The 54033-nt window shown below is 60.0% G+C and carries 43 protein-coding genes and 2 pseudogenes; 22 read left to right on the forward strand and 23 right to left on the reverse strand.

Annotated features, from left to right (window positions below):
* A pseudogene (locus ASD00_RS24200) lies at positions 1–192 on the forward strand (S-(hydroxymethyl)glutathione dehydrogenase); the annotation flags it as partial.
* A gap of 383 nt (positions 193–575) precedes the next feature.
* Here ASD00_RS24200 and ASD00_RS24205 read toward each other — a convergent pair.
* The 3 genes from ASD00_RS24205 to ASD00_RS24215 are packed head-to-tail and all read right to left on the reverse strand — an operon-like array spanning position 576 to position 3460.
* On the reverse strand, positions 576–887 hold the full coding sequence (locus ASD00_RS24205) for an antibiotic biosynthesis monooxygenase (RefSeq protein ID WP_057209569.1): 312 nt from the start codon (positions 885–887) through the stop codon (positions 576–578).
* 54 nt (positions 888–941) lie between these two features.
* Positions 942–2504: an autoinducer-2 kinase gene (gene lsrK, locus ASD00_RS24210; RefSeq protein ID WP_057209572.1), complete on the reverse strand. Its 1563-nt coding sequence runs from the start codon at positions 2502–2504 to the stop codon at positions 942–944.
* Positions 2505–2512: 8 nt separating this feature from the next.
* On the reverse strand, positions 2513–3460 hold the full coding sequence (locus ASD00_RS24215) for a sugar-binding transcriptional regulator (RefSeq protein WP_057209575.1): 948 nt from the start codon (positions 3458–3460) through the stop codon (positions 2513–2515).
* Between the two features lie 239 nt (positions 3461–3699).
* On the opposite strand from ASD00_RS24215, the gene lsrA reads away from it, so the two are divergent.
* The 5 genes from lsrA to ASD00_RS24240 all read left to right on the forward strand — a co-directional run bounded on the left by lsrA (position 3700) and on the right by ASD00_RS24240 (position 9596).
* Positions 3700–5202, forward strand: coding sequence for an autoinducer 2 ABC transporter ATP-binding protein LsrA (gene lsrA, locus ASD00_RS24220; RefSeq protein WP_057209579.1), 1503 nt, complete (start codon positions 3700–3702; stop codon positions 5200–5202).
* Complete coding sequence (lsrC, locus tag ASD00_RS24225) at positions 5195–6226, forward strand: autoinducer 2 ABC transporter permease LsrC (RefSeq protein ID WP_057209584.1); 1032 nt, start codon at positions 5195–5197, stop codon at positions 6224–6226. The genes lsrA and lsrC overlap by 8 nt, the downstream gene beginning before the upstream one ends.
* The gene (locus tag ASD00_RS24230) at positions 6223–7239 is read left to right on the forward strand and encodes an autoinducer 2 import system permease LsrD (protein ID WP_057209588.1); all 1017 of its coding nucleotides are present in this window, start codon (positions 6223–6225) and stop codon (positions 7237–7239) included. Before lsrC ends, ASD00_RS24230 begins: the two co-directional genes overlap by 4 nt.
* Positions 7236–8267 carry an autoinducer 2 ABC transporter substrate-binding protein LsrB gene (gene lsrB, locus ASD00_RS24235; protein ID WP_057209592.1) on the forward strand — a complete coding sequence of 344 codons (1032 nt, stop codon included), beginning with the start codon at positions 7236–7238 and terminating at the stop codon, positions 8265–8267. Before ASD00_RS24230 ends, lsrB begins: the two co-directional genes overlap by 4 nt.
* A 72-nt stretch (positions 8268–8339) precedes the next feature.
* A complete protein-coding gene (locus tag ASD00_RS24240; protein ID WP_057209596.1) occupies positions 8340–9596 on the forward strand; it encodes a class II aldolase in 1257 nt (418 codons plus the stop codon).
* A 403-nt stretch (positions 9597–9999) separates the two neighbouring features.
* Here ASD00_RS24240 and ASD00_RS24245 read toward each other — a convergent pair whose 3' ends face one another.
* From ASD00_RS24245 to ASD00_RS24255, 3 genes are all read right to left on the reverse strand, one after another.
* Positions 10000–11091 (reverse strand): GSU2403 family nucleotidyltransferase fold protein, encoded by a 1092-nt coding sequence (locus ASD00_RS24245; RefSeq protein WP_057209599.1) that lies wholly within the window; start codon positions 11089–11091, stop codon positions 10000–10002.
* Between the two features lie 889 nt (positions 11092–11980).
* On the reverse strand, positions 11981–12676 hold the full coding sequence (locus ASD00_RS24250; RefSeq protein ID WP_057209602.1) for a response regulator transcription factor: 696 nt from the start codon (positions 12674–12676) through the stop codon (positions 11981–11983).
* Positions 12673–14121, reverse strand: a complete 1449-nt coding sequence (locus ASD00_RS24255) for a HAMP domain-containing sensor histidine kinase (RefSeq protein WP_057209603.1) — start codon at positions 14119–14121, stop codon at positions 12673–12675. Before ASD00_RS24255 ends, ASD00_RS24250 begins: the two co-directional genes overlap by 4 nt.
* Before the next feature lie 390 nt (positions 14122–14511).
* On the opposite strand from ASD00_RS24255, the gene ASD00_RS24260 reads away from it, so the two are divergent.
* From ASD00_RS24260 to ASD00_RS24275, 4 genes are all read left to right on the forward strand, one after another.
* A complete protein-coding gene (locus ASD00_RS24260) occupies positions 14512–21381 on the forward strand; it encodes an autotransporter outer membrane beta-barrel domain-containing protein (protein ID WP_057209605.1) in 6870 nt (2289 codons plus the stop codon).
* A 169-nt stretch (positions 21382–21550) separates the two neighbouring features.
* Complete coding sequence (locus ASD00_RS24265; RefSeq protein WP_082523715.1) at positions 21551–21955, forward strand: invasion associated locus B family protein; 405 nt, start codon at positions 21551–21553, stop codon at positions 21953–21955.
* 87 nt (positions 21956–22042) lie between these two features.
* Positions 22043–22486: a hypothetical protein gene (locus tag ASD00_RS24270; protein WP_146160953.1), complete on the forward strand. Its 444-nt coding sequence runs from the start codon at positions 22043–22045 to the stop codon at positions 22484–22486.
* A 321-nt stretch (positions 22487–22807) separates the two neighbouring features.
* Positions 22808–23260, forward strand: a complete 453-nt coding sequence (locus ASD00_RS24275; protein WP_057209609.1) for a DUF2721 domain-containing protein — start codon at positions 22808–22810, stop codon at positions 23258–23260.
* A gap of 36 nt (positions 23261–23296) precedes the next feature.
* Here ASD00_RS24275 and ASD00_RS24280 read toward each other — a convergent pair whose 3' ends face one another.
* From ASD00_RS24280 to ASD00_RS24300, 4 genes are all read right to left on the reverse strand, one after another.
* Positions 23297–24073 carry an ATP-dependent Clp protease proteolytic subunit gene (locus ASD00_RS24280; protein ID WP_057209611.1) on the reverse strand — a complete coding sequence of 259 codons (777 nt, stop codon included), beginning with the start codon at positions 24071–24073 and terminating at the stop codon, positions 23297–23299.
* Positions 24060–25367 (reverse strand): hypothetical protein, encoded by a 1308-nt coding sequence (locus ASD00_RS24285; protein WP_057209613.1) that lies wholly within the window; start codon positions 25365–25367, stop codon positions 24060–24062. The genes ASD00_RS24280 and ASD00_RS24285 overlap by 14 nt, the downstream gene beginning before the upstream one ends.
* Before the next feature lie 360 nt (positions 25368–25727).
* Positions 25728–26774 carry a PAS domain-containing sensor histidine kinase gene (locus tag ASD00_RS24295; RefSeq protein ID WP_063963344.1) on the reverse strand — a complete coding sequence of 349 codons (1047 nt, stop codon included), beginning with the start codon at positions 26772–26774 and terminating at the stop codon, positions 25728–25730.
* 475 nt (positions 26775–27249) lie between these two features.
* Positions 27250–28143, reverse strand: coding sequence for an NmrA/HSCARG family protein (locus ASD00_RS24300; RefSeq protein WP_057209617.1), 894 nt, complete (start codon positions 28141–28143; stop codon positions 27250–27252).
* Positions 28144–28235: 92 nt separating this feature from the next.
* Between ASD00_RS24300 and ASD00_RS24305 the strand changes: the two genes are divergently transcribed.
* A complete protein-coding gene (locus ASD00_RS24305; protein WP_057209619.1) occupies positions 28236–28646 on the forward strand; it encodes a helix-turn-helix domain-containing protein in 411 nt (136 codons plus the stop codon).
* Positions 28647–28952: 306 nt separating this feature from the next.
* Here the strand turns inward: ASD00_RS24305 and ASD00_RS24310 are convergent, their stop codons facing one another.
* From ASD00_RS24310 to ASD00_RS24340, 7 genes are read right to left on the reverse strand one after another with little or no spacing between them, the layout of a single operon-like run.
* Positions 28953–30260 (reverse strand): NtaA/DmoA family FMN-dependent monooxygenase, encoded by a 1308-nt coding sequence (locus ASD00_RS24310; RefSeq protein ID WP_057209622.1) that lies wholly within the window; start codon positions 30258–30260, stop codon positions 28953–28955.
* A 15-nt stretch (positions 30261–30275) separates the two neighbouring features.
* Positions 30276–30926 (reverse strand): NAD(P)-dependent oxidoreductase, encoded by a 651-nt coding sequence (locus ASD00_RS24315; protein WP_057209624.1) that lies wholly within the window; start codon positions 30924–30926, stop codon positions 30276–30278.
* Between the two features lie 19 nt (positions 30927–30945).
* The gene (locus ASD00_RS24320) at positions 30946–32196 is read right to left on the reverse strand and encodes an NAD(P)/FAD-dependent oxidoreductase (protein WP_057209628.1); all 1251 of its coding nucleotides are present in this window, start codon (positions 32194–32196) and stop codon (positions 30946–30948) included.
* A 5-nt stretch (positions 32197–32201) separates the two neighbouring features.
* Positions 32202–33092: an NmrA family NAD(P)-binding protein gene (locus ASD00_RS24325; protein ID WP_057209632.1), complete on the reverse strand. Its 891-nt coding sequence runs from the start codon at positions 33090–33092 to the stop codon at positions 32202–32204.
* A complete protein-coding gene (locus ASD00_RS24330; RefSeq protein WP_057209634.1) occupies positions 33089–34123 on the reverse strand; it encodes an ABC transporter substrate-binding protein in 1035 nt (344 codons plus the stop codon). Before ASD00_RS24330 ends, ASD00_RS24325 begins: the two co-directional genes overlap by 4 nt.
* A gap of 10 nt (positions 34124–34133) precedes the next feature.
* Positions 34134–35366: an acyl-CoA dehydrogenase family protein gene (locus tag ASD00_RS24335; protein ID WP_057209636.1), complete on the reverse strand. Its 1233-nt coding sequence runs from the start codon at positions 35364–35366 to the stop codon at positions 34134–34136.
* A 12-nt stretch (positions 35367–35378) separates the two neighbouring features.
* Complete coding sequence (locus ASD00_RS24340; protein ID WP_057209637.1) at positions 35379–36419, reverse strand: ABC transporter substrate-binding protein; 1041 nt, start codon at positions 36417–36419, stop codon at positions 35379–35381.
* Positions 36420–36712: 293 nt separating this feature from the next.
* Here ASD00_RS24340 and ASD00_RS24345 point away from each other — a divergent pair, with 293 nt between their 5' ends.
* From ASD00_RS24345 to ASD00_RS24365, 5 genes are read left to right on the forward strand one after another with little or no spacing between them, the layout of a single operon-like run.
* Positions 36713–37699, forward strand: coding sequence for an ABC transporter permease (locus tag ASD00_RS24345; RefSeq protein ID WP_057209638.1), 987 nt, complete (start codon positions 36713–36715; stop codon positions 37697–37699).
* Positions 37699–38706, forward strand: a complete 1008-nt coding sequence (locus tag ASD00_RS24350) for an ABC transporter permease (protein ID WP_057209639.1) — start codon at positions 37699–37701, stop codon at positions 38704–38706. Before ASD00_RS24345 ends, ASD00_RS24350 begins: the two co-directional genes overlap by 1 nt.
* Before the next feature lie 2 nt (positions 38707–38708).
* A complete protein-coding gene (locus ASD00_RS24355) occupies positions 38709–39707 on the forward strand; it encodes an ABC transporter ATP-binding protein (protein ID WP_057209640.1) in 999 nt (332 codons plus the stop codon).
* Positions 39685–40629: an oligopeptide/dipeptide ABC transporter ATP-binding protein gene (locus ASD00_RS24360; RefSeq protein ID WP_057209642.1), complete on the forward strand. Its 945-nt coding sequence runs from the start codon at positions 39685–39687 to the stop codon at positions 40627–40629. Before ASD00_RS24355 ends, ASD00_RS24360 begins: the two co-directional genes overlap by 23 nt.
* Positions 40630–40643: 14 nt before the next feature.
* Positions 40644–41705 (forward strand): aldo/keto reductase, encoded by a 1062-nt coding sequence (locus ASD00_RS24365; RefSeq protein WP_057209644.1) that lies wholly within the window; start codon positions 40644–40646, stop codon positions 41703–41705.
* Here ASD00_RS24365 and ASD00_RS24370 read toward each other — a convergent pair.
* Both ASD00_RS24370 and ASD00_RS24375 read right to left on the reverse strand, forming a co-directional pair.
* Complete coding sequence (locus ASD00_RS24370) at positions 41680–42018, reverse strand: amidohydrolase family protein (protein WP_063963345.1); 339 nt, start codon at positions 42016–42018, stop codon at positions 41680–41682. The genes ASD00_RS24365 and ASD00_RS24370 overlap by 26 nt on opposite strands.
* Positions 42019–42324: 306 nt before the next feature.
* The gene (locus tag ASD00_RS24375) at positions 42325–43185 is read right to left on the reverse strand and encodes a hypothetical protein (RefSeq protein ID WP_156407937.1); all 861 of its coding nucleotides are present in this window, start codon (positions 43183–43185) and stop codon (positions 42325–42327) included.
* Positions 43186–43767: 582 nt separating this feature from the next.
* Here ASD00_RS24375 and ASD00_RS24380 point away from each other — a divergent pair.
* Positions 43768–44919 (forward strand): hypothetical protein, encoded by a 1152-nt coding sequence (locus tag ASD00_RS24380; RefSeq protein ID WP_244496122.1) that lies wholly within the window; start codon positions 43768–43770, stop codon positions 44917–44919.
* Positions 44920–45429: 510 nt separating this feature from the next.
* Here the strand turns inward: ASD00_RS24380 and ASD00_RS24385 are convergent.
* Positions 45430–46368: a LysR family transcriptional regulator gene (locus ASD00_RS24385; RefSeq protein ID WP_057209648.1), complete on the reverse strand. Its 939-nt coding sequence runs from the start codon at positions 46366–46368 to the stop codon at positions 45430–45432.
* Between the two features lie 214 nt (positions 46369–46582).
* Between ASD00_RS24385 and ASD00_RS24390 the strand changes: the two genes are divergently transcribed.
* Genes ASD00_RS24390 through ASD00_RS24410 form a run of 5 tightly spaced genes read left to right on the forward strand, consistent with a single transcriptional unit; the run spans position 46583 to position 51146 of the window.
* Positions 46583–47164, forward strand: coding sequence for a flavin reductase family protein (locus tag ASD00_RS24390; protein WP_057209650.1), 582 nt, complete (start codon positions 46583–46585; stop codon positions 47162–47164).
* A complete protein-coding gene (locus tag ASD00_RS24395) occupies positions 47164–47595 on the forward strand; it encodes a nuclear transport factor 2 family protein (protein ID WP_057209652.1) in 432 nt (143 codons plus the stop codon). Before ASD00_RS24390 ends, ASD00_RS24395 begins: the two co-directional genes overlap by 1 nt.
* Complete coding sequence (locus ASD00_RS24400; RefSeq protein ID WP_057209654.1) at positions 47592–49193, forward strand: 4-hydroxyphenylacetate 3-hydroxylase N-terminal domain-containing protein; 1602 nt, start codon at positions 47592–47594, stop codon at positions 49191–49193. The genes ASD00_RS24395 and ASD00_RS24400 overlap by 4 nt, the downstream gene beginning before the upstream one ends.
* Positions 49093–50217, forward strand: coding sequence for a maleylacetate reductase (locus tag ASD00_RS24405; protein WP_082523712.1), 1125 nt, complete (start codon positions 49093–49095; stop codon positions 50215–50217). The genes ASD00_RS24400 and ASD00_RS24405 overlap by 101 nt, the downstream gene beginning before the upstream one ends.
* A gap of 17 nt (positions 50218–50234) precedes the next feature.
* Complete coding sequence (locus tag ASD00_RS24410) at positions 50235–51146, forward strand: dioxygenase (protein WP_082523713.1); 912 nt, start codon at positions 50235–50237, stop codon at positions 51144–51146.
* Between the two features lie 735 nt (positions 51147–51881).
* On the opposite strand, the gene ASD00_RS24420 is transcribed toward ASD00_RS24410, so the two are convergent.
* The 3 genes and pseudogenes from ASD00_RS24420 to ASD00_RS41915 form a co-directional block, all read right to left on the reverse strand.
* Entirely contained in the window at positions 51882–52325 is a 444-nt protein-coding gene (locus ASD00_RS24420; RefSeq protein ID WP_057209658.1) for a carboxymuconolactone decarboxylase family protein, read from the reverse strand.
* 35 nt (positions 52326–52360) lie between these two features.
* Complete coding sequence (locus tag ASD00_RS24425; protein WP_057209659.1) at positions 52361–52768, reverse strand: cupin domain-containing protein; 408 nt, start codon at positions 52766–52768, stop codon at positions 52361–52363.
* A gap of 206 nt (positions 52769–52974) precedes the next feature.
* Positions 52975–53169: pseudogene (locus tag ASD00_RS41915) on the reverse strand (IS110 family transposase); the annotation flags it as partial.
* Positions 53170–54033: the final 864 nt, after the last annotated feature.

The raw sequence follows: 54033 nt of genomic DNA on the forward strand, positions 1-54033 counted from the left end.
CGCAGCTGGATGGGCACCGCCTTTGGCGGCGCCCGCGGCCGCACCGACGTGCCGAAGATTGTCGACTGGTACATGGAAGGCAAGATCGAGATCGATCCGATGATCACCCACACCTTGGCCCTCGAAGACATCAACAAGGGCTTCGAGCTGATGCACTCCGGCGAGAGCATCCGCAGCGTGGTTCTATTTTAGTCCAATGAAGGATCACGGTCGACCGGTCGGAATTCCATAAACCCCTCAGGGAATAGGGCAGCCCTCCACCTGTCCTATGCCGAGTTCCCGCTCGGCAAGCAGCGACCGCATTTGTGGTCGCCGCAACAAAATCGCGTAACAAAATCGCAGAATGCATCGACGGAACGCGGCGGTTGCAGCGATGGTGGCTTCCCCTGAGGGAGCATCAAAGCGGTGCCCTGCTCGGGTTGCACTCAGGATGAGAGCAGGCCGGTGTGGCTCCACCTAAGTTTGAGACACCGGCCTCTTCGCCTGGGACGGAAAAATTCACACGGCTGCAGCGTGGGCGCAATTTCGACCAAGCGCGAAGTTTGCATCGCCGCAGTTTTTCCAGAAGCTAAATTCTAAGCCGTCTTCTCAAGAAAGTCTGCCATCTCGGCGTTGTAGTAGACCTTGGTCCGTGGACCAGCAAGAATTGGGTCAATCATGCGGACGCACTCTTTGTAGTGCTCAGTCTTGCGATGGTCCTCCAGAGCCTCGGCCGATTGAAAGACTTCATAGATCAGGAACGTGTTTTCGTCCTGCGGATCGCGCAAAACATCGAAGCGCAGATTGCCGGGCTCGCGGCGTGTGCCCTCGTAGTTGATGCGAAAGGCTTGGAGAAATTCGGCCGCATGGCCTTCCTGGACCTTGATGCTGACCATCTGAATGAGCATGTCGTTTTCCTTGGTAAAGTTAGAGCGGCACGCTGGTGCGTGCGAAGAAAGGGTTTAGAGACCGGGAGCCTTCCACATGGCGGTGGTGACGCCTTCATCGACCAGTTGACGTTGAAGAGCGTAGGCTCGGGCCCAACGCTCGCCGGCATTGTCGTAGATCGCCTTGTGTTCGAGATTGGGTTCGAAGTGTCGGTCCCAACGAACCCAGCTTTCGGCGGCCTCGACGAAATTGCGGTGGAATCCAACGCCGATTGCCGCCGACGCGGCACAGCCGAGAGCAGTCGCCTCCTTGACGACGGGTGTTACCACCGGCAAGCCGGTTGCATCGGAGAGGATTTGTGACCAATGGGCGGACTTGGAGGCGCCGGCCGCAAAGACGATCTTGTCAGGTATTTTGCCGGAAAGTTTGAAAATGGCGGCAAGGTTGCGGGCCGCAACAATGGCGGCGTTTTCCTGCAGAGCGCGAAAGATTGCCGCCTTGCCGGATTTTTCCGGATCGATGGAGAGGTTCAGCAGTGACGGGGCCGCGTGATACCATTTTCCATAGTGCATCACGTCCGAGAACACCGGGATGATGCCGTACGCACCTGGAGGAACAAGGGCCGCCTTCTGCTCCAGCAAGCGATAGGCGTCGCCGCCGGGGCCGACGGTTATGATTTCCTCAGCGCCGAAGCTGTCGCGGAACCACCGCATCACGATGCCGACGAAGAAGCTGATTGCCTCGGCCTGGTTGAGACCCGTGACGACGTGGGGGTTGATACGCAAATCCATCGACGGATCCGTAACAGACGGCGCCACATTGACCACCTGCTGCCAGAAGGTGCCACCAAGCACCGCGCAGTCACCTTCGTTGACGATCCCGAGACCGGCGGCGCCGATCTGGCAGTCACCGCCACCCATGACGACCGGCGTGCCGGCGGCAAGACCGGTTTCTTGCGATGCCTGCGAAGTAACGCGGCCGATCACAGTGCCCGGCTCGGCACTCGGCGGGAAGATATCGTCACGCATACCGACCTTGGACATGGCATCCGGAAGCCAGTTGCGCGCCGCCAAGCTATAAAGACCGGTCGTGCCAGCGTTCGAGGGATCGCTCGCGATCACGCCTGAAAGCCGGGCGAGCACCCAGTCCGAAAGCATGCTGACGCGATGAACACGATCGTAGACGTCGGGAAGGTTGCGCTTCAGCCAGAGTAGACGGGGCAGGGCGCCCAGCGCAAAGGTTTGGCCGGATTGGGCATAGAGTTCCGCCTCAAGCTGCGGAAAGTCCTGCTTCAGGTCGCGAACCTCGTTGTTGGCGCGGCTGTCGACATTCGCGCAAGCCCAGATTTCGCGACCGTCGCGATCATAGGCGACAATGGCTTCGCGCATGCTGGTGGCACTGACGGCCGCAATATCGGCTGCCCGGATCCCCGCATCAGCAATGACGCGGCGGATCGCCCGCGCCAAAAGTGTCCAGTTGCCCGTAACATCGAAATCCATCGAGCCGGCAAAGCGCGGATCAGCCTTGTGCCACCACTCATGCTGGGCGCTGGCGAGCTGGTTGCCGTCGTGGTCGAAGATGACGGCGCGGCCGCTCCCCGTGCCAGCGTCGACGGCCAGGAGATATCTTGCGTTCATCGTGATGCTCAGTCCTTGATCTCGAGCAGGCCGGCTGCGGTGGTTTCATCGGTGATGAGGATACCGACGAATTTTCCCCGCAATGCAGAATGGATGGCTTGTACCTTTTGCAGGCCGCCTGCCGCGGCCACGACCTTTTCGGCGCGCGACAGGGTCGCGAGCTTCACCCCGATCACGCGATCGTGCAGCGGCAGATCGAGCACCTCGCCCTGTTCATTGTAGAACTGACAAAGGATGTCTCCGACTGCGCCCTTGCGGCGCAGCGGCTCCACTTCATCAGGGGTGACATAACCGGAGCGCACGACCGTCGAGGCAGGCGAAAGCTCGCCGATACCAACGAGCTGAAAGGATGCGTTGAGCGCCATGTCGAGCAGGTTGGCGACTGCCGGTTCAGAGGAGAGGTTGCTTGCAACCTGCGGGTCTCTGACGACAAGAGGGGCGGGGACGAGATGGACGCTGCTTCCCCAATTGGCGGTGCGCATACCGTCTACATAGGTTCCGACGCCGCCGGTGAGGCTGACAAGGCCGATATCGCGTTCATTGGCGAGATGGCCGAGCCGCTGAATCGTGTTGCTGACGGTGGCGCCCCAGCCAACCGCCAGGAGGTCGCCATGCTGCAGGCGCTGCATGAGGAACTGGGCGGCCGCCTGGCCCAGACGGTCGCTCGGATCCTGATCGGGCAGTTGCGGCACGACATAGGCCTCCAGCAATCCGTAGCGCTCCTTGATCTGACGTTCGAGTGCCAGACATCCCTGATAGCGCGAATTGATGCGCACCTGGATAATGCCCGAACGCCGACCGCTTTCCAGAAGACGCGACACCTTGATGCGCGACATGTTCAGCCGTTCGCCGATCTCGTTCTGAGTCAAGCCGTCATTGTAGTAATACCAGGCAATGCGGGTGAGGGTCTCCTCGTCCGCATCCGCGTAACTCCACTCGCCATTGTCCGAAGCCATGCGGCCCATTCCTTTGGGTTGTTGTGATCATTTGAATATTGCAAAAACATTTGATACGTCAACGGTGTTGAGTGCCGAAATAATTTATTGATCGGCAACCGACTGATATTGCGCGACTATTTGCGCGTCTGGTCCTCATGTAGTCATTTCCTTCTCCGTTCGACACAGATGACCATATTGACGGTGGTAGGGCATTATGATCACATGATGATAACAGAATACATTTGAACAGGTGGGGAATGGTGAAGGAACAAGCGGCCGGGAAGGTCGCCCTTCTAGAGGACATCTGGAAATCCTTTGGTGCGGTGCCGGTCTTAAAGGGCGTCTCGCTGGCGCTCGAAGCCGGAGAAGTGCACGCGCTTCTCGGAGGCAATGGCGCAGGCAAATCCAGTCTGATGAAGATTATGTCCGGAGTTATCCCGGCCAACTCCGGCCGCATCGAAATCAACGGCCGGACGTTGATGCATGCCTCGCCGGCTCTCGCCCAAGACCTCGGTCTCTATCTGGTGCCGCAGGAAGCGCATATCCTGCCAAACCAGACGGTTTTGGAAAATATCTGTCTGGGCTTGACGCTGTCACCACGCTCGCTGCGGCCTCGCGTCGAGGCGCTTGTTGCCGAGCTTGCCGTTGCGGTGGATCTCGATGCGCAGGCAGCATCGCTCGAGATCGCCGAACGGCAGATCGTCGAAATTCTGCGTGGCCTGGTGCGGGACGCGCGCGTCCTCATCCTCGACGAGCCAACCTCGGCTCTGACACCCTTCGAGTCGAGCGCACTTTTCGAACGTGTGCGAAAACTGCAGGGGCAGGGCGTCGGCATTTTCTTCATTTCCCACAAGCTGCGTGAAATCCGAGAAATCTGCAGCGCGATCAGCGTGCTTAGGGACGGTGTCATCGTGCTCTCGGGGCCGCTCGACGACCATACGGACGCCGAGATCGTGGAGGCAATGAGCCGTGTACCGCTTGCAGCCGGCAACGGACCCGCCAAGCTCGGGCGCAAGGTGGCGCAGATCGGTCAGCCGAGGCTCACGGTGCGCGGGCTGTCGGGAGAGGGCTTTCGCGACATCGACCTAGATGCCAGGGCAGGGGAGATCCTCGGTCTTGCCGGTGTCGTCGGTGCCGGGCGCACGGAGTTTGCCGAGACACTTTTCGGCTTGCGCAGACAAACCGCCGGGAGCGTGCATCTTGAAGGCAAGGAGCTGAAGAACCGGCAGCCACGGTCGTGCATCAATCACGGCCTCGTCTATCTGCCGGAAGACCGCCAGCAGAACGGCCTTTTCCTCGAAGCGCCGCTCTACTGGAATGTCTCGTCCTATCTTATCCATCGCCTGCCGTTTTTCCTGCGGCCGGGAATTGAACGCCGGATCTTCGACGGCTTTCGCGACAGCATGGGCATAAAATGCACCGGCGCCGGCCAGGCAGCGCGTGGCCTTTCCGGGGGCAACCAACAGAAGGTTCTCATGGCAAAATGCCTATCGGCGAAGCCGAAGGTGTTGATCCTCGACGAACCGACGCGCGGGGTGGACGTTGCCGCCCGCAACGACATCTACGGACTGATCCGCACGCTTGCCGGCGACGGCGTCGCCATCGTCCTCATATCCTCCGATTTTGACGAGATCGAGCAATTGGCCGATCGCGTTCAGGTCATGGCCTTTGGCCGACACGGCGGCGAACTCTCGGACGCGATCAGCGTGGATGCAATCGCCAGACTGGCCTTCGGCGCCTCGGAGGCTCACCATGCTTGATCTCTTCGCCCGGAACCGCGTTGTCACGCTCATCTTCATCCTGACCCTTGCCTACGCCGCAATCGGCGCAGCGGCGCCGGGCTATCTCTCCGGAGCAACGGTCTCGACCGTGCTGTCGAGCAGCCTGGTTTTGATGCTGATCTCGCTTGGCACCATGGTCGTTATCCTGACGCGCAACATCGATGTGTCGAGCGGCTCGGTGCTCGGTCTGAGTGCCGCAGTGCTTGGCCTCACGTTGAATGCGGGTCTCTGCCTGCCGCTCTCGATCGCCCTTTGTCTGCTCACCGGCGCGCTGGCAGGTGCGTTCAACGGGCTGATGGTCGCCTATCTCGGCATACCGTCGATCGTCGCCACCCTTGGTACGCTTGGTCTTTATCGCGGCGTCATGCTGGTCATGACCGGTGGACGCTGGATCGAGGACCTGCCGCAGGATCTGAAGGCGCTTTCCACCAATCTCGGCTTCGGTTTCTCAGCGCTGACAGTCGTCGTCGTTCTGCTAATCGTCACGCTCTGGATTTTCGTGCGCAAGACGCGTTTCGGCCGCTTCTTCTATGCGGTCGGCGACAACAAGGCGGCAGCGCACCACCTCGGCGTGCCGGTGCGGCGCGTCCAATTTGCCGCCTTCGTCGCGGCCGGATCTTGCGCCGCTCTGGCAGGCGTCGTCTTTGCCGCCCAGATCGGCTTCATTCCCAACCAGGCGGGCAACGGCATCGAACTCAAGGCGATCGCGGTCAACGTTCTCGGCGGTGTCAGCCTTCTCGGTGGCACCGGATCGGTCGCAGGCGTTGTCGCCGCCGTGATCTTCATCACCTCGATCGACAGCGCACTCGTCTTCCTGAAAATTCCCGCCTACTGGAACGACTTCATCGCCGGTGCGCTACTGCTCTCGGTACTCCTTCTCGATGGCCGCATTCGTCAACTTATCGATCGGCGCATTCGTGCCCGCCGCTACGCCATCCACGATCGTGCGCCCGCCCACGATACCAAGTCTACAACATCCAGGATCGCGGAGACGAGCCGATGAAAAAGTTGATCTTCCGCTGGGAGACCGCGTTGCTCGCCATGCTGGTGGCGGAGCTTGCAATCTTCGGCATCATCAATCCGCGCTTTCTCAATCCCGCGAACCTGATCTACGGCACCTCGGATTTCGTCCAGATCGGCATCGTCGCCTTGCCGTTGACTTTGGTGATCATCGCCGGCGGCATCGACGTCTCCTTCGCATCGGCCATCGGCCTTGCAGCAATTGTGTTCGGAGTCGCGACTTTCTACGCCGTACCGCTGCCGCTATCGATCCTGATATCGCTTGCGACCGGCGCGATTTGCGGCCTGTTCAACGCCAGCGTTATTCACCTGTCGAAGATCCAGCCTCTCGTTGTCACCCTCGGCAGCCTCTATCTGTTTCAGGGAACGGCGACCGTCGCTTCGGGCTTTGTCGGGGCTGGCGGTTACGAGGGGATCGGCAACTTCCCGGAAGCCTTCAATGGGTTCGGCTACGCACAACTGTTCGGGCTGCCCGCGACCCTTGCCGTATTTCTCGGGCTTGCATTCGTGCTCGTGGTGCTCCTGCATTTCACGCGCTTCGGCCGTGCCGTCTTTCTTGTTGGCCAATCGGAGAGTGCGGCTCGTTTCGCCGGTATTCCCGTGGCCACCATCCAGACCGTCACCTACGTCGTCACCGGACTTTGCGCCGCGGTGGCGGGGCTGGTGATGTCCGCCTATTTCGGCTCTGCGCGCGTCGATCTCGGAGCCGCGACGCTGCTTCCAGCCGTCACGGCGGCCGTGCTGGGTGGTGCGTCGATCTACGGCGGGCAGGGGTCCATTCTCGGCACGCTGATTGCCACATTCGTCATCGGCTACCTGCAGCAGGGCCTGCAGGCGAGCGGTGTTTCAAGCCAGATTTCCAGCGCACTTTCGGGAGGGTTGCTGGTTATAGCGGTCGCACTGCGCCACGGAAGCGCTTTGCTTTCCGATTTCGTCGCCGTTGCCCGGCAACAGAAGAGCCGGGCGGCTGTCACCTCAGGAGGAGAAAGAAAATGAACAACACAATCGTCAAAACCGCCGCCCTTGCGGCCAGCCTTCTTGCCGGCACCGTGCTTGCATCAGGTACGGCGCAGGCCGAATCCCAGATCGCCTTCATCCCCAAGCTAGTCGGTGTCGGCTTCTTTACCAGCGGTGGGGCCGGAGCGGTAAAGGCCGGCGAAGAGGTTGGCGCAAAGGTCACCTACGACGGTCCGACCGAGCCAAGCGTCTCCGGCCAAGTGCAGTTCATCAACAACTATGTGAACCAGGGCTACAACGCCATCATCGTTTCGTCCGTTTCGCCGGATGGACTTTGCCCGGCCCTGAAGCGTGCGATGGAGCGCGGTGTGCTGGTGATGACCTGGGATAGCGACGTCAATCCGGATTGCCGGAGCTACTACATCAATCAGGGCACGCCAGAACAACTCGGAGGTCTGCTTGTCGACATGGCCGGCGAGGGCGTGAAGAAGGAGAAGGCGAAGGTTGCCTTCTTCTATTCGAGCCCGACCGTCACCGACCAGAACGCCTGGGCGGAAGCTGCCAAGGCGAAGATCGCCAAGGAGCATCCCGGCTGGGAGATCGTCACCACGCAATATGGCTACAACGATGCGCAGAAGTCGCTGCAGACGGCAGAAAGCATCCTGCAGACTTACCCCGATCTCGACGCGATCATCGCGCCCGACGCCAACGCCTTGCCGGCCGCAGCCCAGGCCGCTGAAAACCTGAAGCGGGCAGATGGCGTCACGATCGTCGGGTTTTCGACACCGAACGTCATGCGGCCCTACATCGAGCGGGGCACGATCAAGCGGTTCGGTCTCTGGGATGTGACCCAGCAAGGCAAGATCTCGGTCTTCGTCGCGGACCACGTCTTGAAGAACGGTCCCATGAAGGTCGGTGACAAGCTGGAAGTCCCAGGCGTCGGCACGGTCGAAGTCTCGGCCAACAAGGTTCAAGGCTACGACTACGAGGCCGAAGGCAACGGTATCGTGCTGCTACCCGAGCGTACCGTCTTCACCAAGGATAATATCGGCAATTTCGACTTCTGATCTTGAAAACACCAGGCCGGGTGGCCTGCGAATGGCCGCCCGTTCTCACTTGATGAAAAATGGAAACCCATCATGAAAAGCCGCTGGGACGACATCGACGCCAACCGTTACGTGGAGGCCGCCCGGTCCGCTGGCCATAGCGAAGCGTTGGGGCTACGCATCTATACCTCGCGCATCATCGGTGGCGATCCGGACCTTGTGCTGCACGGCGGCGGCAATACATCGGTCAAAGTGACGGGCGAGGACGGCTGCGCGCTCATGCATATCAAGGGCAGCGGTTGGGATCTCGACACCATCGAGGCGCCTGGCCTGCCAGCGGTGCGATTGCCGGAGCTTCTGGCGGCGCGCGACGGGCTGAGGCTCTCCGATCCCGATATGGTCGCCTTGCTGCGCGCCAATCTGCTGGATGCCAGCGCGCCCAATCCTTCGGTCGAGGCGCTTTTGCATGCCTTCATCCCCCACGAATTCGTCGACCACACGCATGCAACCGCGATCCTGGCGCTAGCGGATCAACCTGGCATGCGCGATACCGTCGAACGTCTCTACAGCGGCCGCGTAGCCTTCGTGCCGTATGTGATGCCAGGTTTTGACCTATCAATTGACGGAGCTCGCATCTTTGATGCCCACCGCGATTGCGAGGGCCTCTGGCTGGAAAATCATGGCCTGTTCACTTTCGCCGGCACGGCGCGGGCGTCGTACGAATTGATGATCGAGTTTGTAACATTGGCCGAGGAGGAACTGGCGAGCAAAGGGATTAAACTGACCGGTCCGCAACAGAGCGACCGGAGTCCCGACGCCGCTCTGCAAACACGTCTCACCTCAGTGCTGACTGGCGAACGGTCCCCCTTTGCCCCCGGCGTTTCGCTGGATTATCGCTCAACGGAGGCAATACGTCAGCACGTGCGCAAGAGCAATGTCGAAGAGATTGCCCTTCGCGGCACCGTAACGCCCGATCACGTCATTCGCATCAAGCCTTGGCCGATGTTCATTGACGCAGGTGCGCGTGATCTCGAAATCGAACAGGCGCTGGAGAGTTACAAGGAGCGCTACCGCGCTTACTTCAATCGCCACGCCGCGCACTCAGCAGAGCCGAAAACCATGCTCGATCCCTATCCGCGTGTCGTGGTCGTGCGTGGAGAGGGCATGTTTAACATCGGCACCAACGTAAAGGCCGCCAAAATCGGCGGAGATCTTTGCGAGCAGGCGACACGTGCGATCAATGCTGCTGAGTCGTATGGCCGATTCACGCCAATTGGAGAGGCCGAGTTGTTCGCCATGGAGTACTGGGTTCTCGAACAGGCGAAACTGAAGGTCACTCAGGCAAACTGAGCCGGAAGACGGCAGCGGCGATTATGGCTGTATCGGCGCATGGCAACACAAGAATTGGCGCCGTTTTCCGCGTGGCTGCTTGACCGGGGATCGTCTCTAACCTGCGGGTATGCCGCATGCCATCGCCGCGCATCAACTGTTTTTTTACTTGAAGAATTCTTCGATATTGGCCGGAGTTTTTTGCCGGTTATGTTGGGTACGTTGCACCCAACTCCTTGGTCATGCTGGCGACGTGTTTTCGCGAGGCGGATTGCCAAACTCTAGTCCAGAAGCGACAAGCCACCCGACATTCGCGTGGTAGTTTTAGAAAAAAAACATGCTCCATAATGGGTCCGGTCTTTAACTTCGTCTTGTTGTCTCACGGACAGTCCCTATTACCTGCGACGACACGCCCTCTACTTCCTCACTGCCGATCTTCGGGGCGTACCTTGCCGATCTCCTGATTACCCCGCCGCAGAACTTGGAAGAGCATCTTTCGGCCTTGCTCCGTCAACAAGTCCGTACCCTCCTGCAGAGCCTCGCGCCATGCAGGTCCGCGCTCTTCGGCTTCTTCATATGCAAGTGCAAAGTCGGATGCCCGCCGCGTCTCGTAGAGAGCTTCAAAGAGGAGTTCGGCCTGTTTAAGGTCTTTGTCGCGCTTCAGAACGAAGTGGCCGTCCGTTCGGCGCTTGGTCGCAATGATAAGCTTGTGAACAGCGTACCGAGACGGCTCCGGAACATTAACCGGGATACCGCTCTTGTGCAGCAGCACCGTTCTCATCGGATCTCGGATGAGGAAGTCCAAGTAGCGCAGCGGGTCTGCGCTGGCACCGCCGAGAGCGGGCATCGTTGACGGCTGATCGCTATAGTCGTCGGAGCCGCGGTTGGAGGTCAGGAACTCCACCCTGTAGCCGCGCTTGGTTTGGAACGCACTCGACGCTGCCGATCCCGATCGATGCGGGACAGGCCGGAAGGTGGGATCGACCGAGCGCAGGAGATCGAGGATCGGGGGGAGGGAGTCTTCGACCTCCCGGCTGACGGCGTAGTCTTGAGCGATGTCTGCATCGCCAGTTACGATCGTCGCCATGGGCAGGCGCACGCCGAGGATGCCGCTGTAGGTCTGGAAGGCCACCGTGCCGATGAGGACGCCGCGGAGCCGAAACAGGCCTCCGGCTGCGAGCGCCTCGACGATATCGCCGGACATGGGGTCGGGCGCGATCATGCCTCCTTGCCGGGTCAGCGAGGCCACGATGCGCCTGCGATCCCGCAGACTGTCCTTGTCACGTTTGAAGTCCTCGACGCGCTGCGCGATCTCTTCATCGTCAGCAGGACCGACGTAGCGGCGCTTCTTGCCGCCCGAGCCATCCGGCATGTCGAAATACCAGTAGCGCTTGCCCTTGACCTCTGATGTGATGAAACGGCCCTCGGGCGGGAAGTCTGCTGTCCATGCCGCGTCCATAGTCCTCTGCGCCAGCTCAGCAAGCATCGTCTGGTACATGAGGTCGATGTTCTTCAACGTCATCTCCTACGAGTTGTGACCATTTATGCAAATATGGTCATAACAGAAAGGAGGCGGGAGGGGAACATGGGTTAGAAACGGTGTCGCGTGGATCGTCCTGCGGGGTTCGAAGACTGTGCATAATGCATGGGGCCGGCCACGTCGGCAATCATTCTTGACCATACGCTCGGGTGATCGCTTCTCCCCAGCGCGGCCGCCGGTATCATGGGCAGACGAGCATTATGCCCGTCTTGTTCTATTTTGGACGGCCTGGGATCGCACATGTGGCGGCTGGATTGCTAACCCTGTACGACGGTATCGAGGGCCAGCGTAAACCGGCTCCGGCGTATCCTCGGCTTGGTTTTTTCTTTCTCTCATGCTATATGTAGGTAATTGCTTACATTGAGGTCTACCGCACAACCCAGGCGTTGCTCAACAAGCGACTGAGATAACCCGTGGCCAAAACGAGATCGAGTGATCGCCGCATAATGTATACTCGCGGTCGCGCTGCGCACCCTGTTGACCGCCCGGAAAAGCCGAAAAGATGCAATAATACCTCGAAGCGTCGTCCGCTCACGCCGCCTGGTGGACGTTCCTTGTGAAGGCGTAGTCTATGCTTCGAGCACCAAAACTTTCGCTAAATCACTGAATTAATAGGGATGTTCTATGGATGTCCGCAGCTCGACCGTGACCCACGGCAACTTCGCCTCATGAAGGAGGCTCGCCGTTGCGAACTAAAGGTTGGAACGTCTCACTTCGAGGGCGTGACCGCCAAATTGCATTGTCGACATCATTTCCTACCAATTGGCCTCCTCACCGATCGACAGCGACCTCAAGGCGCGGAGAGGCCAGACGCGGCCTCGGCGAACATGCGGGCCGCAGATGGGGCCAAAATCTTGTAGAATCTTCATTGCACAACGGTCGGGGCTGTGAACGTATAGCCCACCCCATAGACCACTTTTATCGGCACATGCAGGTTGGTCTGCTCCCCTATCTTACGGCGAAGGCGGCTGACGACTGCATCCAGATGCCGGTTATCAAAATGGGTTCTGGGGCGGGCAAGGGTCTCCGCCAGTTCCTCGCGTCTGCAGATGCCACCGTCATGTTTGCAAAGCGTATTGACGAGCGCGAACTCGGTTGCCGTTAGCTTGAGCGAGCGTTGGTTGGGCGCAGTGAGAGTCCAATTTCTGCTGTCCAACGCCCATTTGCCTGCCCCGCCGTCCGCTAAATCACCTTGATCACCTGTTCGCCGCAGTAGGCTACGGATCGCTGCTTCGATCTCCCGCAAGGTGCTGTGCTTGACGAGATAAATGTCGGCTCCACTTTCAAAGCCGCGAATGCGGTCGTCACCGTCGCCAAGAGCTGTAAGCATGATGATGCCGCAGCGACCGGCCTCACGGATTTCGCTGGCCAGGTCGAAACCATTGCCATCAGGCAACCCGACATCGAGGATGATGACATCGGGCGGCTCATCATTTGCCAGTGTCTGCCGCAAACCTTCTGCTGTCGCAGTTCCTTCGGCCGTGAAACCGCACAATCCCAGAAAATCAACCAGATCCCTGCGCAGTCGCTGTTCGTCCTCGACGATCAAAATGCGGGTCAACCCATTATCTCCTCTTGCAGGGCGGGCTCTGTCGTTCCGCTCAAGATAGGCACACGCGCCACAGCCGCCGTTCCCCCTCCTTCACGGGGTAGCAGCTCCAATGTGCCGCTATGATAGGCCAGAAGCTTACGGGAAGAGTAAAGGCCAAGCCCGGTCCCGCTTCCGGCCTTGGCGTTGGAGGCTCGGAAGAAGCGGCGACCAATTTTGTGTGCCTCAGCTTTCGGTATACCGATACCGCGATCACACACTTGGATAACGACGAAGCCACTTGCCGACAGGGTATCAATATGAATGGACTGGTTCTCGGGCGAATATTTGAAGGCGTTGTCGATGAGATTGATGACGACGGTTGCCAGCATATCGGGATCGACGAAAACCGAAGTTGATTCCCCGTACGTTTTGAAATGCAATCGTTCCCCGCGCCCGGTCATTTCGAAATGGAACTGCACGTCGGTCATCAGAGATCCGATCTGCATCGATTGCGGTCGAAAGCCATTGTCTCGGTCGTTCGTCATGAAGCGATCAATAAGGGAGAACAGCCGGTCTAGCGCCTCGCCGATCCCGGTAAGCCGTTCCTTTGTTGCTTCACGCGATCTGTCACCGACCAGACCGATCATGTCGGCCGCATTACGGATGACCGCCAAGGGAGTGCGAAACTCGTGACTAACAATGCGCATGAAGTCCGCCTGCTCCTCACGAAGCGCGCGTTCGGTTTCAAGGCTGGTATTCAATTGGTTTTCAAGGCTCCTGCGTTCCACCACTTCCCGTAACAAAGCGTCGTTTTTCTCGCGTAGGGCCTCTGATAGTCGCGAACTGACCATGAAGAGGAGGCAGGCAAACAGAGCGATCAGAAACAGAACGCCCTGCAACAGGTACCAGGCGTTGCGATTGTCGAGGACCGTGATGTCTTGGGCGACGGCCGGGTTCCAGTACTCGATCGCGCTGTGAATTATACTGGCTGCGATATATTCGGCCAATACCGCAATGGTAATCCATCGCAAAAGCCAAGGCTGTGTCCGGTCATGCAGGAGCGCCACGGACATCAATGACATCATGATGATCGTGAAGAGGGTCGATGAGTGGATGCGGATGGCAATGTTGCCCGGATCGACGGCGAGGGCGATGCTCCAGGCCACAATCTGAAAAATGAGCAGCGAAATACCGATCCAGGTGTAGCGGGGTTGGCCAAGGAAGCGCGCCAGTCCTTCGGCGAGCAGGACCAGACCGAGTTTTATTACAGTGTTGTGCAACACGATCGACCATGCGGCAGGCTGCTCGCCTCTCAAGATCATCAAGAGAAGCCCTATGGCAATGGCGGTAAACCCCGCAGCAAGGAACTTGAGCTCGTAGAGATGACGCCATGCCAACCAGACGAAGATCCAGACGATCGCCTGCAGGCTGGCAGTCGCCAGATTGACGACCAGGACTGTCTTGAGGTCAAGCATTCTTGAGCATTTGTACGGTGTCCCCTGCTGCTTCAAGTCACGCGATCATGCAACCTATAGCTGGCAGGAGTCCAGCGCAGGCGCAAGAACAATCAAGTGATGCAAGAATTTACAAGAGTTCAGCTGAATTGATCGATTGATGTTTTTGTCTGTCATCGATCGCAAATCCCAAGAGCTCTGCATGAAGCGTCGGCTGTAGGATTTGGTCAGAATTGAATCGTTTTGTTCGGTTGAATCTCCGGCATTTGTCGCTTTATCGTTCGCATGGTTGTGGCCTTGCCGTTTTGGTTGAAGGAAGTCGCGTCGAGGATTTCGCGCAGATTGCGCATGCGACGAAGCTTGTCTCAAGGTCGGCAGGTCTTGTTCGCTTCACTTTTGGGGGCTCATCGCATGAAGCATGTCGCACGCACCGGTAAGACCCGGCAAGGATCGTCGCACCCTTCATCCAGGCGCAGCGACCAGGCTGCAGTCCTGTCCGACCGAAACGCATCGCGTTTAGTAATAATGTTGGCCTTGGGTCTCGGCGGCGCGGCCGTGGCCGACAATGCGTACGCGGGCTGCACCGGCTCCGCGACCCAGTCAATCGGCCAGGTCGACTATGGATATACGTGGTCCGCCTGCTGGGGCGACAGTGGTGTCGATCACAACGATGAGAAGGACGGTGACCCAGGAGCGAATATAACGATCAACACCCAAGCCTCGTACACGGCCGGCGCAAGCCTCCCTTACACAGTGCCGTGGGAATCCGTCGGCGGCGTCATCATGACCTATACAATGGGTGGCGCCGGCGTCGACGAGGGAAGCGCCGGTGCCGGGGGGGCCGTGACGATCACCAGTTACGGCCCCATAACCCTCACGAGCTCGACAGATCCAGGCTCGATCGGCAGCTTGATTTCGGCAACGAGCTTCGGCGGCGACGGGGATGGGGATAACGACAACTACAAATCCAGCGGCGGGGCCGGGGGGGCGGGAGGCGCGATAACGATCACCAACTACGGGGCGCTGACCGTAGAATCGCTCAACTCGAATACGGCCAGAGGTATGACCGGCATCTTTGCCGTGAGCAAGGGCGGCAGCGGCGGCGAACAGAATAGCGGTGCGGCGGGCGACCAAGTGGGTGGCAACGGCGGCAGCGGCGGTACCATCAAAATCTCTAACACCGGACAGGTGAATCTCGGCAGTGGGACAAACCCGCTGAGCGGACTGGACTATGTCTGGGGCCTTGCCGCCGAGTCCACCGGCCAGGCAGGCGGCCACGATAACGGTGCGGGCGGCGCGGGCGGCTTCATCGATATCGAAATCGGTTCCTCCGGCAATACATCCGCCGGCGCGATCGGCATCTACGCGAACGACGCCGACAGCGTGCGCGGCATCTATGCGCTGAGCCAGGGCAGCAACGGCACAGCTTCGCAAGACAGCTCCGATGAAGGCGGCACCGGGGGCGGCGGCTCGGTCATAAATGTCGACACGTATGCCGACATGAAAATCGTCGCGACCGGCAAGGTGAATGACCTGTCAGGTGGCGTCGTTGCCGTTACCCAGGGTGGCGAAGGCGGCGACGGCTGGAGCTCAAACGTCGCGGGCGCCGGTGGCGAGGGCGGCAGGCCAGAAAGTGGAATAGCGGCGACGACCGTGACGGTCCATTCAGGCACCATTTCGACCCAAGGCGACTATCTTGGTGGCGTGATCGCATTGAGCCAGGGTGGCCGCGGTGGCGACGGCCAGGCCGGCGAGAAGGACAGCTCCGGCGGCCGCGGCGGAAGCGGTGGGCAAATCCAGTTGAACCTGTCCGGCGGTAGCGTTGAGACGCAGGGCAGCTACGCCTATGGCTTGCTGGGCCAGAGCATTGGCGGCCAAGGTGGCAATGGCGGCGACGACACCGCCGTTGTCGGCACGAGCGGCGGGGGCGGCTATGGCGGCAATGCCGGCAGCGTAGGCGTCTTTTCGAGCGGGGCTTCGAAGATCACGACGACTGGAGATTACTCGGCCGCCATTACTCTGCATTCCATCGGCGGCGGTGGCGGCACCGGCGGCAACTTCACCGACGTGCTCGGGGGTGGCGCGGGCAATGGCGGCAATGGTGGCAGTGGAAACACGGCTATCGTCAACAACAACGCGGCGATCGCCACCTCGGGCGGGCATTCCTATGGCATCCTGGTGCAGTCGATCGGCGGCAGCGGCGGCACTGGCGGCATCGCCGACGGGCTGACGCTCGAGCTGGGTGGCAATGGGGGCGACGGCGGGCAGGCCGAAACGGCCAGTGTCCAGAATTCCGGCGCGATCACCACCTCCGGCTATTCGGCGCACGGCATCATTGCGCAGTCGATCAGCGGCGGCGGCGGCGCCGCCGGTATGGCGGGCGGCATCCTGTCGATCGGCGGTTCCGGCGGTAGCGGCAACTATGCCAGCACTGCCGAGGTCCAGAGCTCGGGCGCCATCAGTACGGCCGGCGACGCAGCGATCGGCATCATGGCACAGTCGATCGGCGGCGGCGGTGGTTCGGGCGGCGGTGCGAAGGGCATCGCGACCGTCGGAGGTTCGGGCGGGGCTGGCGGCTCCGGCAGCCATGCAAACGTATTGCTGACTGGCGGTTCGGTCACCACGCAGGGTGAGATGTCGCATGCGATCATGGCGCAATCGGTCGGCGGCGGCGGCGGCAATGGCGGCAATGTGATCGACCTGTCAGTCGGTGTTCCGGCACTAGGTGTCGGCGGCACCGCCTCGGGGGGTGGTAGCGGCGGATGGGTCTGCGTCACCAATGAAAATTCCGGCGGCGATTGTTCTACAGGCTCTGGAACGCAGGCAGTTGCCATCGCGACAGAAGGCTCCGGTGCGCTCGGCATACTCGCGCAGTCGATCGGCGGCGGCGGCGGTAATGGAGGCAACGCCACGGGCGGCGATGCCGGGCTCGGCAGCTTCCAGATCGGCGGCGGCGGCGGTGGCGGCGGCTACGCAAACACCGTGACCGTCGGCTTCCAGGGACTGAACCTGACGACCCAGGGCTCGCACGCGGCGGGCATCGTGGCGCAGTCGATCGGCGGCGGCGGCGGTACGGGCGGTTCCGCCAGTTCCTATTCCGCAGGTATCGGCTTCACGGCGTCGGTGGCTGTCGGCGGCACCGGTGGTTCCGGCGGCGCCGGCGGCGAGGTCTCTATTGACCTGACCGACAGCATTATCAAGACCGGGCAGGGCGGCGGCGGTGTGACCGACGCGATCGGCGTGCTCGCTCAGTCGATTGGCGGCGGTGGCGGCAGCGGCGGCTCCTCGGTTGCCGACGCGCTCACCGTGGCGGTGCCGACCGGCGAAGACGTCTCCCTGGCGATGAGCGTCTCCACGGCCGTCGGCGGCAGCGGCGGATCGGGCGGGACTGCTGAGGAAGTGTCGCTGACGCTGGACGGCAGCTCCGCGGTCTCCACGAAAGGTGCTTCGTCGCATGGCCTTGTGGCGCAATCGATCGGCGGCGGCGGCGGCAATGGCGGCAGTGCGTCGTCGATGGCCGCGACCGTCGGCACGGTGGACACCGTCAGCGCCGACATCGGTGTCTCGGTCGGCGGCTCCGGCGGCAGCGGCGGCAATGGCGGTATCGTCAAGGTCGATCTCAACGACAGCGCCTCCGTGACGACAGCCGGCGATTATGCCAATGCGATCGTGGTGCAGTCGATCGGCGGCGGCGGCGGCAATGGGGGCGTCGGCAGCGTCAACAGCAAGCAGATCGGTAGCGGCTTCAACCTGGCGGCAAATGTAGGGGTCGGCGGCTCCGGCAGCGGCGGCGCCAGCGGCGGAAACACGACCGTGGACCTCGAGAGCGGCACCAGCTTGCAGACCAGCGGGTCCGGTGCTCGCGGTGTGCTCATCCAGTCGATCGGTGGCGGCGGCGGTACTTCGCAAGGTGTTAGCGTCGGGCTGTCGGCCAGCGCCGACCTGCCCGGCGGCGAGGAAGCCGAAGATTCCGAAGGGGGTAGCGGTGCTTTCTCCGCATCTGTCGGCGTTTCCGTTGGCCGGACTGGCGGCAGTGGCGGGACGGCGGGCACGGCCACCGTCACCACCAGGGGTAAAATCAATACCTCTGGCGCAGATGCGGACGGGGTGCTCGCGCAGTCGATCGGCGGTGGCGGCGGGCTAGGAGGCTCGGTGGGGCAGGCTACTTCTGACGATTCCGAGCCGCTCGACGACGCGGGTGACAGCGAATGCGCCAGCGAAGACGGCAATGGATATGGCTACTGCTTCAACGTCAGTGTGGGCGCTACCATTGACGACGGTGGAAGTGGCGGCACGGCCGCCAATGGCAACACAGTCACGCTGACGCATGGCGGCCACATTGCCACCATGGGCGACTGGGCAGACGGCATCGTCGCCCAATCGATCGGCGGCGGTGGCGGTGCCGGTGGCACATCCACCGCATCCGGCAGCCAGGCGACGGCCAACATCACCGTGGGTGTTGGCGGGAGCGGCGGTGCGGGCGGTAATGGCGGCTCGGTCGACATCACCTTCGACAGCGACCACGGCACCGCCGGCATCAGTACCGCTGGATATAGCGCCTACGGTGTGCTGCTGCAGTCGATCGGCGGCGGCGGCGGCCAGGGCGGCGATGGGTCCGACAAGGCGGCAGGCAAGATCACCGTTGGCGGCGGTTTCGGCGGCAGCGGCGGCGCCGGCGGCAGCGGGGGCAAAATTACGGTCGGTGCGGGAAGCTGGCTCGCCCTCCAGACCAACGGCGACGATTCGATAGGCCTCCTGGCCCAATCGATTGGCGGCGGCGGTGGTGTCGGCGGCGCCGGAAGCACCAAGGCGGCCGAAGAGGATAACAGCCATGCGATCGATCTTGTTGTGGGCGGCAGCGGTGGCGTCGGTGGCAGCGGCGGCGAAATCGACCTGAACTATGGCGGCGGCGTAGACACCTATGGCGATCGGGCCCATGGCATTGTCGCGCAGTCGATCGGCGGCGGTGGCGGCATCGGCGGCGCCGGCGAGGCCGACAGCATCGGCTCGCTCGTGGTCGGTGGCTCGGGCGGTGGAACAATAAACGGCGGCGCCGTCACGGTCGATCTGACCAACGGCAGCACGATTCATACGCGAGGTCTGGCCGCCCATGGCCTCGTGGCCCAGTCGATCGGCGGCGGTGGTGGTATTGGAGGCACCGCCTCGGGTGCTCCGCTCTCCTCCAAGGGCAACAGTCCCGGCAGCACCGGTGACGGCGACGATGTCTCCGTGTCTGTTGACGGCAACATTACCACGTCGGGCGACTACGCCTACGGCATCCTGGCCCAGTCGATCGGCGGCGGCGGCGGTTTCGGTGGCAACGCGACTAGTGCTTTCATCGGCTCCAACGGCAATCTCTCGTCGGCCGGCAAAAGCGGCGATGTGACGGTCACCCTCGATGCTGGCAGGGCTATCCAGGCGACCGGCAAAGACTCGATCGGCATATTCGCGCAGAGCGATGCAGGGACGGACAACAACGGCAAGATCAATGTGACCGTCAATGGTTCCGTCACCGGCGGCTCCGACAACGGCGCCGGCGTCTGGGTTTCGGCCGGGAAATACAACATGGTGACCGTCAATTCCGGAGGCAGCGTCTCTGCTGCTTCAGGCCTTGCCGTTAACTATACCGTCGGCAGAAGCTCGCCCGCCGGCAGCACCCTGACCGTGCTTAACTCCGGCACGATCAGCGGCAGCGTGAGAGGGGATCTCGTCGACAGCAAAGTCGTCTCCAACGACGACGACAACGTGCCGATGGCCCGTTTCGGCAGCGGCATGGCCGTCTCCGTGATCAATGAGGCCGGTGGCCTGCTGACGGATGCGGAGATTTATGAGGCTGACGTGATGAATCATGGCAGGCTGATGATCGGTCATTCCGGCGGCATCGACGCCACCAGAATCACTGGCGACCTCACGCAGGACGCGGGTGGCATACTGGAGCTCACCGCCGACTTCGCTGGCTCGCGCATGGATCGGTTGACCATCGACGGTGACGCTACGCTGGACGGCAAGTTCGCGGTGAACGCCATCAGCGTCCTGCCCGACATCAGTCTGCCGTTCCTCACCGTCGGAGGCACCCTCGACCATTCGCTGAGTGCCCAGTCGGCAATCTTCGACTATGCCATCACCCAGGCAGGAAACGAGCTGTCGGTTTCGGCGGAGTCGGCCCACTTCGCCGAGCCCGGCGTCGCGCTAAACGACGGCCAGGACAGCGTCGCAGGTCACCTGCAGGAAATCTGGGATGCCGGCGGTGGCTCCTATGGCACGCTGTTCGGCACGCTCGGCTCTCTCGCCGACGGCGATGCGGGCAGCTATGGAGCAGCTCTGTCGGACATGTCGCCCGGTGTCTCCGGTGCGGCTGCGTCCGGGAGCATCGCCATGACGCAGCAGCACCTCGACCTGTTGCTGAGCTGCCCCATGTTTGCCGCGGGCACCTCGTTCCTGACGGAGACGGAGTGTGGTTGGGCTCAGGCCGGCGCACAGACGCTCGACCAGAAGACCAGTGCCAGCGTGTCGGGCTTCGACACCACGACCTATGCCCTGCAAGCCGGCGCCCAGGTCGAGGTGTCGCCGAACTGGTTCGTCGGCTTGGCTGGCGGCTATGACCGCAGTTCCATCAGCGGCGACGACGGCCGGGTCAACGCCAACGGCGACATCCTCTACGGCGGCGTTTCCCTGAAGCACCAGAGCGGCCCCTGGTTACTGTCGGGTGCCGTTGCCGGCAGCTACGGTTGGTACGACAATACGCGCACGATCCGGATTCCTGATTTCGCCAGCCAGGCCGAAGGCGACCCAGAGGTTTACAATGTCAGCACCCGCGTGCGCGCAGCCTATACCTTCGCGCAGGATCCTTACTATGTGCGGCCTCTGGTGGACTTTGACCTGATTTATTCGCATGCCAATGGCTATCGCGAGTCGGGAGCCGGCGCCCTCGACCTCCTGGTCGATGATGTCGGCCAATGGAGCCTCCACGCCACTCCGGCCATTGAACTCGGTACGCGTGTTGACGTTAACGAGACAACGGTCATGCGGGCATTCGCGGCCGCCGGAGTGAGCTTCAGCAGCGCCGATAGCTGGGATACGTCTGCACGGCTGGCCAACGCGCCCGCCGGGATAGGCACGTTCGGCAGTGAGGTGCCGCTGGCCGCCGTGGTGGGGCGGCTGACCGCTGGCGTTGATCTGGCGAGCGACAACGGCTTCAGTTTGCGCTTGAACTACCAAGGCTCGTTTTCCGACACCTACACGAGCCACGGCGGCGCGTTGCGCCTCAGTTATAAGTTCTGAGAGGAGACAGGGGGCCTTGAGACAGTGCTTATCACCGAGGTTCCGGTCGAACCGGACAATCTTCGCTACCGTCTGCCTGCTGGTCCTGGCCATTGGTCAAACGTTCGCACAAGAGCACGCCACGCTCCCGGGCGGTGCGTCCTCTCTGCAGGAAACCTACGCGGACTGGATGGTTAGCTGCGTCCAGAGGAAGAACAGGCATTGTCTTCTCATGCAGCAACAGACACAGCAGAACGGACAGCGGCTTTTGGCCATCGAGATGGCAGCCGGTGGCGATGGGAAGACTGCGACGGGTACACTTGTTCTGCCCTTCGGGCTCGCACTTGATGCCGGCGTATCGCTTCAGGTCGATGAGAAGTCTTCGGAGGCACCTGTGCGTTTTAGCACCTGCGTCCCCGCCGGATGCGTTGTGCCGCTTAGCTTCGACGGCGCAGCCGTTGCCGAGCTGCGGACTGGAGCGGTGCTCAAGATGATGGCCAAGGCTGCCAAGACCAACGAACCTATCTCGTTGTCGGCTTCCCTGAAAGGCTTTTCCGCTGCCTTCGATCGGGTGACAGCCCTGATGATGAAATGACACCTGGGGTGCGTCGTCGGCGCGAACCGTCTTGCTCCATCTTGTTACAGCTTGCTTCCAATCGTCCGGCGGATAATGATGTGCACGTTGAACAAATTCATTACCAAAACCATCAAATGGTTTCTCATTGTTTTCGGTTTGGCGACCTGTGGGACACTGCCGTTCGCGCTCGACATCAAACTCATCACACCGATGCTCGGTGGACTTGTCGATTTCACCCCTTCCAGCGTACCGGCTCTGCGACACTGGGGCATCATGATCTTCGGAATTGGCGCACTGATGGTGGTCGCGGGGTTCCGTCCGTGGTTACGATTTGAGACCATGGTGTTCAGCACCTTCGAGAAGGCATTTATGGTCTATCTGTATTTAACCAATCTCGGGGAGCCTTGGATAGCAGGTTATTTTGCTGCCTTCCTTGTCGATTTCACCATCGTCGCATATGGCGTGCTGTACTTCATCAGCGCCGAGGGCCGGCCCAGCCGCTGGACCGTGAGGAGATTGGTCTGCCCCCTGAAAAGTGGTCCTTCTTGAAGTATGGCTTATAAGCCGCAGAAGGACATTCAAACCGCGGCGAAAAGACGCGAGGCGGAAATCACGAAGCATTGTCAGACATGCACTGTTCTTGTGAGGCGGCATTGACCGCCAGCATCAAACCGCTCGCCCTCAAATATAGCCGATATGGCTTTCGCCGCATCAAGGCGAATGCTGCGCCAGGCAGCTGGATTGTGAACTTCAAGCTCAAGGTCCCGGCGGGTCTACTATCAGCTTTATGATGGGCGTTCCGCCGTGACTACATCTACCGCTGTCCAAAGCTTGATGCATCGCAGTTCAATTTGTTTCTGAGAGGTACGCATGCACCCACCACCTATCGTTACAGACCATGCCTCTGTCATACAAACATCCCTTGCGCCGGTGTTTTTGTTGGCTGGTACCGCAGGCTTTGTCAGTATCTACACCACCCGCCTCGGGAGAGTTTCGGACCGGCTGAACGAAGTCGCGGATAGGGGTAAGCAAAGCAAGTTGTTTCGCATGCAGCTCGCGTATTTGCGGCGAAGGGCACTTGCTCTGGAGGTCGCGGTCGTGCTTGGGGTGATGGCCGGCATTTGCACGGGCTGCGCAATCCTTAATCTACTTGCTGGCGCTCTTGCCCTCGGACTGCGCCAAGAAAATCTCTTTTGGTTGTTTGGTGGTGCCATCGTCTCGCTCACCGGATCGCTTGTCGCATTCTTGTTTGAATTGCTCACCGCCGGACGGAACTTGTTGCGGCAAATACGAATGGACCAAGTTCCAATGGAGCAAGACTGACCACGGATCTCCTTCGGCCGGGCTGACCCAGTTCGGTTACTTTTTCTTCATCGCGCCCGAGAGGCCCGTTGTCAGCTTGAAATCGATCATCTCCTGTGCCGAAACATACTGAAGTTTGTCGGGCGGAGTTTCGAGAGCTTTGATCCATAGTCCGGCGTCGATCCCCATTTCTTCGAGATGCCGTGTGATCCGCGCTGTGGTTAATTGGGTGGACGACATCGCCTGATCTGCCGTTGTCCGATCAGTGCTGGCATTGGACAACTGATGCACGCCGACGACCGCTTCCGGTTCGGCCAATCGTCGCACGCCGCCGGCAAAGACAATCGGGCAGGAGGACGCGCAAAGAGCCCCTGACGCCACACGGGTATCAAGTCCCTTCTCACGGATCAGCTTGGAAATTGCCAATGCATCGTCAACCGATCCCCCTGGGGAATTGAGAGACACCGTTTTCACGTATTCGCCGCGCTGTTCAATTTCGCGGACGAACCGCTCGCCCGCGCCAATGTCGAATGTGCCTTCAGCGAGTAGAACTCCATCACGCTGGAGTTCCAGCTTCATGGGCTGGCGCAACACTTCATGTGAGCTTAGCAGTTCAACCGGCGGACCATCGCGTCCGGTCCCGCCTGGAGCCGGGAGAAGGATTGGCCAACGAGCCGGATCAATGATTGGTTCCTCGGCATTCCGTTCCCATAGAGAACGCATATCGATCACGAGGAATATCGCTGTGGCCGCTAACAGACTGAAGAACGTCCCGCGCATCCAGACGCCGTCATCGACCCGCGCCAGTATTTTGAGCCCTTCATCGATCCTCATGAGACCGGTCCTTTGCGCGCCCCCGCGGGTCGAGGTTGGTGATGTTGGCGGTGTCCTCAACCTTGCAATCAGCGTCCGCGAACTCCACCACTTTTTCAAGATCAACGCCGTTTGGGCTTATCGCGCGCTGGACTTCCAGCGCCATCAGAAGTTCGGCGGCCGTTATGCGTTCAGCGAACGGCATCGCCTCCTCCTGTTTGCGGATCGCGCCATGTACGACTGCCAGGATGAAGACCAGTACCCCGGGAAGAAGGTCGATAGAAATGGCACCGGCCCAAGCCGGTATGAAATCGGACGCGTAACGCAAGACTGCCTCCGCAGAAGATAACGGGACAAACCGGCGTTCCTGGACGTTTGCCCGGGAAAGGATTTCATCGGCCGATTCCGACAGTACTTTCGACTGCGCAGCTACAGAGGCGCGCACTGTTTCCATCACCCGGTCTTGGCGGTTGACAAGATCGGCGTCTCCGCCATCGGCGATCGGTGCGATGAAGCCCAGGGACAGATCATCGGCGGCGCGGCGGATGGAAGGAGCAATCGACGTTTGCCCGAGAGACGCTATGACGCCCGTGAGCGCGACCACTTCAGAGGAGAACTGGTCAGCGCGCGGTTCGATTGCGCCGGGCGCGGAAACAAGCGTGCGCATGGTTTCGAGCCGCTTCTGCCCGTCATCGAACAACGCTGTCACCTGCTCACGGGAGGCATTGATGCCGTTCTCGAGTTCCTTCATCTGTGCGGACATTTGCGACAAAAGCTGCACGACGCTTCCGGATCCGGTCGTGCCTGTGAGCGCTCCCGACTGACGCTCCGATGCGGCAAGCTGCGAAAACCGCTCGGACGCACGCTGGATATCGGGCAGCAGGCTTTGAGCGGCTAGAGCGTTCTGATGCGCCTGATCGAGGTCCGCAGTGTAGCCCTCCACCGTTTCGGCAAGGTGCTGTTCCAATGCCGCCGAGCCGGCGAGCGCCGCTGCGTTGAGCCAGCTCGACATGGCCATAATCATGGCAGCACCCATGGCCATGACGCCAAGCATCGCGGCTCTACCCGTATGCGTGGTCACGTGCGGATAGAAGCGGGCCATGTAAGACCAGAACGCGTAGATTCCGACCGAAACCGACGCTGAATAAATGATAGCCGCAAAGAAGACCGCCGTTGCCGATCCATCGAGGATGCTGCGCACACCGAGATATGTGTAAACGCCGGACGCAAGCGCAAGCACCGCAACCGCGAAACGCGTCATCGTTTCAACGGCAGCGACCCCCTCATGCAGTCGCTGGGATGCGCCGGTAGCCATGAGCAGGATCTCCGAGAAAGGAAACTATTCCTTAACAAGGGATGATGAACGAGGCGGAATCAAGGCCCACCGTCCGCAGCGCCCGTTCCGTTCCCTCTCAAAAGAATGAGAAGAATGTCGAAGCGCCATTTTGGATCCGGAACCTTGTGGACGCTGATGGCGTCTACACGGAGGCGCGCCAGCTTCAATTGTTGAAGACTTTTGCCCGCGCATGCAGTTTAACGGTGTTTCGGTCCTCGAACAGGATCGATGATGTGGCGCTGTAGTGCTGACCCGAGATAACGAGCTTTGCGCTTGGAAGGGTTTCGACTGGCAACGACGGGTCGGCGACCCAGCGCTGGCGATCCACGAGGATATTGTTTACGCGTTCTCAGCGCCCAACAATGATCCAGTCAACTGAAAATGGAGACCTTCGGGATTATACGAGGACTTCGCTTCCCCAAAAAAATACGTGGCAACGATCTTGTTCGCGAGTATCGAGCCAAACCCGGTTCTCTGCGGCGCGCATACTCTAGGTCCGCCAGCCTCGCGCCAGGTAAAAAAGAACCCTTTATCCCCGTCGGTCGACCAGACGACTTCGACGTGACCTTCATCGGTAGAAAGCGAACCGTACTTCACCGCATTCGTCGCTAGCTCGTAGATTGCCAGTGAAATGCCTGTGGCTTGCTGTGCTGACAGCTGAAGGTCTGGACCAGACATGGTTATTCGATCCGGACGGTCGATGTGCGGAGCGATGGCTTGTGAAATCACCTCGGCGATCTGCGCGCCGTCCTCTTCTGATAAGAGGTCCTGCGCCTTGACCAGAGTGCTGATCCGGCTGGTGATGGTTTCTCGCGCGTGATCAAGGCTGTTGGCATTTCTCAAAGATGCACTGACCACCGCGTTCACGATGGCCATCGTATTCTTAACGCGGTGCAGCAACTCCCGGCGCAGGACGAGTTCAGTCTCTCTTGCGCGCACAGTAGCCGTTGTCTCTGTAACCGTGTCGATCAGACCAGCGATTTTCCCATCATCATCGCGAAGCGGCGCGTAGCAGAACGTGAAAAAAGCTAATTCGTCGAAGCCATCACGATTGATCGTCAGCGGGTAATTCTCGATGTACGTCGCTTCCCCGGCATAAGCCTTTTCTGCAATCGGCCCTATACGGTCCCAAGCTTCCGACCACACGTCCGCGAACGACCTGCCGAGAGCGGGCGGTTTCGCACCGAGGATCGGTAGGAATGCGTCGTTGTGAATCGTGGTGAAGTCAGGACCCCAGACGATCGCCTGGGGGAACTCAGAGCCGAGGATCATTTCGACGATTGTTCTGAGGGAAACTGGCCATTCGCGGATGGGGCCGAGTGGGGTTAGCGACCAATCGTGTTGTCTGATCGCTCTGCCCATTCTGGTATCGCCCCATGCATCCATTCGGATTCCCCTCAGTCCCGGCAAGGAATTTTCGCTTGGCTAGTTGCGCCACCTTTTCATGACGACGATAGCGGTCGTCAACGCCAGCATCGAAATTGCTCCCAAACAACCATTCCTTGGGTCGCAAGCCATAGATAAGCGCGCCCTAGGTTTGATGCCAGGGATTTCTTGCCCGTTTATCATGGCAGCTTCCGCCGAAGCGTCGGGAGCGTGTCGTCGATCGCCACCGGCATCTCGACCGGGCGACGTGCATCGAACTCGGCTTGCGCCGTAGCCGCAGACGATTGGGACGCGCGGCCTCGTCAAGGCCGCAACTGCTAGCATCCGCCGCGACTGCGACACGCCGACGCGTTCGGCGGCTTATATGCCGGCTTTCGGCCACGCGGCAGCTCGGCGTGTCAGAGCGATCAGGAACAGCGAGTGTTGGTGGTTTCCTGCTCGCGCGCTATTAGACCCCGTGTGAATAAAGCCGGAGTCACGCCAGCGTGTTGGTTGTCCTCAAGGCTTCATCGAGTGCCCTGCGTCCGTTCCCGGCAAGCCAAGACCGGAAAGAGAGTAGCTCCGGGTTGATCTCACGCATGGCGTTCAGATCGACACGTTCTGCAAGCGGGCCATCCTCCAAGCTCTTCGCCATGTGCGCGAGGTCCGCATTCGCCGCGAGAACGTCATCGGAAAAGCGTGCGTAGGCGATTGGACGACCGGCGCCTTCGGTAAGGGCGGCTTCAAGCTCGTGCCCGGTCACGCGGTCGCTTGCGATCTTCAAAGTCATGCCGCCGAAGCGGGTCTTGTCGGCAAACACCGCAGCAACGAATTTGCCGATGTCCTCCACCGCGGTAAGCTGGATTGAATGATCCGGTCTGATCAGGGATACCAACCGTCCTTCATCCAAACCGAAACCAGGTCGTACGAGCATCTCCATGAAGATCATCGGCCGGATGATGGTCGTGGTGATGCGGAGTTCTCGAACGTGCGCTTCGATGCGAGGCTTGGCATCGAAACGCGCGACACCTGTCAGTTCATCCCCAACGCTAGCGCCTGAAGAATAAACGAGATGGTCGACACCGATTTCGGCTGCCAGATCAGCAATTGAGATACCGTAGCGGACTTCGTCTTCTGCCGCTAAGTTGGCCGGCAGTACGCTGAAAACACCATAGGTGTCTTTCATAGCTGCGCGGATCACGTCCGTGTCTTCGAAGGCGCCCTGCACAATATCGACGCCTGCAATCCCCAGCTCTAAAGACGCGGCATCAGTGGAATTCAAAACGAGCGCGCGAACAGGCCATTCCGCCTTCAATAAGGCTTTGGCAACAGATCCTCCCTGCCGTCCGGTGGCGCCGAAAACAAAAATTGGCTGTTTGCCATTGGTCATTGAAAACCCTCGTGTTGAACAACAAGGGTCATCGATATATACGAATGGAAAACCGCTGGAAGACGGCACATTTTTCAGCGTCAGGCACAAGGATGATACCCTTGAACAAACAACTCCATGCCGATGCGCTGCAAGGATCAGAGGGTAATCGGCTGTTCAGACCTATCCCGGCAAACGGGGTGTGCACGCTGCTGGGCGACAAATGGACTGTTCAAGTCCTTTGGCGCCTTTCGCTCGCGAAGGAGCATCGGCTCCGCTTCTCAGCCCTTAAGAAAGAGGTTGATGGCGTCACCCAGCGGATGTTGACGCTTACACTGCGCAATCTGGAGCGTAACGGCCTCGTTGTGCGCCATTATTTTCCCGAAGTGCCGCCGCGTGTCGAATATGAGCTGACCGAGATGGGCGGCGGGGCTTTGCGCGCCCTTGAAGGGTTCAACTTTTGGGTCCGTGATAATCTGCACACCATCCAGGAATACCGTCGCGCTTACGACGATGCCACGTAGTTAACCCAAGCGTCGTTTTCTACTCGACGACTGCGGGACCACCGGTAGTGCCTCCCGCAAGATCCGCTTTTGGGCAATTTTGCCTCACTGTCGGTGCCGGCTATCTCATTAAACTCTGTGCTTGGTCGGAAATCAGCCGGCATGCGTATCGGCTGCGTTGCGAAAACATTATAGCTGGTCGAAGTTATAACGTTATAACTCTCCCGCTGGCATCAGCCGCGGTCGATCTTTGCAAGAGTCTGCGCTCGGTCGAGAACGCATGTGAAACTCGGTACTCGTTCATCGTTCGTGTTCTGTCGAGCGCTTTTATTCGGGGTAGGGGAGGCCATAACGCTCGCGGACCGTTCGCTCTTCATAACGAGTGCGGTAGACGCCGCGATCCTGCAGGATGGGCACGACCTTGTCGATGAACTCCTCGATATCGTCAGGCGCGCGTGGTGGCTGCAATGTATAGCCATCCACGGTTCCGTCAGCCCAAAGATCAATGATGGCTTCGGAGACCTCCTCCGGCGTGCCGAGCAGCAGACCGTGATGGCCCTCCGAGCGGCGCACGACTTGTCTTGCCGTAAGCTTCTCGTGTTTCAGCAGGTCCGAGAGCCCGAGGCCCATGCCCACCGCCTGAAGCCGGTTGGGATCGGGGACGAAGCGTTCGGCATCGAGAACGGCATCCGGGTCAAAGCCGTCAGGATTGATACCGTTCTCCTTGGCAAACCTCGCGATCAGCCCGTCTTCAGAGCCGGCGCCGCTGAACAGTTCATGCTTGCGCAACGCCTCCTTTCTTGTCTCACCGAGGATGACCACGAGCCCGGGCACGATGCGGATGCCGGCCGGATCACGGCCAAGGGCGGCAGCGCGACCTCTGACTTTCGCGCCGAATGCCCGGCCGGCGGCGCGGGAGAGGATATTGCAGTAGATAATTTCGCCATGGCGCGCGGCGAGATCAATCCCGCCCTCCGATGCCCCTGCCTGCGCGATTACCGGGTGACCCTGAGGGCCGCGCGGCACATTGAGCGGTCCCCTGACGCTGAAATGGTCGCCTTCGTGGTCGATCGCCTGGGCGCTTGCCGCGTCCCAGAACCGATCGTCGGGGACGCTGCCCTCGCGGGCAGGATCCCAGCTTGCCCAGAGTTTCTTGGCGACATCGAGAAACTCGGAAGCCTTGGCGTAGCGCTCGTTGCGCGGTGGCAGGGGTGCCGAGCCGAAATTGGCGGCGACATTCGGGTTAAAGGACGAGACGATGTTGATGATCAGCCGGCCGCCGGAAGTGATATCCGTCGACTGGGTGCGGCGAGCCAGATTGTAGGGTGAGTTGTAGGTGGACGACATCGTCGCCACGAAGCCGATGTCGGGCACCTGTGCCGCCAGGGCCGTACAAAGGATCAGCGGGTCGATCGTGTGGAACGGCCGGCTGTTCGGGTCGGTCATCATCGCCGGATGGTCGGAGAAGAACACGGCGTCGAACAGCCCCCTGTGCGCGAGCTCGGTCAGGCGGCGGTAATAGTCCGGATCGTAGATGTCGTGACGGTCGCCAGTGCGGTATTTCCAGGCGGCCGGCAAATAGCCTGTCGTGTTGATGCCGACATTGAGGTTGAGCTTGCGCGTCTTGCGGGACATGCCAATCACTGTCCTTCAATAGGCTGCGGTGAAACGGCGGCGGATGAACTGTCCTTGGTCCAGCTCATCGAGAATGGCGATGGCGAAGTCGGCCTCCGAAATGCGACTTTCGCCCGCTTCGTCGCGCAACAGCCAGTCTTCGCCAAGCCTGTAGGTGCCGGTTCTCTCGCAGGCCTTGATCGAAAGCGGCGGAGAGACATAGGTCCAGTCGAGATCGTGTTCGCCGCGCTTCAAGCTGCGCAGGATCTCGCGGTTGCGCAACGTATGGGCTTTGTGTTCGACGGGATAAAAGTCGCTGTCGACAACGTCGACACCGGGGCTCGCCTCCAGGCTGCCCACGCCGCCGACGATGATGATGCGGCGGACGCCCGCTTGCTTCACGCCGACAAATAGCGCCGCGTGGGCATCTCGGATCAGTTCCGCGGCCTCTTCTGCGGAATGACGGCGCAAACCTGGGCTATAGGCACTGATGACGGCATCGTGTCCTTTGACGATGCTTGCGACCGCGATCGCGTCGGCGATATCGGCCTTGCGCAGGGTGAGGCGCTCTTCGGGTTCGATGTCGGTAGACCGGGTGACGGCTGTCACACGACGGCCACGCGACAGCGCCTCCCTGCGGATATTGCTGCCGATGTTTCCGGAGGCGCCGAAGACGACGATGGACATGATCAGAACTTTCCTGGGATTAGAGTGCGGGCACCGACTTTAGCGGCCGGTTTGCCCCGACATTGCGTTGCATGGCTGAGAGCGAGGAGCGGACGGCCTCGTAGCCGTGTTCCCGCATAGCGTTCTCATAGTCATGAACGGCTGCGATCAGCGGCTTGCCATGGCGCCGCGCAGCGACCAGCTCGCGAACCAGCAGACCGGTGTCGTAGAGCGCGGTGTTGCCGCCGAGAGCGCGGAAATAGGTCATCGCGTGGATCGCATCGCCGAGCAGCGTGACCGGGCCGGGTTGCCATTTCGCGCCGGGCGTCGAGCTTTTGACCTTGAGGAAGGCGACCGTCGACGGATCGCTGTGGAGGATGAGCTTCAGGATGCGCTCGTCCCAATGGCCGATACGTTGAAGTAGCGCTTGCAGCAGGCCGGCGCCATCGAGCGTTTCAAGGAGTTCGTCCGGTCCCAGTTCGTCCGTATCGTAAGCGGTGTTCCACCAGGTGTAGCTGGTGGTGTTGTTGAAATGGAAACCGGGGATGTTGCGATGATCGGGGTCTTCGGCGCCAATGAAATCGTGCCGGGCATAGGCGGCTGGATCGACCCGGTGGCTGGTGATCATCAGGCCACGGCCGTCGCTCGGGCGGATATTGGTGTTGAACTCGGTAAGAAGCGGTGAGATGCCATGGTTTGCAGCCGCTTTAAGGCTGATCTTGCCCGCCAGGCGCCGCACGCCGGTATCGATGCTCTTCAGATCCGGCAGCAGTTGGCGGCGAACGGCCGACCCCGCACCGTCGGCACCGACCAGAAGGTTGGCGCGGACAGTCGAGCCGTCAGCAAAACGCGCGATAACCGTGCCGTCTGGGAGCGGTTCATAGCGCTCGAAGCGTTTGCCCGTATGGAACCTACCCTTCAGCCCGGAAAGAAGGATCTGCCGCAGCGTGATCCTGCTCACAGACTTTTCGATATGCGTGTCCTCGGTCTCCCGACTTTCGAGCCCGGCATTATCGAGACGCTCGAAGCCCTCGTCGAGGATCAGGTTCTCGGTCGGGGCAAACCCGAGCGTGTCCAGAAAGACCTGGAAGAGATGCGTCGGCAGATTGGCCTGAAGTGCGTCGATGCCACGCTGGCGGATACGCATGCGAAAGCCTTGCACGTAGTCGGCCCGGCCCGGATCGCGTTCGAACACGGCGGCATCGATGCCGTTCTTCTTCAGACCCTGGGCCAGCGCAAGGCCGCCTGGGCCCCCGCCAATAATGGCGATGTCAACAAAAGAGATGCTCATGACTGTTACTCGCTGAGCGCTGCCTCTGCGGCTGCATGTTCGGAGATGAAGGCTGCGACACTGCGCGGTGGTCGGCCCAGCAGCGATTTCACGACATCGGTCGTCGTGGCCGCACGACCGGCAGCGATCAACTTCGCGAATTGCGCTATGGCACGGTGTTCGAAGTCGGCATCGCCTGATGCCGCCAAAGGGGGCTTCTCGACGACGGCAAACCGCCGCTTCAAAGTCGTCGAGAGCAGATCGGCGAGCTGGCGCGCGCTGACGATGTCAGGACCGGTGAGATTGAGTGTTCGCCCAGTGACGGTGTCGGCGAGAAGCTGATCGACGGCGACATCGGCGATATCTCGTGCATCGATGTAGCCGACACCGGCGTCGGGATTGGCCGCTGCCACCGTATCGGTAGCGATTGCCTGGCGGACGGCGTTGGCGAGCGAGACCTGCATCCAAGCATTCGGTCGAAGCGAAACGGTATCCAGTGCAAGACTGTTGAGGTGCCGCTCGACAGCGGCGTGGGCATCGCCGGAGATGGAATGACCGGGCGGGTCGATGGTCCAGTCGGAACCTGAGATCTTGACGATGCGCCGGCCGCCGGCCGCTAAGGCGGCATCGGCTGCGCTGATCTGATCGGTGACGAGCCTGGCGCTGATGGGCGACAGGAGCAGGAGCCGTCCGGCGCCGCGTACCGCGGTATCGAGCGAAGTACGATCGCCGAAGTCGCCGACGGCAATCTGTACGCTTTCGCCAAACAGGCGGCGTGCGGCATCGGGCCGGCGCGTAAGGATGCGAACCGGTTGTTTCAGAGCGGCCAGCCTCCGAACGATGAGCTGGCCGAGCTTGCCGGTGGCGCCGGCGATGATGGTTGTCGCACCGGTGACAGGAACTGCTGCTTTGCTCATGCGGCCGCCCGCCGTGATGCGGCCTCCAGCGGCCGGTGATCGATCCAGCCAAACACGTCGAAGTCGGCCGGAAGGAAGCCCCATTCGAGCAGGAAGCGTTTGAAGTGGTCGAAGGCAGCCAACTGCTCATCGTCGAGTGTCAGCTTGAGATGGCTGTGGACATCCGGACCATTCGCAGCCCGGATCGCGTCTTCGCCCACGCCGATTTCATTGGCGATGAAGCGCACCGCTTCATTCGGGTTCGCCTCCGCCCATTCGGCAACACGTGCGACCGTTGCGACAAGGCCCGTGACAAGGTCGAAATGCTCGTCGAGAAATTTGAGGTCGACGGTCAAGGGCCTCGGCGTACCGTTGTTGATGCGGATCTTTGCATCAGAGTGGAAGCCGAATTCCGAGACGACGACGGCGCCGATCTGATTGGCTAGCACCAAACCTTCGGCACCCTTGACGAAGAAGGCATCGATCTTGCCGCCCGCCAGCGCCAGAAGCTCGTCGCCGTAGGGATAGCGGCGCTTCAACCCGAGAAACGCGGCATTGCCCCTTTCGATCAGGTTTGCCTCGCTGCTGTCGAGATAGACCAGTTCGACATCGCGATGGGTGAGCCCCTCAAGCTCCAATGCGGACACGATGCCTTTCAACGCGGTGGCGCGCTGGAAGTCGACGATGGCTTCATTCGGTTTGCGCGGCACCCCGATGCGCCGGCCCTTCAGATCCGAGCCTTTGGCGATGCCTGAGCCGGGAAGCGCGATGATCGCCTGGAATTCGTCCGTGGTCGTAATGCCGACCACTCGGGTCTGCCGTCCGCCCGATCGTGCCCAAAGGGGCGGGATGTTGCCACCCTGGCGGAACGAGTGGTCCAGCGTATGGGTGAAATGGCTCTCGCGGACGGTCTGATCCTTGCTGTCGCGGATCGATCGAACCGCGACACCGGTGGCTTCGAACTGCCGATCGACCCAGCCGAGTTGGTGGGCGATCGACAGGGGCGTGGGGGCCGGGCAACGGGTGTACCAGACGGAATTGAGTGATGACATCGCGAGGCTCCTAGCTGCGGCCGACAACGGCAAGGCGGGGTTGTTGATGGGTGCGAACCGGCACCGGCTCCAGCGGCAGCGCCGGGGCAGCGGCGTGCCGGCTGAGTGCCGCCTTGGCGAGCATCGTGCGGATCAGGTTGTTCTGCGGCGCATGGGCCTTGCCGGACAGCGCATCGCGGTGGTGACGCTCCAGCGGGTTGTCGCGGCTGATGCCGGGATTGCCGCCGAGTTCCAGTGCAAGCGTGGTTGCGGCGATCGCATTCTCGATGACGGTGTGCTTGACCGCCGCCGCATCCGGGCCGAATGGCCGACCGGCGTCGAAATCCTCGGCAATAGACCGGAGCAGCCGGCGATTGACCGTCAGCAGGACCTCGATCTGGCCGAGCCCGTCCTGGATGCGCGGCACGGTGGAGAGCGGTGCGCCGAGGCTTGTGGGTGCCCGCGTGGTGGTGAACTCGATCAGCCAGTCGCGGGCGCCGCGCGCAGCACCGTCGTAGATCGCTGGCACAAGGCTGAAGTACCAGGCGCCCATGCGTTCGTCGCGTTTCAGGCCTTCGCTCGCGGGCGCTATATCAAGCACATCCTCCACCGGAACGGCGACGTCGTCGAGGATCAGATCGTCGCTGTTGGTGGCGCGCATGCCGGTGGCGTTCCAGGTCTTTTCGACGCGAATGCCGTCGGCGGACGTCGGCACGAGAAACGACCCGAGGCGCGGCACCGGCTCGTCGGTGACGGCGAGCACGGCGACCCAACGCAACAGCGGAATGCCAGTCGCATAGGTCTTGTGGCCAGTAATCCGCCAGTGATCGCCGACCCGGCGCGCGATGGTCTCCGGTAAAGAGCCGTGTGACGGAGATCCGACACGCGGTTCGACCTGCGCAGCATTGATCAGCGCCACGCCCTCGCGGTTGGCCTTGATCACCCGTTCGACAAGATGCTCCGGCCATTTGCCCGAGGTGCGCAGCGAATAATGCTGGTTGTAATGCATCGAGAGAACGAGCGCTGTGGACGGCTCGCCGCGGGCAATCGCCGAGACGACCGAGAGCGCTTCGGTCAATCCGCCGCCCAGACCGCCTTGCTCCGTCGCGGTCACGAGGCCGAGCAGCCCGGCTTCGTGAAGCGCATCGAAATTGGCGAAGGGAAATTCGCCGGTTTCGTCATAATGCCGGGCGGTCAGCGCAAAGCGCTTTCCCAAGTCCTCGGCCCTTTCAATCGCCAACTCGATTTCAGTTGCGGCGGTCATCGGCTTCTCCGGTCAGGCAACGGCGCGTGTTTCGAGATCGGCCCAGGGACGACGATCAACCCAGGCTTCGATGTCGAAGTTCTGGGCAAGGAAGCCCCACTCGTGCAGGAAGTCCTTGTAGTGACCGATCGCGTCCACCAGCTCAGGCTCGAGACCGATCCCAAGATGGCGATGCAGGTCCGGGCCGTTGGCGGCGGCGACGACCTCTTCGGATGCGCCGACTTCGCGGGCAACGAAGCGGCGCACGTCATCCGGATGCGCTTCGGCCCAGGCGCTTGCGCGCTTGAGGGTCTCGATCAGCTTTGTCACCAGATCGGGCCGGTCCTCTGCCAGCCGCTCGTCGACCGTCAGGATGCGTGGTGAGCCTGAATTGATGCGGATTTTGGGGTCGGGGTGGAAACCGAACTCGGTCACGGTATGGGTGGCAAAAAGGTTGGCGACGCTGATGCCGGGCGTGCCCTTGACATAGATTGCATCGACATCGCCGCGAAGGAGCGCTGCGATTTCAGGGCCATAGGCCTGCCGGTTGCGCAGGCCGTAGAGCTGAGGTCCGTCTCGATTGTCGAGCACGGTATCTTCAAGCGGGATGTCGACGATTTCGACATCCGTATGCGTCAGCTCTTCGAGCGACAAAGCAGAGACAAGGCCCTTCAGAGCGGTAGCCGCCATGAAGTCGACGATGCCGGGAGGGCGCCGGGCAATGCCGAAGCGACGGCCGACAAGTTCCCGCGTCGTCTTGATGCCCGTTGCCGGCAAGGTGATGATGGCCTGGAACTCATCGGTCCAGGTAATGCCGACGAGCCGCGTCGGATTTCCTTCCGAACGGGCGCGGATTGGCGGGACGTTGCCGCCGTGGCGAAACGAGTAATCCAGATGATGGTTGAAGTGGCTGGACCGGATCGTCCGGTCCTTGCTGTCGATGATGGAGTTGAGGGTGATGCCCTCGCTGGCAAAGGCTTCGTCGAGCAGACCCAGCTGGGTCGCAAGGCCGACCGGGGTCGGGACCGGGCAGCGGGTATACCAGATTTGTGAGATAGTGTTCTTGCGCGTCATGGATCCTCTGCCGTCCTCAAGATGATATCAGGAAGCCTTTTCCGCTCAGGGCGCGCTTTGTAGTGAGCTGTTGCCGAGCGGTTCGCATTTTGAGAATAATCCACCGAAATCAGTGTCTTTTGAGAGCTGTATGGAAAACTGGTTCTCGCAGATCGCCGTTGTCGGGTCGAATTTACCAAAACACGTTTGACAAAGCCTATAGAGTTAGTCAACAATAAAATCATCGGCGTGGGAAATCCGGGGCCGACGACACGTTTCGCCTTGTGCGAATTTTCAAGTGAGAGACGACAGGCATGCCGGCTTTGGTCAGAATTGTCAGAACGCTGCGACGCACGCTGGTCCAGGCAATTCCGACGCTGCTCGGGATCATCATCCTCAACTTCTTCCTGCTGCAGCTGGCGCCGGGAGATGCTGCCGACGTGCTTGCCGGCGAGGCGGGTTCGGCAACCGAGGAAAGCGTGGCAGCACTCAGGGCCCGCTTCGGGCTGGACAGCCCGGTGCTGGAGCAACTGGCGACATACCTCAACAATCTCGCGCATTTCAGTCTGGGATTTTCGCCGCGCTACGGCATGCCAGTCGCCGACCTGATCGCCCAGCGCCTACCGGGCACCTTGACTCTGATGGCGGTGGCGCTCGTCATCGCGATCTTCCTCGGCGTCGTTCTAGGATCCTTGATGGCGACATTTGCCGGACGTCTTCCCGATCGGCTGCTCTCGGTCTTCTCATTGCTGTTCTACTCGATCCCGAGCTTCTGGATCGGCCTGATGCTGATCGTCTTCTTCTCGGTCAAACTCGGCTGGCTGCCAAGCGGCGGCTCAGGCACCATCGGCTCGCGGCTCACAGGCTGGCCGGCACTGCTCGACACGGCGCGCTATATGGTGCTGCCGGCGACGTCGCTCGCGCTTTTCTACGTGGCGATCTATGCCAGGCTGACGCGGGCCTCCATGCTCGAAGTCAAAAACCAGGATTTCGTCCGCACCGCCTATGCCAAGGGACTGACGCCGTTCGGCGTTACTGCCAGGCATGTGCTGCGCAATGCCCTGATCCCGATCACCACCATGGCCGGCATGCACATCGGCGGCATGCTTGGCGGTGCCGTCGTGGTCGAGACGGTTTACAGCTGGCCGGGGCTCGGCAGGCTCGCCTTCGAAGCGGTCATGGGCCGTGATTTCACGGTGCTGCTCGGCATCCTCCTGTTGTCCTCGCTTCTCGTCATCATCGCAAACGCTGCCGTGGACCTCGTTCACGCCTGGCTCGATCCTCGAATTGGAGCACGCTGATGTCCTCGACCGGTGTCGGAGCACTCCGCAATATTCCAGGCGCCACCTATGCGCCTGCGACAGAAAATGAGCAGCCTGCCGGGGTTGCGCCGACGGAGGGCCCGGCCTGGTCCAACGTGAAGGCGCCGGACGCGCGCTCCCAGCAAAGTGCGACGATCGCAATTACCAATGGGCGACGCGCCATGAGGGTCTTCTTCGCCAATCCGAACGCGCTGTTCGGTACTGGCTTTCTCGGCCTCGTCATCGCCGTCGCGCTTCTGGCGCCCGTGTTTTTCCCCGACGACCCGCTTTCGATGGTGGGGCGGCCGTTCCTGTGGCCGGGACAGGATCCGGCCTTTCCTCTCGGAACGGATTCGCTGGGACGCGACGTGCTATCAGGCATCCTGCACGGCTCGCGCATCTCGCTGTTTGTCGGGCTGACGGCGACCGCACTCGGGCTGACGTTCGGCGTTCTGGTTGGCGCAGTTGCCGGCTATTTCGGCGGCTGGGTCGACGATATTCTCGTCAGGCTCGTTGAGATCTTCCAGACGCTGCCGAGCTTTGTCCTTCTTGTCGTCCTGGTGGCGATCGCCCAGCCCTCGGCGACCACCGTGACGCTTGCGATCGCCGTCATCTCCTGGCCGACCGTGGCACGGTTGACCCGCGCCGAGTTCCGCGCAATCCGCGAGAAGGACTTCGTCATGGCTGCCCGCAGCCTTGGCTTCGGCCATGCCCGCATCATTTTCCGCGAGATCCTGCCGAACGCCTTGCCGCCGATCATCGTCACGTCGTCGGTCATGGTCGCGACCGCCATCCTGATGGAATCGGCATTGTCCTTCATGGGGCTCGGCGATCCGAATGTGGTCAGTTGGGGCTCGATGATCGGGACCGGCCGAGAGCTGGTCAGAACCGCCTGGTATCTGACGGCACTGCCTGGGCTTGCGATTGTCTTCACGGTGCTGGCGCTCAACCTCATCGGTGACGGATTGAACGACGCCCTCAATCCCCGCTTTTCGCAGGATCGTTGACGATGGCTCCCTTGCTTCGGGTCGAAAACCTCACCATCGGCTTCCCACGTGCAGAACCGGTTCGCAACCTCTCCTTCGAGGTTGCTCAGGGCGAGACGCTTGCGATCGTCGGGGAATCCGGATCCGGAAAATCCCTGACCGCGCTGGCTTTGATGCAGCTGCTGCCGCGCGCGGCAAGGGTGACGAGCGGCCGTATCACGTTCGGCGACCGCGACCTGCTGGCACTCGATGCGCGCGAGATGCGGCGCCTGCGCGGGCGCGAGATCGCCATGATCTTTCAGGAACCGATGACCAGCCTCAATCCGGTGATGACGATTGGCGGTCAGATCGGCGAAGTGCTGAAGGTTCACGAAAGGCTTTCGGGAAAAGCGGCGCGGGCGCGCGCTATCGAACTCCTGCAGCTGGTCCGTATTCCGGGAGCCGACAAACGGGTCGACGACTATCCGCACCAGCTGTCCGGCGGCATGCGCCAGAGGGTGATGATCGCGATGGCGGTCGCCTGTCGGCCGAAGCTACTGATCGCCGACGAGCCGACCACCGCCCTTGACGTCACGATCCAGGCGCAAGTGCTCGATCTGCTCGACACGCTCAGGCGCGAGCTACAGATGGCCGTTGTGCTCATCACTCATGATCTGGGTGTGGTTGCGCAATGGGCCGACAGGGTAGTGGTGATGTATGCAGGCCGTAAGGTGGAGCAGGCACTGCCGGCAGACCTCTTCAAGGATCCGCTGCACCCCTACACGCGCGGGCTGCTTGCCGCTTCGCCGCGGTTGAAGAACGATTTCCACTATCGCAACGGCGCTTTGACCGAAATTCCAGGATCGATCGTCTCGGCGGTGGGCGAGGCGGGCTGTCCCTTCAGGCCGCGCTGCGCCCAGGCGTGGGCGAGCTGCGGCCACCATATCCCGCCCTTGACCGCCCCGGCACCCGATCGCCTCGTTGCCTGCCCCTTCACCTCGTCCATCAAGGCCGTGCCCGATGCCCTTGCTCTCAGCCACTGACCTCAAGACCCACTACCAGAGCCGTGATGGGCTTCTGCGCTCTGTCGATGGCGTCGATCTTCGCGTCGAGCGCGGGGAGACGGTGGGGCTGGTGGGTGAAAGCGGCTGCGGCAAGTCGACCCTCGGCAAAACTCTTCTTCGGCTGGTTGATCCGACCGAGGGGCGGATCGAATTCAAAGGCGAGGACATCACGCTCATCGACCAGCGGCGATTGAGGAGCGTGCGCAAGTCGATCCAGATGATTTTCCAGGATCCGTTCGCGTCGCTCAATCCGCGCCACACGATCGGTGAAATTCTCGAAGCGCCGCTGGTGGTGCACAAGGCAGGCGGGAGCATGGAGCGACGGCGGATCGTCGCCGGCATCGTATCGAAAGTCGGGTTGCCGGCCGATGCCATCAACCGATATCCGCACGAGTTTTCCGGCGGCCAGCGACAAAGGATCGGCATCGCCCGCGCGCTGTTGCTCAATCCGGAGCTGATCGTCTGTGACGAACCTGTCTCGGCCCTCGACCTCTCGATCCAGGCACAGATCCTCAATCTTCTGGTCGAGATGAAGAAGGAATTCGGCCTTTCCTACATCTTCATCAGCCACGACCTTTCAGTGGTGCGCTACTTCTGCGACCGGGTGATGGTCATGTATCTCGGCAGGATCGTCGAAAGCGCAGACAACGAGACGCTGTGGTCCGATCCGCGCCATCCCTATACGCGTGCTTTGATGGAGGCGGTGCCCGATCCATCGCGCCCGCGCCACGCCGCCCCGCTTGGCGGTGATCTGCCGAGCCCCAGCAACATTCCTTCCGGCTGTCGGTTCCACACCCGATGCCCATTGGCGGCGGATCTGTGCCGCACCGCCGAACCCGAATTCCGCTTCATAGCACCACGCCACAAGGTGGCCTGCCATTTTGCGGACAGCATCAACTGAAATGGAGATTTTAAATGGTTGAGTATCGTTATCTCGGGCGCAGTGCCCTCAAGGTATCACCGCTGACACTCGGGTCCATGATGTTCGGTAACCAGACGCCTGATGATGTCGCCTTCCGCATCATCGACAAGGCACGCGAACAGGGCATCAACTTCATCGATACGGCCGACGTCTATCACGACGGCAAGTCGGAAGAGGTGGTCGGGCGTGGCATCAAGGCCGACAGGGATCACTGGGTGCTGGCGACCAAGTTCGTCAATTCGCACAAGAAGGGACCCAACCTCGGCGGCTACTCGCGCAAATGGGTTTACCAGACGGTCGAGAACTCACTGCGCAATCTCGGCACCGATTACATCGACATCCTCTATTTCCATCGCGCCGTGTTCGACGCGCCGCTGGAGGAGCCGGTCAGGGCTATCGCCGATCTGATCAAGGCCGGCAAGTTGCGGTATTTCGGCGTCTCGAACTTCCGCGGCTGGCGCATTGCCGAGATCGCGCAGCTCGCCGATGAACTCGGCATCGACAGACCGGTCGCAAGCCAGCCGCTCTACAACATCGTCAACCGCACGGCGGAGGCCGAACAATTGCCGGCGGCAGCCGCCTATGGGCTCGGCGTCGTCACCTACAGCCCGCTGGCGCGCGGCGTTTTGACCGGCAAATACAATGTGGGCGAGGCACCTGGCGCTGATACGCGGGCGGGCCGCGGCGACAAGCGCATGCATGACGTCGAATTCCGCGACGAATCCATCGCGATTGCCAAGCAAATCGCTGCACACGCTCAGGCGAAAGGCATTCCCGCCGCGGATTTTGCGCTCGCCTGGGTCCTGAACAACCGTCTCGTCACCTCGACCATCGGCGGACCGCGGACCGAAGAGCAATGGGACGGCTATGTCCGTGCGCTAGACGTGAAGATCGATGCCGATGACGAAGCCCTGGTCGACCGGCTGGTCGCTGCTGGCCACCCATCGACCCCCGGTTTCACCGACCCTGGCCATCCGCTCGAAGGCCGGCTGCCGCGCTTTGGCGCGGCGGAGGCAGAGATCATTCCGCTCACACGGGCGCAGCGCGTCGCCTGAGGCGGCTTGCCCGGCTGTCTGCCGGGCAAGCTCCGCTCAAAAAAGGAAGCCCCGGACCGAAAATCCGGGCTTCGTTTTGTCGGGTGTCTATTCGGCGGCGGCAGCCCTTTGTCTCTCGCAAGCCGAGGAGGCGCCTGGCATTGCCGCCGGCAACACGTCGGAAATCCATGTCGTTTAGTCCGGCTTCCGCGAGGCTCTCGGTCAGGCTCTTGCCGTCGAGTGCGGCAAGGATCGGCCAGTCCGTTCCGGCCAGCACCCGCTCTGCGCCGAAGAAGCCGGTCAGGCTGCGGATGATCTCGGGATCGTGCCCCATCGTGTCGAAATAAATGTAGGGGCGTTTGCCGGCCGCGCGCTCGGGCGGCTCTCCGCGAAAGCGCGGTCGTAGCTTTCATCTGGTGCGCCACAGCTGATGGTAGGCCCTCTTACTTGAGCCAACAACTTCTTCGGTGGATCGGCATCTCTACGGACGACAGTCGAACCGCCCAAAACCAAACCAAAAATGGCAACCCCAATTATCGAGATGGTACATTCGGACGACAGGTTCTCGTTTCGACGATGAGCGGCGGGCTGGATACAGCGCTGCACATGTACAGCGACGGCCGTGATTGTGCGACCCACCCTATAGGCGACCGCGTTGTTGTCTGCTCGCAAAACCAGCGCTCCACCATCTGATCCGCAAAGGCGACCAGCGTTGTTCGGACTTCGCGGTTGTCGCAGGCTTGCCGGAACTCACCATCTCATCCTTCGGCGACTCGCAGTTTTCGTCGATCCATTCAAAGAACTGCGAACCCGTACGGTGATTGTGAACAAGCAAGGCGTCATCGACTTGCAAGGCGAATTCAGCATGCACTGGGTCGGTGAAGCCGATGAACAGCATCCTCTGCCGCATAGCTGAACCACTGATCGATGTCACGCGGGCATCCACCAGTCCGATAGTCGCGTCCCAATGTGCGTTCATCAGCGGACTGCGGTCGAAGGTCAGCGCCAGGTCGGAGTACGCGTAGACTTCCGGCAGCTTGAAGAAGTGTTCTATTTCCTCACGGCTGAGTGTGCCGTCGTCGTGCTTGAGCGCCTGACTATGGACCGGGCCAATTTTGTACTCGCTTACCAGGGATCGCTCTTGAAGCCGCTCCGTGCTCCTATAGGCATAGCCGTTCCGACAAATGGCTAGCTTTATGGTTGCACGCTCGAACAATGACGGCTTTTCACGAACCTGATCGATGGTCGTCTTCAGATCCCTGACGTACTGGGTGTAATGAGTTATTGTCATGCCGATCTGCCCGACCCGTTTTTGCGTCCGACAGCAAGAGACCGTCGCCGCGCGTGTTATGCCAAGATGTTGGTTACGGGCATGATAGCCTTCTCTGCCGCTTGTTTTAGCTATACGCATGTTTGATTCTGGCAATTCCTCTTGCAGACGCGGCCTTTGTTCGGAACACATCTGCTTGTAGAAAAGGCGTGGTCGCGGCGCACTAAGCAACTTGCTTCTCCAGGCTGACATACAGCTGGGGTGCGGTTCCCGATCCGTGCCAAACCTTCGTATAGCTTCGGTTTCGCCGCAGGGTACCTATCATTGCGTCCATGCCGGCACCATGTCCGACGGTCGGCGGGAACGAAGACGAGGTATCCTGAGTGCAATCGAATGACATATCCTCCCGCTGTTCACAGGAAGCGCCCCCTCTAGTGCGCGTTTCTGAATACTGCGAGCGTGCCGGAGTAGGTGAGGCGGAGGAGAGGCGACTGATTGTACAACTGGGTTGCCGCGCTTCTCAGAATGAATTGCAGATCAACCTCACGCTCTTGCCGTTCAGAACCCGATAATTTTGGGGCCACTTCTGCGAAAGGCTTCCGATCTTCGTGCGCGAAGACGCGGAGTGATCTTGATCGGTATGTCCGCCGTGGCTTCCATGCGAAGAGCTGGAGCGGGGCTAGGTAGCCACCAGGCAAAGGTCGCTGTTACGACTTCAATGGCTGCGCCTCCATTGCGAATTTTTCGGGCCGGCGCACGAACTCATTGTCGCGTCCTTTCAGTGAAAACATCCTCTCAAAGAAAGTGACTTCCATGTGGAAGCAGATCCAACCGCCGATACGGGTTTTCTTTGCTTGGGCAATTATCACCCTCGCGCCAATACCGGCATTCGCTCACGTGAAGTGGTTTGCCCCCTACATCGTTGGGGCACCGCCTGAGCTGGTCGGCGATACCTTGCAGGATACGTGGTTCTGGGCAGGAATTGCCCTGGTCCTGGTATTCTTCATTCTAACCCGCATCTTAGAGCGCACATCTGTGGGCGAAACAGCCATCAACGCTTTGAACTGGATGACCGATCCCCTGTGGATGCGCCAGGACGACTACATCAGGTCGATCATCGCCGCGTTCTTCATTGCCATTTTTGCCGTCGGCGGCGTGTATCTGACACCAGATCTCAAGACCCCTGCTGAGTGGGTCTCCTGGCTTCAGTTCGTGATTGCCTGTTGCATTTTCTCCAGACGCACCATGCCCATCGCCGGAATTGGAATTGTCGCCCTCTGGGTACTGGCGTTGCGGGACTATGATCTCTTCCACCTGTTCGACTACCTGGCGTTGGGTCTCGGTGTTGCCGGATATCTCATACTTGAGCCTCTCAAGAATGAAGAACTAAGGTCGCGCCGTTTTGAAGCGTTACGCTGGGGCCTTGCGATCGCTCTGATGTGGTCAAGTCTCGAAAAATTTGCTTTTCCAAGTTGGTTTTATCCCCTGGTCGTGGAGAAGCCGTTTCTCACATTTGGCATGCCGAGAGACGTCTTCATTCCGATGGCCGGCGTCACCGAGTTCACACTTGGCTTCGGTTTGCTTTGGACCCCGTTGATCCGCAGGCTCTCCGCGATCGTGCTGCTCGTCATCTTCACGGCCGCGGTCTGGCCATTCGGTCGTGTTGACCTGATCGGCCACGGCTTAATCATGGCCATTTTGATCGCTGTCGCCGCTGACCACCGCAGGGGCGTCGACCTGATGACTGCCTTCAAACGCCGGGTGGTCAATATTCCTGTCGGGCTCTCAGTCGCGTTGGTCGTCTTCTGTACCGCATACTGGGGTTTGCACTTCGTATTCTATGGCGCGAACCGTGATGGCTCTGTTGGTCACGGAGCGAAGACAACTCATAGCTACAGTGTCGAGCATCCTCATGGTCCGGGCGGGCCAGATGACCACAAGTTGGAGCCGCATGCGCATCCATAAAGCAGTTTACAGCCGAGGTGTGTTAGCTTGCCGCATGGAGCCTCGGTATTGAGCAGCACGAGACCGTTGTCGCCGGAAGCAGCGAGAGTTCGGGACCATTCTCGAGTGATCGGTGTTCCGGCGCGGCGCGTGAACGCAATGACAGGAAGCGGTTGATCATCATGGTGGCTGGCCACGACCCTGATTTCAGGAGGCTCGATTTCCTTGAAACTGGCGATGACATATGAATAAACAGATCTGCAACAGCGTGTGGATATTTGCCTAAGTCGGCCATCGTTCCGGGCGAAGGCGATTTCTCTTGCCTTGTTGCCTAGCGCCGGCTTGCCTGCTCGACATTTTGGTGTCGAACTCGATGCCGCGGTCGGTCAGGAAGGTCTCGAAGAAGATTGGCTGGCAGTTGTCGCCGTCGCCCTAGAGCCATGCGGCAGATTTCGTGAGAAAAAAAGTCGCCCCCATTGGCCGCGATAGCGGCTTACGATCGAGATCAATTCTCCGCGCAGGCCGGCCTATTCAACGCATTGGGGGCGCAGAGCCGCCTTGGATTTCGGCTGCTGTTTTTCGCAAGCAATCACGCAACCAGCAGTGTGCGAGATTACTCGTGTGCCTTGGGTGCCAAAACATGCGTTCATGAATGTCTGGTAACAACATCGGCGGTTCCGCGCCTATTATGCCCGGCGCTGCAAGCTCGCGGATTACCCTTTCCAATACTAGACTTATCAAATTGGAGTCGCGCAGAAGGAACGGGACCAGTACGAAACTTTCGACCGTTGCCGCAATTCGGCGGCTGATGCCCTCTCGCGCCAAATGCTGGTCGGCCAGGTTTGGTCGCCGGTCGGGGCCGATGCCGTACGCAAGGTGCGACGAGCGAAGGAATGCATCCATCGAAACCTTGCCCGCGCCCCCAACTGCCTTGTTCCTGCAATCGGCAGCACACAGCCATCTGTCACTCAGAAGAGGCTCGGACGGGAAGTCGCTATCGGGAAGCAATTCGCTCGGCTCGATCACAACGTCCACGAGGTCGTCATGGAGCATCTTTTCGGTGTCTCGCGAACGCGGAACAAGATGGAGGGTTATCTGCGGCGCTTCAGTCTCCAAGCGTTTGATCAGTGGCCCCAGCAAGACGAGAACGGCGTAATCTGAGGCGCTTATGGTGAAAGTGCGAGCATCGAGCAGCGGATCGAAACCACCTTGTTGCATAAGGGTTTGCTGAACTTTGCTCAGAGCATCCCTTAGCGGTTCCACCAAGTTTTCCGCGTTCTGAGTCAGCGCCAATTGGCGGCCCACGCGAACCAGCAATGGATCATGAAACAGGTCTCTTAATCGACTGAGAGGAGCGCTCGTCGCCGATTGGCTTAGTCCAACAAGCTCACCTGCACGGCTTACGCTCTTCTCACGAAGCAAGGCCTCGAGGACCACTAGCAGGTTAAGATCCACTCCCCGAAGGTTCATAATTGCTCCTCCCTATGTATCCGTTAGCTCGATAGATTCCTTCCGAATAATCGATTGGACACATTACGACAGCAGCGTAACATCCAAGTCAATAAAAAATCTTTGGGAACGAAAGCAAATCCGCAGTCGATTGTTAGTATATCTAGCGATCATGAGTGTCCATCTTGTTCATTAGCGAGTGCAAACAAAGTAACGTTTGCGCAAAGGAGGAGTTATGCGCAATCAAGACAATGTCAATTCTTCATTTGAAGATGTTCACGATGCTTTCCCGCCGTGGGAGCTCAATGCTGGGCCGGAAGCGCTGGCATTTCGGTCGGCGATGCGCAAATTCGTCGGCGGCGTCACCATCATAACGACTCTCCATGAGAGCCGTCCATGGGGCATGACCGTAAGCGCCTTTAGCCCGGTATGCATGGACCCCCCCATCCTGATTGCTTGTGTAAATCGAGACACGGTGACTGCCAGCGACATCACCCGTGATCCCCATTTTGCCGTGAACATCCTCAGTGAGGAGCAAGTGGCAGTCTCGCAATTTTGCTCAAGGCCCCGAGAGGACAAATTCATTGAGGATTTCGTTTTCCCCTCGGCAGCGGTTCCCGACAGGATTCAGATGCCCGTCCTTAGGAACTCGCTCATAACTTTTGATTGTAGAGCAAACACGACATTTGTCGTGAACAGCCATCTCGTAATGCTGGCGCAGGTCCGGGCGGTCCTCGCGCCTTCTGCCAAGAAGCCGCTCCTTTACGGAGAAGGACAGTACATGCAGGGGGTTTCAATGCAGAGGGCTATGTCGTGATGGAAGCCGCTGCAATAACTGCTGTCGTCAGGGCGTTCTGCGCCGCCTACAACAGTCATCGCACGGGCGATGTCGCTGCACTCTACACAGTGGATGCAATCCACCAGGACATCGCTCATGGTCGCTCCAAAGAAGGCGCGCAGGCCATCGCCGATGGCCTGCAAAAATTCATTGGCTGGTTTCCCGACGCCCAATGGAAGCTCGGCTCCATAATCGCAGGCAACGAGGGCAGAGCCGCGATCCAGTACACATTGACTGGGACCTTGTGCTCCTCGCTGGGACCGATTGTCCCTCGTGGCCAAAAAATTTCTCTGCGCGGGTTGATGGTTCTCACTCTCGAGAACGGAAAGATCGCGCGCAGTGAAGACTACTGGGACGCAACGACGTTCCAGAAACAGCTCGACTGCAACACTCCAGAGGAAAGATCATGAGAACGGGTAAAGAATATCTTGAATCGCTACGCGACGAACGCCGTGTTTATGTCGGTGGGGAACTTATCGACGATGTCACCACTCATCCTAAGACGCGAGGCTATGCGCAGGCGATAGCGGACTATTACGACTTGCATCTCGATCCCGCCAATCAGGACATCGCGACGTTCATCGACGAGAAGGGCAACCGCCAGTCCATGCATTGGTTCCTTCCCCGGACGAAGGAAGACGCAGTCCGCCGACGCAAATACGCCGATTTCATCTTCCGTTACTTCAAAGGCGGCATCTTCACCCGCCCTCCGATGGGTATGAACTGCGTGATGTTCACACAGGTCGACGACCAGCAGCCATGGGCCGACAATTCCCGCTTCAAAAACGGTCATCGCGATCTGTCCGGCAACATCCAGCGTCAATGGGACGAGGTTACCAGCAAGGATTTGGCCATCTCTCCGATGTTCGTTGACGTTCAATTCGACCGCGGTCGGGTTGAAGCACTGAGCGAGACCCCGATGCTGAGCATCGTGGAAGAGCGCGACGACGGCATTCTCGTAAGAGGTTGGAAGGCTATCGGCACATCTGTTCCTTTCGTCAACCACATCCTCATCGGCAATCTCTGGCGGCCGGGCCAGACATCTGAGCAGACGGTCTACGCACTGGTTCCGATTGCTACCAAGGGTATCTCGGTAGTCGCCCGCGAGTCCCGTGTTCAGCCCGACGCAGACCCCTACGATCGACCCCTGGCTACCATCGGCGACGAACTCGACGCCATGGTTTACTTCGAAGACGTTCTGATCCCCTGGTCTCAGGTGCAGCATATCGGCAGCCCCGAGCATGCCAAATGGTATCCACAGCGCCAGTTCGACTGGGTGCATCTGGAAACCCAGATCCGCCATTGTGTTCATGCCGAACTAATGGTTGGCCTCGCGCTTCTGCTTACTCAATCCCTCGGAACAAGCAACAATCCGGTGGTTCAGTCTCAGCTTGCTGAAATGATCAGGTTCCGTGAAACCTGCACGGCCTTCATGCTGGCTGCCGAAGAGACCGGCTTCGCTACTCCGGGAGGTCTCTTCAAGCCTAACAACATCTACATCGACTTTGGTCGAGCTCACTATCTGGAACATCAGCCGAAGATGGTGAACATGCTGATCGAGTTCTGCGGCCGCGGGATCGTGCTTCAACCGACGAAGCGGGAGCTCGATGATCCTTACCTCGGTCCGAAACTTGCCGAGGCACTCCGTGGGGCTGAGATCAGCGCACATGACCGTATCAAGATCTTCCGCCAGATCAGCGAGCGGTTCCTGACGGAATGGGGCACGCGCCACGAGATGTTCGAAAAGTTCAATGGAACGCCGCTCTATCTCATAAACCTTCTTACGCTCCAGCGTACCGAGTACCATGTAGACGGCCCTCTCACTGCGCTCGCACGCGAAGTGCTTGGTTTCGGCGATACCGCCGAGCTCGGAAAGCGCGCGCAGGAAGCTGAGAAGAACGCCCATTATGCCAACGTTCGCTTCCAGCCGGAATACGCTCGCGCTCAGGACGTTCACGAGGGCTACATTGGCTCTTCCGGGGACCGGGCTACCGTCAACGCTGCCTGATGAACCTGTGCCGGCGCCGCTTTCGCGCCGGCACGACCTCTTTGAGCGGCTGGGCATGAAGCGCGCGCTCTTTCTTGCGACCCCTGGACAGGAAGATTACGTAAGAGAGTGCGCCCGATCGGTCGGTTCAGTCGCCGTTGGCGTGTTCCCCAACTCTACGATGCACACGCCAGTGTCGGTCACCGAAGATGCGCTTCGGCTGGTAGATGATCTGCGTGCCGACGGGATTGTGGCCATCGGCGGGGGCTCCACCACGGGGCTGGGCAAGGCGATCGCCTGGCGAACGGACCTTCCCCAAGTCGTTGTTCCCACGACATACGCCGGGTCAGAAATGACGCCAATCCTGGGTGAAACGGAAAACGGTCAGAAGGTCACCCGCACCGATTCCAGGATTCAGCCTGAAACCGTTATCTACGACAGCGACCTGACCAGGACGCTGCCGAGAGACGTCGCCGCGGCAAGCGGCATAAATGCGATGGCGCACGCCATCGAGGCTCTCTATGCCGAAAACCAAAATCCGGTCGTGAACCTGATCGCCGTCGAGGCAATCGGCGCCTTGTATGGAGCCTTGCCGCATCTCTCGGACGGTCAAGACGACGCGACGGCAAGAGAGAGGGTTCTTTACGGAGCGTGGCTAAGCGGAATTTGCCTCGGATCAGTTTCAATGGCTCTTCACCACAAGCTCTGCCATACCCTGGGCGGCATGTTCGATTTACCGCACGCCCAAATGCACGCGGCGCTTCTCCCTCATGTGGTGGCGTACAATACCCCAGCCATTCCTGACGCCGTCAGCAAGCTACGCGGAACCTTCAATCGTGATCCGGTGCAGTCTTTGTATGAGTTAAACCAAAAGCTCCGGATCAAAGCAGGTTTAGGAGAACTGGGGATGCCGCTGGACGGCATCGAGCCCGCAATCACTGCTGTTCTGGCGCAACCGTACAAAAACCCCAGACCTTTGGAGCGGAAACCCCTGATCGAACTACTTAAGCGCGCCCATGAGGGATCGCGTCCCGAACGCAGTTGAAAGTTGGAGGAGCAAGAATGAATACGAGGACGACCACCAAGGAAACTGCTTTCCTGACTGAAGAAAACTCGGTTGGGACGGTAAACGCCCGTATGGGTTCCAAAATAAGTCCGCGGATGAAGCTGGTCATGTCAGCGGTGGTGAAGCATCTCCACATGCTGACGAAGGAGATTGAACCGACGCACGAAGAGTGGCAGCAGGCGATCAGTTTTCTAACGGCGGTTGGCCACAAATGCACGGATTGGCGACAGGAATTCATATTGCTTTCCGACGTCCTCGGACTGTCGATGCTAGTCGAGGTCATCAATAGCCGTCGTCCCGCTGGCGCAACGGAAAATACGGTGCTTGGCCCATTTTATGTCCCGGAGGCCCCGCGTTATCAAAACGGGACAAATATCTGTCTCGACGGCAAGGGCGAGCCGCTGGTTGTGAAGGGCAGGGTGACAGATCTGGAGGGCAATCCGATACCTGGGGCCCTGGTGGATGTCTGGCAGACAAACAATGACGGATTCTATGACGTTCAACAAAAAGACATCCAACCTGATTGGAACCTGCGGGGTGTCTTCACCGCCGAGGAGGACGGGACGTACTGGTATCGCTCAACCAAACCCCGTTACTACCCGATTCCAGATGATGGCCCGGTCGGACAACTTCTAGGGCAGCTAAATCGACACCCGAATCGTGCCGCCCACATCCACTTCATCGTCAGCGCGCCGGGCTACGAGCCTGTTATAACGCACATCTTTCCAAATGATTGTCGCTATCTGAATGAGGATACGGTCTTCGGCGTCAGGGAGTCCCTTATCGCTCACTTCAAAGAAGTTGACACGCCTAATGAGGCCGAAAAGCTTGGGTTGAAAAATCTTGGACAGTTTAAGCCGTTCCACTTCGTCAACTGGGACTTCGTGCTTACACCTAGCGCAAAATAGCGCCCCGCAAATCACCGCTTTCCCCATGGTAACGGGTGCCAACGACTTCGATGAAGCCAGTCGCCCCGTCGAAGTGGCGCTTGCCATCCTGAACGCGCACACATCGCTGTCCACGGATCAATTCGGTGGACAGCGCCGACTGTTTCCGACGCAGGATCAATTTTCCGGGATCGAGCGGCGTCACTCATGGGTGGGGTCTCACCACCATCGCCAGGTTACCGCGATTTGCGCGGGACCTCTGCTTATCGGCAGCTCCGCCTAGCGGACGATACGTAAAAATTGAGGTTCTCACGTTGTACGAAGCGGCTCGGGTTTGGGAAGGGCGGAAGCGTAAAATCGTGTCGCCGAAGTTCTCAATGGAGCCAAGGCGGGTCGTCTGCAACGCGTTTCCGACTCCGTGGCGTCTTCGAAATTACCTACACGGCGAATTCGCCGAAAGAACCTGCTGGGCGGTGTGTCTTGGCCAGAGGCGGCCCGGGCTCCAATAGTAGGCGTCCGGGCGATTAATCCGCTCCCAAGAATTGGGCATTGTCGTCCGGATGCAGTGTCTTGCTTTCAACTAGTAACGCAATAGCGTGAAAAAAGAACTTACGAATTTTCGACTGTCAGCTTCGCGGCCCGGTTCGAGAGCTCGTGGGTCCGGCGCTGTCTTCTGCCCGATCCCGTCAAGTCTACATGCCGGCACGGGAACCGCTGCGCCACACAGACGTAGTCAAGATGGCGCAGCGCGGTCAATCAGGCAGGATGAGTAGCCCTGAATCCTACCTGAATCCGGTTCCAAAGATTGATCGCTCCGATCGCAAGGGACAGCCAGGATCGCTCTTCTGCGGTAAAAGCCTCCTCGATCAGCGCCCAATCCTCGTCGGGTGCCCCGGTCTGCGCCACGTTGGTCAGCGCCTCTGTCCAGGCAAGAGCAGCGCGCTCGCGTCGGGTGTAAATCGTTGCCTCACGCCACCCCGTCAACAGATATAGGCGCATCGGCTCTTCGCCGTCCTTGAGAGCTTCTGTAGTGTGCAGATGGATACAGAACACGCAGGAATTGATCTGCGACGCGCGCAATTTAACAAGGTGCAGCAGCTTCGGCTCCAGCGGACCATTCTTGAAAGCACCCTCAAGCGCGAAGAGGTGTTTGATGCCCGGTTCAGCTAGTTTGAAGTAGTCGCTTTGACGAGATTGCATGGTTTGCTTTCCTTTCGTTTTTCAGGTTGGACTGTTCATTGGACGGGCATAACCGCCGGCGCGTCCTTCTTTTTCAGCAGCACCACAACGAACCTCGCCGGACTGGTCGTGCTCGCGTTCCTACTAATCAGGTGAATGTCGGAAGGGCTTTCGTAGTAGGTCTCCCCTGGAGCGACGGTAACCTCTTTGCCACCCTTCACCTGCATCACGATCGAGCCCTCCAGTACGTAGACGAAGGCGTGAGCGTCGTGTCGGTGGATGGGCGATGAGCCACCTGGCTGATATTCGACCGACAGCATCAATCCCTCCTTTCCGGGATAATCCTGCAAGTCCTTGGACATCAACGGCGTGACCCTCGCGCCGTCGTCTGCCGCGATCGCGACTTGTACGGCTCCTAGAGCAACAACGGCAGGAACAAGCATGGTTCGAAGAATAGACTTCATCATGGTCTCCAATGAAAGAACTCAAGGGGCAAAACACCTCCATTTGGCGGCTTTCCTTGGGTTCGGTTGTGTTTTGACCGGCATTTGCGCCGATCGGCTAAATCTCTTCCTTCCGCTGGATGGGTGATTCCTCGGTTGTCGAACCAGTTTCCAGTGCGTGACCTGATGCCTGTGGCTTCGGTCACAGAGTGGCGTTTGGCTCCCGGCACCCGGCCAGAGCGTAGCGTCTTACCCGCCGAATCCTGCACCACCAGATGGCTGTAGGATTTGTGGTAGTCCACCCCGATATGGTAATCATAAGAGGCAGTCATGCTTCCAACTCCCTTGTTGAGATCTCGAAAACCCCAATAAGATAAGCCGAAAGGCTGGAAGCGTGACTGTCCCTCGATCATCATCGGCATCTCTCAGTGATCCGTTCTCTCAGCGGGCGCGGCCTTTTTCATGCCACCTCCTTAGCGGTTCCGGCGACGGCGGAACCAAAGAACTGGAAATGTCGCAAAGTCGCTGAACAGTGCCCTCGTTCCGACGAGCGGTTTCATGGGCTATTTCCTGCAGAGTGACGCAAGGTCGGCCAACCACCCGTCGGGCATCCCGTGGATTGCTTTTCCGCCGGGCAGCAGTGCCAAGTCACGGAGTCGAACACCCAAATAGAGCGCTTCGGGATCGGCGAGCGCGCTGTCGGTGTGGAAATACTTAAGACCGGTGATTTCCAATGCGTCGATGGCGGAGCAAGAAGAGCAGCCCGCGCAACTATCGCCGCGGCATCCCCGGCCGGAATCGGATGCCGAGGGCCCACCGTCTGAGACAGCATCGCTTCTCGCACCAGGCGTCGCAGTGCCGCTGCGATTGTTCTGCTGCGCGACAGTGTTCACTTTTGAACCTGTTCGTCCCGTTCTGCCCATGACCTTCACAGCTGGATCCCTTCAGTGTGTTATCTGAGTTGCAGAAGTCCGTGGTCTCGATTGCAACCGCGCTATCCGCGCTTCGGCGCTGGTGGAAGAATGATGCAACACGGGGTGTCATAGCTATTATTCGAACCGGCGTTTGCTCACGACGTGGCGATAGGTAGCCCTAGACCTTCTGCTAGCTTGCCCTAGACCGTATGTTCGTGGGGTGAAGGTGGCCGCCCCCGCGGTAAGCTGAATTCGGGGGTTGCTCTGGATAGGCCGGAGCCGAGCCCCACGCTTAGCGAGGGCGAACCATGAAAGAAGATAGGGTAATTTTCATCGGCTTGGATACGTCCAAGCTGAAGATTTCGGTGGCGG

The organism is Ensifer sp. Root31, assembly GCF_001424825.1.
Classification (GTDB): Bacteria; Pseudomonadota; Alphaproteobacteria; order Rhizobiales; family Rhizobiaceae; genus Ensifer; species Ensifer canadensis.

Coding starts and splice junctions, on each gene's coding strand:
- ASD00_RS24345 (WP_057209638.1), top strand. CDS start 36,713: ATGCCGGCTTTGGTCAGAATTGTCAGAACGCTGCGACGCACGCTGGTC.
- ASD00_RS24360 (WP_057209642.1), top strand. CDS start 39,685: ATGCCCTTGCTCTCAGCCACTGACCTCAAGACCCACTACCAGAGCCGT.
- ASD00_RS24320 (WP_057209628.1), bottom strand. CDS start 32,196: ATGAGCATCTCTTTTGTTGACATCGCCATTATTGGCGGGGGCCCAGGC.
- ASD00_RS24265 (WP_082523715.1), top strand. CDS start 21,551: ATGGTTAGCTGCGTCCAGAGGAAGAACAGGCATTGTCTTCTCATGCAG.
- ASD00_RS24355 (WP_057209640.1), top strand. CDS start 38,709: ATGGCTCCCTTGCTTCGGGTCGAAAACCTCACCATCGGCTTCCCACGT.
- ASD00_RS24400 (WP_057209654.1), top strand. CDS start 47,592: ATGAGAACGGGTAAAGAATATCTTGAATCGCTACGCGACGAACGCCGT.
- ASD00_RS24365 (WP_057209644.1), top strand. CDS start 40,644: ATGGTTGAGTATCGTTATCTCGGGCGCAGTGCCCTCAAGGTATCACCG.
- ASD00_RS24385 (WP_057209648.1), bottom strand. CDS start 46,368: ATGAACCTTCGGGGAGTGGATCTTAACCTGCTAGTGGTCCTCGAGGCC.
- ASD00_RS24325 (WP_057209632.1), bottom strand. CDS start 33,092: ATGAGCAAAGCAGCAGTTCCTGTCACCGGTGCGACAACCATCATCGCC.
- ASD00_RS24350 (WP_057209639.1), top strand. CDS start 37,699: ATGTCCTCGACCGGTGTCGGAGCACTCCGCAATATTCCAGGCGCCACC.
- ASD00_RS24240 (WP_057209596.1), top strand. CDS start 8,340: ATGAAAAGCCGCTGGGACGACATCGACGCCAACCGTTACGTGGAGGCC.
- ASD00_RS24370 (WP_063963345.1), bottom strand. CDS start 42,018: ATGGGGCACGATCCCGAGATCATCCGCAGCCTGACCGGCTTCTTCGGC.
- ASD00_RS24405 (WP_082523712.1), top strand. CDS start 49,093: ATGCCAACGTTCGCTTCCAGCCGGAATACGCTCGCGCTCAGGACGTTC.
- ASD00_RS24340 (WP_057209637.1), bottom strand. CDS start 36,419: ATGACGCGCAAGAACACTATCTCACAAATCTGGTATACCCGCTGCCCG.
- lsrA (WP_057209579.1), top strand. CDS start 3,700: ATGGTGAAGGAACAAGCGGCCGGGAAGGTCGCCCTTCTAGAGGACATC.
- lsrB (WP_057209592.1), top strand. CDS start 7,236: ATGAACAACACAATCGTCAAAACCGCCGCCCTTGCGGCCAGCCTTCTT.
- lsrC (WP_057209584.1), top strand. CDS start 5,195: ATGCTTGATCTCTTCGCCCGGAACCGCGTTGTCACGCTCATCTTCATC.
- ASD00_RS24335 (WP_057209636.1), bottom strand. CDS start 35,366: ATGACCGCCGCAACTGAAATCGAGTTGGCGATTGAAAGGGCCGAGGAC.
- ASD00_RS24300 (WP_057209617.1), bottom strand. CDS start 28,143: ATGACCAATGGCAAACAGCCAATTTTTGTTTTCGGCGCCACCGGACGG.
- ASD00_RS24205 (WP_057209569.1), bottom strand. CDS start 887: ATGCTCATTCAGATGGTCAGCATCAAGGTCCAGGAAGGCCATGCGGCC.
- ASD00_RS24285 (WP_057209613.1), bottom strand. CDS start 25,367: ATGGCTACCGGCGCATCCCAGCGACTGCATGAGGGGGTCGCTGCCGTT.
- ASD00_RS24215 (WP_057209575.1), bottom strand. CDS start 3,460: ATGGCTTCGGACAATGGCGAGTGGAGTTACGCGGATGCGGACGAGGAG.
- ASD00_RS24305 (WP_057209619.1), top strand. CDS start 28,236: ATGATACCCTTGAACAAACAACTCCATGCCGATGCGCTGCAAGGATCA.
- ASD00_RS24255 (WP_057209603.1), bottom strand. CDS start 14,121: ATGCTTGACCTCAAGACAGTCCTGGTCGTCAATCTGGCGACTGCCAGC.
- ASD00_RS24395 (WP_057209652.1), top strand. CDS start 47,164: ATGGAAGCCGCTGCAATAACTGCTGTCGTCAGGGCGTTCTGCGCCGCC.
- ASD00_RS24230 (WP_057209588.1), top strand. CDS start 6,223: ATGAAAAAGTTGATCTTCCGCTGGGAGACCGCGTTGCTCGCCATGCTG.
- ASD00_RS24295 (WP_063963344.1), bottom strand. CDS start 26,774: ATGGATGCATGGGGCGATACCAGAATGGGCAGAGCGATCAGACAACAC.
- ASD00_RS24310 (WP_057209622.1), bottom strand. CDS start 30,260: ATGTCCCGCAAGACGCGCAAGCTCAACCTCAATGTCGGCATCAACACG.
- ASD00_RS24275 (WP_057209609.1), top strand. CDS start 22,808: ATGCACCCACCACCTATCGTTACAGACCATGCCTCTGTCATACAAACA.
- ASD00_RS24390 (WP_057209650.1), top strand. CDS start 46,583: ATGCGCAATCAAGACAATGTCAATTCTTCATTTGAAGATGTTCACGAT.
- lsrK (WP_057209572.1), bottom strand. CDS start 2,504: ATGAACGCAAGATATCTCCTGGCCGTCGACGCTGGCACGGGGAGCGGC.
- ASD00_RS24425 (WP_057209659.1), bottom strand. CDS start 52,768: ATGAAGTCTATTCTTCGAACCATGCTTGTTCCTGCCGTTGTTGCTCTA.
- ASD00_RS24315 (WP_057209624.1), bottom strand. CDS start 30,926: ATGTCCATCGTCGTCTTCGGCGCCTCCGGAAACATCGGCAGCAATATC.
- ASD00_RS24330 (WP_057209634.1), bottom strand. CDS start 34,123: ATGTCATCACTCAATTCCGTCTGGTACACCCGTTGCCCGGCCCCCACG.
- ASD00_RS24280 (WP_057209611.1), bottom strand. CDS start 24,073: ATGAGGATCGATGAAGGGCTCAAAATACTGGCGCGGGTCGATGACGGC.
- ASD00_RS24380 (WP_244496122.1), top strand. CDS start 43,768: ATGTGGAAGCAGATCCAACCGCCGATACGGGTTTTCTTTGCTTGGGCA.
- ASD00_RS24410 (WP_082523713.1), top strand. CDS start 50,235: ATGAATACGAGGACGACCACCAAGGAAACTGCTTTCCTGACTGAAGAA.
- ASD00_RS24420 (WP_057209658.1), bottom strand. CDS start 52,325: ATGCAATCTCGTCAAAGCGACTACTTCAAACTAGCTGAACCGGGCATC.
- ASD00_RS24260 (WP_057209605.1), top strand. CDS start 14,512: ATGAAGCATGTCGCACGCACCGGTAAGACCCGGCAAGGATCGTCGCAC.